Below are 56,452 nucleotides of genomic sequence, written 5' to 3'. Positions count from 1 at the left end.
ATCTTAAGGAGCGCAGGGCTTGCGCGCCATGATCAATTGACGGCCTGAACGGCCGGGCGCCTTTAGATTGAAGGCCCGGCCACCGGATGGCCTGAATCTTCAATGAATCGGCCAGGTTGCTGGTCAGCGAGCGGCTGACGCCGGCGTTGCAGGCGCGGCAGCCGGCGGCGCTGTGGTGGCCGTGGCCGGCACCTTCGGGGGAACTGGCAGGTAAAGCGCGCCTTTTTGTCCACAACCGGCCAGCAAGGCCACGCCGACCACAATTGCAGCAAGGCCATAGCGGGAGGCCGAAGCGCGGATGCGGCCTAAAATTTGAGCTGAAGAAACCATGATGGGATTGTAATGACGGACCTTGAATACCAGGATCTGGCCGAGAGTGCACTCAGGGCCGTTGAAACCGCCTGTGACCGTATCAATGATGAGACCGACGCGGACATTGATAACCAGCGCACCGGTGGCATGGTCACGCTGACTTTCTCCAACCGCAGCCAGATCATCATCAACCTGCAAAAACCCTTGCAGGAAATATGGATGGCGGCCAAGGCCGGCGGATTCCACTACAAATTCAGTGGCGGGCAATGGGCTGACACCAAGGACTCGAGCGAGTTTTTTGCCAATTTGTCTCGCTATGCCAGTGAGCAGGCCGGCCAGACATTGCTGTTCGCGGCCCCCGTGGAAGCAAATAAAGCGTAGCAGCAGAAGCTTGCAGGTGTGCCGTGATTGGCGTTGAAACAAAAAAGGGCTCCGTGGAGCCCTTTTTTGATGCGTTTCATCTCAGTTCTTGAACAAGTCCAGAATGCGCTTTTTCTCGTCCGAGGGTGGTAGCACCTGGATCGCGCCTGGCACTGCCGGCGTGGCGGCAGCTGCCGGGTCTTGTTGTATGCCCACCGTGCTGACCCCCGAGCCTTTGGCATATTCGCTGTAATACCACTCTCCGCCAACGTTGACGACACCTTCGGGCGCCGGGTATTCGGTCACCGGCACGCCCTTGAGGGCGTATTCCATGAAGTTGATCCAGATCGGCAGGCTCAGGCCTCCGCCGGTTTCCCGGTCGCCGAGTTTTTTCGGCGTGTCGTAACCCATCCACACCGCCGCCGTCAGAGTAGGCTGGAAACCCACGAACCAGGTGTCGATCGAGTCATTGGTGGTACCGGTCTTGCCGAAAAGGTCGGGGCGCTTGAGCGTGGCTTGCGCTTTGGCCGCCGTACCCGAGCGTGCGACTTCCTGCAGCAGGCTGTCCATGATGAACGCATTGCGCGCATCGATGGCCCGGGCCGATTCGTCCAGCACGGGTGGCTTGCTTTCCAGCAGGACTTTGCCGCGCTGGTCGGTGATTTTGGTGACCAGGTAGGGATTGACGCGGTAACCGCCGTTGGCAAATACCGAATAGGCGGTGGCCATTTGTATCGGGGTGACCGATCCGGCGCCCAGCGCCATCGTCAGGTAGGCGGGATGTTTTTCGGCCTCAAAGCCGAAGTGGGTGATCCAGTCCTGCGCATACGGGGCGCCGATAGCCTGCAGTATGCGGATGGAAATCATGTTCTTGGATTTCTTCAGGCCGGTCCGCAGACTCATGGGACCGTCGAAAGTGCCGTCGTAGTTTTTGGGCTCCCAAGGCTGGCCGCCAGTGACGCCGGCGTCAAAAAACAGCGGGGCGTCATTCACCACGGTCGCTGGGGTAAAGCCCTTCTCGAGGGCAGCGGAGTAAATAAAGGGCTTGAAGCTGGAACCCGGCTGGCGCCATGCCTGGGTCACATGGTTGAACTTGTTTTTCTCAAAATCAAACCCGCCCACCAGCGCCCGGATGGAACCGTCGCGCGGATCAAGGGCCACAAAAGCGCCTTCCACTTCAGGCAGCTGGGTGATTTCCCAGGTGTTTTTCGGTGTTTTCGCCACGCGGATTAAGGCGCCGCGGCGAATCTTGATGTTGGGCCCTGCCTTGTCAGCCAGTCCGGATTGGGCGGGTTTCAGGCCGTCGCCGGTAATTTCAACTGTCTCGCTGTTCTGGCGCATGGCCAGAATCCGTTTGGGATTGGCTTCCAGCACGATGGCCGACATCACATCTCCGTTGTCGGGGTTGTCGGTCAGTGCGTCGTCAATCGCATCTTCCGTTTCCTGCGCATTGGCCGGAAGATCGATGAACTTCTCGGGGCCCCGGTAAATTTGCCGGCGCTCATAATCCATGATGCCCTTGCGCAAGGCCTTGTACGCGACCGTCTGGTCGGTGGCACGCAGGGTGGTATAGACATTCAGACCGCGGGTGTAGGTTTCGTCCCCGTACTGGTTGTAAACCAGCTGGCGGACCGTTTCAGCGACATATTCTGCGTGCACCCGGCCCGCGTCAGGCCCGGTCCTGACCTTGAGCTCTTCTTCTTTGGCGGCCTTGGCCTGTTCGGCGGTGATGAAGCCGTTTTCTTCCATCCGCTCGATGATGTAGAGCTGGCGGGCCCGGGCCCGCTTGGGATTGATGATGGGGTTGTAGGCCGAAGGCGCCTTGGGCAGGCCTGCCAGCATGGCTGCCTCGGAGATGGAGATGTTTTTCAGGGGCTTGCCGAAATAGGCCTCTGAGGCCGCGGCAAAGCCATAAGCCCGGTTTCCCAGAAAAATCTGGTTCATATAGATCTCAAGGATCTGGTCCTTGGTCAGCAGGTGCTCCAGCTTGAAGGTCAGCAGGATTTCATAGATCTTGCGGGTATAGCTTTTTTCGGCCGACAGATAGACATTACGGGCCACCTGCATGGTGATGGTGGAGGCGCCCTGGCTCTTGGCCCGGCCCACATTGGCAAAGCCGGCCCGGATCACGCCCAGGTAGTCCACGCCGCCATGCGAGAAAAAGCGGGCATCTTCGATGGCCAGAACCGCGTCCTTCATGACCTGCGGGATGTCCTTGATCGGGGTGAGGCTGCGGCGTTCTTCCCCGAATTCGCCAATAACCACCCCATCGGCGGAGTAAACCCGCAACGGCAACTTTGGCCGGTAGTCTGACAGGTCTGAGATATCCGGCAGGTTGGGGTAGGCAACCGACAGCGCTACAGCCACAAACAGCAAGACGGCGGCAACACCAGCCAGTAGCAGGCCGCCACTCCACAAAAAGAGCATGACCAGCCAGCGGGGGACGAGGGACTTTGCGCGACCTTGCTTGAGCGGGGCAGAGTTTGAATCAGAAGACGTGGGTGTGGAGGGCATGTAGACAATCGTAAAGTCGCGTCACCATTATAAAAATCCCGGGAAGCGGGTTGTGCGGGGTGTCAGGGCAAGGGCCATACTTTTACGTTTGCAGACAACGTTTTAGGGAACCTTGCAAACTCCTGGCCCGGTACGACCGTCTGCTTTTGACAACGTTCCAGATGTCCAAAACAGGAAAAATCCTTACTGCACAAAGAGCTTACTGCTACTATTCAAGTGATTTCTTAAGTATGCAGGGCTACATATTAGCCGTCATTTGGGGACCGCCTTGATCTCTCTGGGATCGTTATTCAACCGCCAACAACCCGCTTTGCTGGGTTTAGATATCAGCTCATCCAGTGTCAAGCTGGTGGAGTTGAGCCGTGACAAGGCCGGTAATCTGGTGTTGGATCGCTGTGCGATCGAACCGCTGGAACGAGGCTGGATTACCGATGGTAACGTCGAAAAGTTTGACGAAGTGGCCGACGCGGTGCGCCGGCTCGTCAAGAAAAGCGGAACCCGCACCAAGAATGTGGCGATGGCCCTGCCGGCTTCGGCGGTCATTACCAAAAAAATCATTCTCCCGGGCGGCCTCAGCGACGCAGAGCTCGAAATTCAGGTCGAATCCGAAGCCAATCAATACATTCCGTTCTCGCTGGATGAAGTCAGCCTCGATTTCTGCGTGGTAGGCCCGAGTGCTACCTCCAGTGGCGACGTTGAAGTGCTGATTGCTGCTTCGCGCAAGGAAAAAGTGCAGGACAGGCAGGGTCTTGCGGAAGCCGCCGGGCTCAAGCCTATTGTTATAGATGTGGAGTCGTATGCCTCCCGCCTGGCCACCGCCCGCTTGATTGAGAGCCTTCCCAACAAGGGCGTGGACACCATGGTGGCCCTGTTTGAAGTGGGTGCATTGACGACCAGTATGCAGGTCATCAAAAACGATGAAGTACTTTATGAGCGTGATCAGGCCTTCGGTGGAGCACAGCTGACGCAACTCATCATTCGGCAGTACGGTTTTTCCCCTGAAGAAGCAGAAAGCAAAAAACGCAGTGGCGATTTGCCGGAAGACTACGAATCCGGCGTGCTGAAGCCTTTTGTCGAGAGCATGGCGCAGGAAATCGGACGGGCCTTGCAGTTCTTCTTTACCAGCACACCGCACAACAAAGTTGACTATGTGATGTTGGCCGGCGGCTCGTCCGCCTTGCCAGGCCTGACCGACTCCGTCACCCAGCAGACTTCATTTGCCTGCGTGCTGGCAAACCCTTTTGAGGGAATGGAGCTCGGGGAAGGCGTACGTGAAAAGAAGATGCGGCGCGAAGCGGCATCCTACCTGACCTCTTGCGGTCTGGCTTTGCGGAGGTTTCTGCAGTGATTCTCGTCAATCTGCTTCCCCATCGCGAAGCTGCGCGCAAGCGCAGGCGCGAAGTATTTTTTGCCACGCTGGGTATGGCGGCCTTGATCGGCGGTCTTATTTGCGGCGCTGTTTATTCCTGGTACCTTGCCCAAATTGAGGGCCAGCGGGGAAAGAACAATTTTCTGAAAACGGAAATTACCCGGTTGGAAGGACAGATCAAGGATATTGCCACGCTGCAGGCGGAAATTTCCGCACTCAGGGCTCGCCAGAATGCCGTGGAAGACCTGCAGGGAAACCGCAATCTGCCGGTGTATTTGCTGAGCGAACTGGTCAAGCAGTTGCCCGATGGGGTGTATATCACCAGCATGAAACAAGACAATCAGGCCGTGTTTATCACTGGCGTCGCACAGTCAAACGAACGTGTTTCGGAATTGTTGCGCAACCTTGCTAACAACAGTGCGTGGTTAACCCGGCCGGAACTTGTAGAAATCACCGCCAGCACAGTCTCACTGAGTGCCCGTGACCAGCGCAGGGTATCCAATTTTTCAATGAAGATTGGTTTGAAGCGGGCCAGCGATCCGAAAACTGTTGGCGCCACACCGGCAAGCTCAGGGACAGTACCGGTGGTGTCGGGGGCGGCTGCCAAGCCAGCTTCTGCCGCTTCGGTGCCGGCCAAGGTATGAGGCGGAATGAACGAGTTTGACTATGGCAAAAATCTCTAAAAATTCCATCGACTTTGGAGCAATTCAAAGTAGTCTGAAGTCCCAGTTTACGGGCCTGGATCCCAATGATCCACCTTCATGGCCAGCACTTCCACGTTACCTCCTGTGCGTGGCCGTGACGATTTTTGTTGTCGTGGCTCTTTGGTTTGTATGGCTCAGCGCATCCGATGAGGAGTTGACCGCAGAGAAAGCCAAGGAAGTCAAGCTTAAGGAAGACTACACGGCAAAGCTTGCGCAGGCTGTCAATCTGGATGCGCTGAAGAAGCAGCGCGAACAGGTTCAACAATATGTAACCCAGCTTGAAAAGCAGCTACCGAGCAAGGCCGAAATGGACGCACTGCTTTCTGATATTAATCAGGCGGGTTTGGGGCGTAGTCTGCAGTTCGAATTGTTTCGCCCAGGTCAGGTTAGCGTGAAGGAGTATTACGCGGAATTGCCGATCGCTGTTCGAGTCACAGGCAGGTATCACGATATGGGTGCTTTTGCGGCTGATATTGCCAATCTTTCCCGCATTGTCACTCTGAATAATCTGACCATATCGCCCGGCAAAGATAGCACCTTGGTGATGGATACCACGGCCAAAACGTTCCGCTATCTGGACAATGATGAAGTAGCCTTGCAGCGCAAGAGCGCTCCTGGAGCCAAAAAATGAGTGCAGGAAAATACGCGGTAATTTTTTGCGGTTTGGCAGGGATTTTATTGGGCCTGTCCGGCTGTGGTTCCTCTGAACAGGAGGAGTTGCAGGAATGGATGACGCAGCAACGGAACGCTACCAAGCCTAAGGTAGATCCGCTGCCGGAGCCCACTAAATTTTCACCTCAGTTGTATGGCCAGGAAGGTTCCATAGAGCCTTTTAGCATTCAAAAACTGACACAGGCACTGAAACGTGAATCCAATCAGGCGACGGCCAACGCCGCCCTGATCGCACCTGAACTGAGCCGACGAAAAGAACCATTGGAGGCATATCCCCTGGATGCTATTGCCATGGTGGGTAGCCTGATCAAGGTTGGCCAGCCAGTTGCGCTGGTACGAGTGGACAACCTGATTTATCAAGCCCGCGTAGGGAATTACCTGGGCCAAAACTACGGCCGGATCACCAAGGTCACTGAAACAGATCTCGCCTTACGCGAGATAGTGCAAGACGCCGCGGGTGAGTGGATAGAGCGGACCGCGACTTTACAGTTATTAGAGGGATCAAAATGAACAAGCAGACACCGGCACTAGAGACGCAGGAAAAAAAGGGCCGCCTGCAGCTTTTGTTTGGGCGTGTGTTGCGTTGTGCTTCGCTCAGTCTGGCATTTTCTGTAACTGCCGCTCCCTTGCTGGCGCAGGCACAGAATGCCATCCAGGCTGTTTCCGGATCAGTTCAGGGCGGTGCAGAGGTCATTCGAATCGATTTGGCAGAACCTCTGGCTGCGGTACCGACGGGTTTTAGTATCCAGACGCCAGCGCGTATAGCACTTGATTTTCCCGGGGTTGGTAACTCCATGGGACGATCTGCAGTGGACCTCAACTTGGGAAATCTGCGCTCGGCGAACGTCGTGCAGGCGGGTGAAAGAACCCGTGTAGTACTGAATCTAAAGGTGCCAACGGCGTATAAGGCTGAGATTCAAGGGAAATCGTTGTTGATTACCCTCGATTCAGTGGCGGTGGCTGCGCCCTCCGCTACTACACCGCCAGTGTTTGCTGAAAATCGCAACACCGACACATTGCCCTTGAAGGACATCGACTTCCGTCGTGGCGTTGAGGGTTCTGGCCGTATCGTTGTGGACCTGCCCAATAACCAGGTTGGCGTGGATATACGCCAACAAGGCCAGACTTTGGTGGTTGAGTTCCTGAAAACCGCATTGCCAGAAGGACTTCGCCGTCGTCTGGATGTGGGCGATTTCGGAACACCAGTGCAAACCGTCACCACATTTCAAACGGGGGATAAGGTCCGTATGGTGGTCGAGCCCAAGGGCGCCTGGGAACACAGTGCGTATCAAAGTGATAACCAGTTTGTCCTGGAAGTGCGCCAGCAAAAAATTGACCCAAGCAAGCTGACGCAAGGACCTGGGTATAACGGTGAGAAGCTATCCCTGAATTTTCAGAACATTGAAATTCGCTCCCTTCTGCAGGTGATTGCAGACTTTACGAACTTCAATATCGTGACGTCGGACTCGGTTACCGGTGCGGTAACGTTGCGTCTGAAAGATGTTCCCTGGGATCAGGCACTGGACATTATTCTTCAGGCCAAGGGACTGGGCATGCGCAAAACAGGCAACGTCTTGTTGATCGCACCCAAAGACGAACTTGCAGCCAAAGACAAGCTGGAACTGGAGTCAAAGAATGCGATTCAAAGTCTGGAAACGCTCCGGACCCAGGATTTCAAGCTTAACTATGCAAAAGCTGCAGATATTGCGGCAGGGCTGTTGGGCTCCGGTGCCGGTGCTACAAAGATACTGTCTGCGCGAGGCAGCGTGATATCGGAGGCGCGCACCAATCAATTGTTCGTTACCGACATACCATCGCGACTTGAACAGGTGCAGGCGCTGATCGCGAAATTAGACGTCGCAGTCCGTCAAGTGTTGATTGAAGCTCGTATCGTTGAAGCGTCGGATTCCTTCGGTAAATCTCTGGGCGTGCGGTTAGGGGGTCGACCTTTCACCCAGGGTAATAACACCGCTTTTGGCGGGTCGTATAGCCCGACAGTTGCAGGAACTACTGCAGGTGAATTCGTGAGCCTGCCTGGTGTGGGCCAAAACGGATTCAACGCAAGTACGTTTGCCATTTCTTTGTTCAATGCCGCAAAGACACGATTCCTTAATCTTGAGATTTCTGCATCTGAAGCAGATGGCAAGACGAAAATTGTTTCCAGTCCACGTGTCGTGACTGCTGATCAGGTGAAGGCTCTGATTGAACAGGGTACAGAGCTTCCCTATCAACAGGCGACTTCCAGCGGTGCCACCGCTATTGCCTTTCGAAAGGCAAACTTGAAGCTCGAAGTCACTCCGCAAATAACGCCGGAGGGGAACATCATCCTTCAAGTGGACGTGAACAAAGATAGCGTGGGACGTGAAACAGCGAACGGATTCGCGATTGATACCAAGCATATTCAAACGCAGGTACTGGTGGAAAATGGTGGAACCGTGGTCATTGGCGGCATTTTTGAGCAAAATGATCGTGACAATGAAACCAAAGTCCCGCTTTTGGGCGACATCCCCGGTGTTGGCAATTTGTTCAAACAAAGAACGCGATCTGCCACGAAGTCTGAATTGCTGGTGTTCATCACGCCCAAAATGCTGACTAACGGATCTGCCCTGCGTTAATTCCGACCACCCGTCTGATCGCCTTGGGCGAGTTCGAGGGCGGTAGGTAAAGAAGGCGTCGTGCTGAAGGACTGCGCGTGGGACTGCCAGTCCTCTGCGTAGTTGCTTGGCATGCTTCTGGGCAACCTTTCCTCCATATCAATTGAATGCACATCCGTTGAGAATCGCCTGCGTGGGCTTGCCTGGGTCGGGGAAATCCACCGTCGGCAGGCATCTTGCCCGAAGAATGGGGTTGCGGTTCATTGACTCGGATCAGGTGATAGAACAACGTATCGGTTGCTCTATCCGTGAGTTTTTTGAGCGCGAAGGTGAAGACGCATTTCGCGACATCGAGCAACTGGTCATCGATGAATTGACTCAGGGTGAGGTTTGCGTACTCTCCAGCGGCGGCGGGGCTGTGCTGCGCCCCGCCAACCGGCAACATCTTCGGGAGCGGGCGCAGGTGGTTTACCTGCATTCCATCCCCGAAGAGGTTTTTCGCCGTTTGCGGCATGACCAGAACCGCCCCTTGCTTCAGGTGGCCGATCCGCTGGCGCGGCTCAGGGATCTTTACGCCGCCCGTGACGCCCTCTATCGGGAAACGGCACACTATGTCATTGAAACAGGCCGCCCTTCAGTCTCTACGCTGGTCAACATGATCCTGATGCAGCTGGAGCTGGCAGGCGTGATGGCTCCGCCTCCCGACCGGCCATAACCGTTGGCAAGCCTTGGAAAGGGTGGAAGCCTCTACACTTCTTCCATGCAAGAAAATTCCTCTTCCGCCGTTGCGACAATCCGGATTGATCTGGCCGAACGCAGCTATCCGATCGTCATTGGCAGCGGGCTTCTGGGAAGCAGCAATACCTATCAGGACGTGCCCAAAGCCGCGACGGCGCTGGTGGTGTCAAACACCACCGTGGCACCGCTGTATGCCGCGCAACTCACCCGGGCGTTGCAACAACGCTATGACAAGGTGCTGCTGGTCACCTTGCCGGATGGTGAAGCCCACAAGGACTGGCCAACCCTGCAATTGATTTTTGATGCGCTGCTGGAAAACGGCTGCGACCGAAAGACGGTGCTGTTTGCCTTGGGCGGTGGCGTGGTCGGCGACATGACCGGCTTTGCCGCGGCCAGCTACATGCGCGGCGTACCATTTGTGCAGGTGCCCACGACATTGCTGGCCCAGGTGGATTCCTCGGTTGGCGGCAAGACGGCGATCAACCACCCACTGGGCAAAAACATGATCGGTGCGTTCTACCAGCCCTTGCAGGTGGTGTGCGACCTGGATGTTCTGGCGACGCTGCCCTCTCGCGAACTGAGTGCGGGCCTGGCCGAGATCATTAAATACGGCCCCATTGCCGACATGGCATTCCTTGAATGGATCGAGACTAACCTGGAAGATCTGCTCGCCAGGGAGCCCGTGGCCATGGCCCACGCCATCCAGCGCAGTTGTGAGATCAAGGCATGGGTTGTAAGCCAGGACGAGCGGGAGTCGGGCTTGCGGGCCATCCTGAATTTCGGTCACACCTTCGGTCACGCGATTGAATCCGGTCTGGGCTATGGGGAATGGCTGCATGGCGAGGGTGTGGGCTGCGGCATGGTGATGGCCGCGCATCTGTCAGAGCGTCTGGGCCTGGTTGACAAGCCTTTTACGGAACGCCTGACCAATCTTGTCCGACGATGCGGCCTGCCGGTGCGAGGACCTGTGCTGTCAACCACCGACAATGCCGGCCGCTATCTCGAACTGATGCGCATCGACAAAAAATCCGAAGCGGGTGAGATAAGGTTTGTTGTGATCGACGGCCCCGGGAAGGCAGCCGTTCGCAGTGCGCCGGATGCCATGGTGCGCAGTGTCATAGATATGTGCTGTGAATAAGCGGCGGAAAATATGGAAGAGGTACCTGAAATTGCTATCAATTCAGGAGCTGCTTGCGCTTGTGAGGTATGGGATTCCGGTCATTTTTATGTTTAATTCATGAATCTCCAACCCTACGCCTGTGACCCTTCGCGTTCGCGCGGCCGCCGCTTTGCCGAGCCTGCTGCGCCAACCCGGTCCGAGTTTCAGCGCGACCGCGACCGTATCGTGCACTCCACCGCTTTTCGGCGCCTGGTGTACAAAACCCAGGTGTTTCTGAATCACGAAGGTGATTTGTTTCGCACCCGGCTGACTCATTCGCTGGAGGTCGCCCAGCTGGGAAGGTCCATCGCCCGCACGCTTCAGCTCAATGAAGATCTCGTGGAAGCCATTGCGCTGGCGCATGACTTGGGCCATACGCCGTTCGGCCATGCGGGCCAGGATGCCTTGAACGCATGTCTGAAAGCCTGTAACCCAGACAGCGCAGGCTTTGAGCACAACCTGCAAAGCCTGCGCGTGGTGGACTCCCTTGAGGAGCGCTATCCGGCGTACAACGGGCTGAACCTGACCTTTGAGACGCGAGAAGGAATCCTGAAGCATTGTTCCAGGCGCAATGCACGCCATATTGAAGCCCGCGAGCCGGACGGTGTTGCCCGCCGGTTCGTAGAGCCCGCTGACGGGCCGCGCTGGCAGCAACCCGGTCTGGAAGCACAACTGGCCAATCTTGCGGACGAAATAGCCTACAACGCACACGATATTGACGACGGCGTGCGCTCCGGCCTGTTAAGCCTGGAGCAACTGGAGGGTGTCGAGCTGTTCGCGCAACACTGCCGGGAAACGCAACTGGCGCACCGGGCGTTGAAAGGCCGGCGGCTGCTGTTCGAGACCATACGGCGCATGCTCAGTGCGCAGGTCTATAACGTGATGGATGCGACATCGCTTGCGATTTACAAGGTTGCCCCTGCCAGCGTGGACGAAGTTCGCAGGCATCCGGCGCTGGTGTGTTTTACCGAAGAAATGGCGACGCAGTCTGCATCCCTCAAACGTTTTTTGCTGCGAAACCTGTACCGCCACCCGAAAGTGGTGGAAACCACGCAGGCTGCCAAGCAGGTAGTTCGTGATCTGTTCGAAGCCTATATGGCCGACCCGGCCCAGATGCCGCAGGCTCACATCGACCGGTTTGACGGCATTGATGCCCCCCATGCGGCGGGCGCAAAACCCGAGAGGGTGGTCGCCGACTACATTGCCGGCATGACAGACCGCTTCGCCGCCAAAGAGCATGAACGTCTTAAGGGGCGCGCAGCCTTTCCGGTCTAAGTGGAGTTGTGGCCGCCCATCGCAGCAAACAACGTGACTGAGCCCCGGCCAACAACAACCCCGAGCCCGAACGCGGCCTGGTACGTGATGGCTGCCGGTGTGGTGGCCGCCCTTTACGTGGGCAAGCTGCCGCCTGCGCTGCCTGTGCTGGGAAAGGTATTGGGCGTGACATTGCTGCAGGCCGGATTTCTGCTGTCGCTGGTGCAGCTGGCGGGTATGGTGCTCGGGCTGCTCATCGGGCTTGTTGTGCAGCGTGCCGGCCTCAAGCGCAGCATGGTGGCCGGGCTGCTGGTGTTGTCCGGTGCCGGCCTGTTGGGCGGCGTGTCTCCCGATGTGCATTGGCTGCTGACCGCACGTGTATTCGAAGGGCTGGGATTCCTCTGGGTGGTGTTACCGGCCCCAGCCCTGATCCGCCAGCTGGTGCCACAAGAGCGACTCAACGGCATGCTGGGAGTCTGGGGCGCCTACATGCCGCTGGGCGCCTCTCTGGCATTGCTGGGAGGCCCCATGATCATCGGCCTGGCCGCACCTGACTGGGGTTGGCGAATCTTGTGGTGGCTTCTGGCCGCGCTGGCCGCAGTGCTGGCTTTGCTGGTCGCGTGGCAAGTTCCTGCACAGGGGCATCTGCATGATGGCATGTCCCCCCGGCAATCGCCGGCTCCTCATTTCCGTGGCGGAGATATTGTCCGCGCGACGCTGCGGTCGCGCGCAGCCTGGTACATGGCTGTTGCTTTTGCGATGTACTCGGGACAGTGGCTTGCTGTGGTCGGTTTCCTGCCGTCCATCTACACCCAGGCTGGCGTGAGCGGTGTGTGGGTGGCATGGCTTACGGCGCTTGCTGCTGCCGTCAATATCATCGGCAACGTCGCGGCAGGCAGGCTGCTGGAGCGTGGTGTACGACCGGTGGTTCTGCTTGGCGCAGGCTTCCTGTCGATGGCTGGAGGTGCCCAGCTCGCATTTGCCGTGCAACTGTCCCCGGAAATACAGTATGTGGCCATACTGGTCTTTTCGATGGTGGGCGGCCTGATCCCCGCAACGCTGTTTAACCTGGCCATCCAGCTTGCGCCCCGCCGTGATGCCGTGTCGACCACCGTTGGCTGGGTCCAGCAGTGGTCGGCGCTGGGGCAATTTGCCGGTCCTCCGCTGGTTGCCTGGGTGGCCAGCACTGCGGGAGGATGGCAATGGACGGGTTGGCTTGCGACGGCCGGCTGCGCCATCGCCCTCGTGTTGGCGATCTTGCTTCATCGTCTGCCTGGATCTGCCCGCCAACGCACTTGAACGGGCGTATGTTGGCGTCCCATGCGCATAGGCTTATGACGTGTTGGCATTTCCACGGTGGTTTTTGGAGGTTGCACAGATTACGCTGAGGGCTTGCGCACAATTTGTGACATTTCTTCGGAATATTGAGCGCATGCTGAGGTACGGGCATCAAACCTGCTTTGGCTATTTCGTCTCTCAAAAGGTGTTCTCATGGGTTTCAATCGACGTCAACTAATTCTGCGCGGGGTTTCCGCGGGCGCTGCGGTAGCAAGCCCTGCGCTCTGGGCTCAAAGCAAAACCAGCCGCAAAATCGTTCTTGGCCAATCGGTGCCCTTGACAGGTGCAGCCGACCAGATCGGCCTGGCGTATCTGAATGGGGCAAAGATTTATTTCGACGCCATCAATGCAAAGGGCGGTGCCGGCGGTCACAAGATCGAAGTCAAGACACTCGACGACGGCTACAACCCGGCCAAGGCTGCCGCCAATGCCAAGCAGTTGATCGACGAAGGCGTCGACGCGCTGTTCGGCTTTGCCGGAACAGCCAGCTGCGACGCCGCGTTTGCCGCTTCCAAGGCATCCGGGGCGCTCTTTTTCGCACCTTTTGCAGCATCGGATGCGTTGCATGATCCTGCGCTGGCAAACATCTTTCATGTGCGCCCGGCGCTGGCTGACGAGGCCTACAAAATTGCACGCCACTGCGCCACCCTCAACCAGGACCGTATCGGTGTATTTGCCGAAGATGACGCCATGGGGCGGGGCGGCCTTGCCGCGGTGAACCAGGCCCTGATCGACCTGAAGCGCCCAGCCATCGTTGGCAGCGCCCTGTCGCCGGTCAACAGCGACAAGGTCGATGCTGCCGTGGCGCAGCTGATGAAGGCGCAACCCCAAGCCGTTATTCAGGTCAGCCTGTTCAATTCCTCGGCGGCTTTCATCCGCAAGATGCGCCAGGCCGGGTTTGGCGGTCAGTTCCTCAATTTCTCCGTGGTGGGGATTGACCCGCTGTTCAGCGCGCTGGGCAAAGAGATCGGCGGGGTTGTTATCTCGCAAGTGGTGCCTTCGCCGCGCAGCACCGGCACGCCCATCATCAAGGAATACCTGGATGTGCTGAACCAGACCGACCAGACGCCCAGCTATGAAAGTGTTGAGGGCTATATTGCGGCCAAAACGTTTGCCGAAGGCGTGCGCCGCAGCGCGGCCGGCAGCGGCAAGCCCGACCGGGCAGGCCTGCAAAAGGCGTTTGAAACCATGACCGACTACGACGTGGGGGGCTTTCGCGTCAACCTGCGCCCGAAGAAATACGAATCGGTGCGGGCGATTGATCTCGTCACCATCACGCCTGACGGCAAAGTCGTTCGTTAAGCGCCCTTGTTCCGGGGCGTTCTAACAGCGCTTCGATGGACTCGCAGCAGGCGGAAAAAATCGGGGTCAGATTCCTTTTATCATGATGCAAACTCTCGGTATTGCATTCCATGGCCCGCCTTCCCCGTCTGACGCTCCCCGGTTACCCGCACCACATCATTCAGCGGGGAAATAACCGGCAAGCTGTCTTTTCTTCGGCCGCCGACCACCAGGTGTTTTTGGCGTTGCTCGAAGAAAGCGCCCGCAAGTTCGGCGTTGCCCTGCATGCGTACGTGCTGATGGACAACCATTTCCATTTACTGGCGACGCCTTCCGCAGCGGACAGCCTGCCGCAGATGATGCAAGCTGCCGGGCGGCGCTATGTGCGTTACTTCAACGACAGCCAGGGCCGCTCCGGCACCTTGTGGGAAGGGCGTTACCGGGCCACCGTGATCGAGGCCGAGCGCTACCTGCTGGCGTGCATGGCCTATATGGACCTCAATCCAGTCCGCGCGGGACTGGTGGCCGAGGTCAAAGACTATCCGTGGTCCAGCTACGGCCATTACGCAGGCCTGCGGGTCGACGGCCTGCTCACGCCACACCCGATGGTCTGGGCATTGGGCAACACGCCGTTCGCCCGTGAAGTGGCCTACGCCGGACTGGTGCGCGCCGGCATCACGCTGGAGCAGCAAGACCAGCTGACCCGATCCGCCCTGAGTGGCTGGGCCCTGGGTGGAGATGGCTTTTTGGCGGAGTTGCAAAAGCGCACAGAGCGCCGTGTCACCAGGAACCAGGCGGGACGCCCACCCCTGCGCGTGGCTGAGGGCCCGGATGATGAATAACTTCATATTTATCAAGGCTTGACGCGCTTGACTTTAATATGTCCCCAATTTATTGTTGATTAAATTAATCGACATTTAATTGGAATCTGACCCCATTTAAACCACTTGGCATTGTTGTTGCAATGCAATATGCTCCCATTCCCTGCGAAAAATTATGAACCTTGCGGATGGAAGCGTTGCCATGCCTTTTCTAAGGCCGCGCGGCACCGCCGTCATCCCCAACTGACGAGGAATTGCCATGACCACGGCTGCTGAAATCAAACATTTTGAAGAAAACGGTTTGTACTCCGGTGCAAACGAACATGACGCCTGCGGCGTCGGCTTCGTGGCGCACATCAAAGGGCACAAAAGCCACGCCATCGTCCAGCAAGGCCTGAAAATCCTCGAAAATCTCGACCATCGGGGTGCAGTGGGCGCTGACAAATTGATGGGTGACGGCGCCGGCATTTTGATTCAGCTGCCCGACGCGCTGTATCGCGAAGAAATGGCCAGCCAGGGCGTGCAGCTGCCGCCGCCCGGTGAGTACGGCGTCGGCATGGTGTTTCTGCCCAAAGAGCACGCATCCCGCCTGGCGTGCGAGCAGGCGCTGGAGCGCGCCGTCAAGGCTGAGGGCCAGGTGCTGCTGGGCTGGCGCGACGTGCCGGTCAACCGCGACATGCCCATGTCGCCCACCGTGCGCGAAAAAGAGCCCATCCTGCGCCAGATCTTCATCGGTCGCGGCAACGATGTGATCGTGCAGGACGCGCTGGAGCGCAAGCTGTACGTGATCCGCAAAACCGCCAGCGCCGCCATCCAGAACCTGCGCCTGACGCACAGCAAAGAATATTACGTGCCCAGCATGTCCAGCCGCACGGTGGTCTACAAAGGCCTGCTGCTGGCCGATCAAGTGGGCACCTACTACCGCGACCTGACCGACCCACGCTGCGTCTCGGCACTTGGCCTGGTGCATCAGCGCTTTTCCACCAACACCTTCCCCGAGTGGCCACTGGCCCATCCCTACCGCTATGTGGCCCACAACGGCGAGATCAACACCGTCAAGGGCAACTACAACTGGATGAAGGCGCGTGAAGGCGTGATGTCCTCGCCAGTGCTCGGCGCCGACCTGCAAAAGCTCTATCCGATCAGCTTTGCCAGCCAGTCCGACACCGCGACCTTCGACAACTGCCTCGAGTTGCTGACCATGGCCGGCTATCCCATCAGCCAGGCCGTGATGATGATGATCCCCGAGCCCTGGGAGCAACACACCACCATGGACGAGCGCCGCAAGGCCTTCTATGAATACCACGCCGCCATGCTCGAGCCCTGGGACGGCCCGGCCTCCATCGTCTTCACCGACGGCCGCCAGATCGGCGCCACGCTGGACCGCAACGGCCTTCGTCCTTCGCGCTATTGCGTGACCGACGACGACCTGGTCATCATGGCCTCCGAATCCGGCGTGCTGCCGATTCCCGAGCACAAGATCGTGCGCAAATGGCGCCTTCAGCCCGGCAAGATGTTCCTGATCGACCTCGAACAGGGCCGCATGGTCGACGACGAGGAAATCAAGGCCACGCTGGCCCACAGCAAGCCCTACAAGCAGTGGATTGAAAATCTGCGCATCAAGCTGGACGACGTGGCCGGCAAGGCCGCCAAGACCTCTCCGGTCACTGTGCCCGCGGCTTCGAACCTTGCCCTGCTTGATCGCCAGCAGGCCTTTGGCTACACGCAGGAAGACATCAAATTCCTGATGTCCCCGATGGCCGCCAACGGCGAAGAAGCCACCGGTTCCATGGGCAACGACAGCCCGCTGGCCGTGCTGTCCAACAAGAACAAGCCGCTCTACAACTACTTCAAGCAGTTGTTCGCACAGGTGACCAACCCGCCCATCGACCCGATCCGCGAAGCCATCGTGATGTCGCTGGTGTCCTTCATCGGCCCCAAGCCCAACCTGCTGGACATCAACCAGGTCAACCCGCCGATGCGGCTGGAAGTCAGCCAGCCCGTGCTCAACGTGGCCGACATGCAAAAGCTGCGCGATATCGAGTCGCACACCCAGGGCAAGTTCAAGAGCTACACCCTGGACATCACCTATCCGCTGGCCTGGGGCCATGAAGGTGTCGAGGCCAAGCTGGCTTCGCTGTGCGCCGAGGCGGTCGACGCGATCAAGGACGGCAAGAACATCCTGATCATCAGCGACCGCGGCATCAGCGCCACGCAGGTTGCCATTCCGGCCTTGCTGGCTCTTTCCGCCATTCACCAGCACCTGGTGAAAGAAGGCCTGCGCACCACGGCCGGCCTGGTGGTCGAAACCGGCTCCGCCCGCGAAGTGCACCACTTTGCCGTGCTGGCCGGCTACGGCGCCGAAGCCGTGCACCCCTACCTCGCCATGGAAACGCTGGCCGAGCTGTCCAAAGGACTGCCGGGCGACCTCAGCACCGACAAGGCCGTCTACAACTACACCAAGGCCATCGGCAAGGGCCTGTCCAAGATCATGTCCAAGATGGGCGTGTCGACCTACATGAGCTACTGCGGCGCGCAACTGTTCGAGGCCATCGGCCTGAACCGTGACACCGTGGCCAAGTTCTTCACCGGCACGGCCAGCCAGGTCGAAGGCATGGGCGTGTTCGAGATCGCCGAAGAAGCGCTGCGCATGCATCGCGCCGCCTTCAGCGACGACCCGGTGCTGGCCAACATGCTGGACGCCGGCGGCGAATACGCCTGGCGCGTGCGTGGCGAAGACCACATGTGGACGCCCGACGCGATTGCCAAGCTGCAGCATTCCACGCGTTCCAACAACTGGAACACCTACAAGGAATACGCCCAGCTGATCAACGACCAGAACCGCCGTCATATGACGCTGCGCGGCCTGTTCGAGTTCAAGATTGACCCTTCCAAAGCCATCCCGATTGATGAAGTCGAGCCGGCCAAAGAGATCGTCAAGCGCTTTGCCACCGGCGCCATGTCGCTGGGCTCCATCAGCACCGAAGCCCATGCCACGCTGGCTGTGGCCATGAACCGCATCGGCGGCAAGAGCAACACGGGCGAGGGCGGTGAAGACCCGAACCGTTACCGGCAAGAGCTCAAAGGCATCCCGATCAAGAAGGGCGAGACGCTGAAAAGCGTGATCGGCCCTAAGCAGGTTGAGGTAGATTTGCCGCTGCAAGACGGCGACTCGCTGCGCTCGCGCATCAAGCAGGTGGCGTCCGGCCGATTTGGCGTCACGGCCGAATACCTGGTGTCGGCCGACCAGATCCAGATCAAGATGGCGCAGGGCGCCAAGCCCGGCGAAGGTGGCCAGCTGCCCGGCGGAAAAGTCAGCGAATACATCGGTTCGCTGCGTTACTCGGTGCCGGGTGTCGGTTTGATCTCGCCACCGCCGCACCACGACATCTACTCGATCGAAGACCTGGCCCAGCTGATCCACGATTTGAAGAACGTGAACCCGCGCGCCAGCATCAGCGTCAAGCTGGTGAGTGAGGTCGGCGTAGGAACCATTGCAGCGGGCGTGGCCAAGGCCAAGTCCGACCACGTGGTGATTGCCGGCCACGACGGCGGCACGGGTGCTTCGCCCTGGTCGTCCATCAAGCATGCCGGCTCGCCCTGGGAAATTGGCCTGGCCGAAACGCAGCAGACCCTGGTGCTCAACCGCCTGCGCGGCCGCATCCGTGTGCAGGCCGACGGCCAGATGAAAACCGGCCGCGACGTCATCATCGGCGCGCTGTTGGGCGCCGATGAGTTCGGTTTTGCCACCGCACCGCTGGTGGTTGAGGGCTGCATCATGATGCGCAAGTGCCACCTCAACACCTGCCCTGTTGGCGTGGCCACACAAGACCCGGTGCTGCGCCAGAAATTCAGCGGCAAGCCCGAGCATGTGGTCAATTACTTCTTCTTTGTCGCCGAAGAGGCGCGGCAGCTGATGGCGCAGCTCGGCGTGCGCAAGTTTGACGACCTGATCGGCCGCGCCGACCTGCTCGACACGCAAAAAGGCATCGAGCACTGGAAGGCCAGTGGCCTTGATTTCGCCCGCCTGTTCTACCAGCCCAACGTGCCGGCCGACGTGCCGCGTATGCACGTCATGGAGCAAGACCACGCGCTCGAAAAAGCGCTGGACGTGCGTCTGATCGAAAAGTCCAAAGCTGCGATTGAAAAGGGCGAAAAAGTCCAGTTCATCGAGGTGGCGCGCAACGTCAACCGCACCGTCGGCGCCATGCTGTCGGGCGAGCTGACACGCCACCATCCGCAAGGCCTGCCCGACGACACGCTGCGCATCCAGCTCGAAGGCACGGGCGGCCAATCTTTCGGCGCCTTCCTGGCCAAAGGCATCACCATGTACCTGATCGGTGACGCCAACGACTACACCGGCAAGGGCCTGTCGGGCGGCCGTATCGTCGTGCGCCCGAGTATCGACTTCCGCGGCGACGCGGTGAAGAACACCATCGTCGGCAACACCGTGCTGTACGGCGCGACCACCGGCGAAGCCTTCTTCAGCGGCGTGGCCGGTGAACGTTTTGCCGTGCGGCTCTCGGGCGCCACGGCGGTTGTTGAAGGCACGGGTGACCACGGTTGCGAATACATGACGGGCGGCACCGTCGCGGTGCTGGGCAAGACCGGCCGCAACTTCGCCGCCGGCATGAGCGGCGGCGTGGCTTATGTGTATGACGAAGATGGTTTGTTCGCCACGCGTTGCAACACTTCCATGGTGTCGATGGACCGCATCGTCACCACGGCCGAGCAGCACACCCATGACAAGGCCGACTGGCATGCCGAACAAAGCGATGAGGAATTGCTCAAGCGCCTCTTGCAAGACCACAACCGCTGGACCGGCAGCAAGCGCGCGCGCGAGTTGCTCGACAACTGGAGCGAGTCACGCCTGAAGTTTGTGAAGGTCTTCCCGAACGAATACAAGAAGGCGCTGATTGAGCGCAAGGAACGCCGCCTGGAAGCCGCGACCGAAACCACACGGGTCCAGGTCGCCACCAACCAGGAAGCGGTGGCGGCCAAGTAAGGCTGCTGAAGCTCTCACGCCACCTTACGTTTGCTATTAAATTTATAGCTGCTTGCGCTCATTCTTAAAGGGCTGGCGGCATAAAACGCTTAAAAGAATTGCACAGGACGCATCATGGGAAAAATCACCGGCTTCATGGAATACGAGCGCATCGAAGAGGGCTACAAGCCCGTGCCGGAGCGCCTGAAGAACTACAAGGAATTTGTCATCGGGCTGGACGACGCGCAGGCCAACAAGCAGGCCGCGCGCTGTATGGACTGCGGCACGCCGTTTTGCAACAGCGGCTGCCCCGTCAACAACATCATTCCAGACTTCAACGACATGGTGTTTCGCGCCGACTGGAAAAACGCCATCGACACGCTGCACAGCACCAACAACTTCCCCGAGTTCACTGGTCGCATCTGCCCGGCACCCTGCGAAGCCGCCTGCACGCTGAACGTGAATGACGACGCCGTCGGCATCAAGTCCATCGAGCACGCCATCATCGACCGCGCCTGGTCCGAAGGCTGGGTCAAGCCTGTGATGCCCAAGCACAAGACCGGCAAGAAGGTTGCCGTGGTCGGCTCCGGTCCCGCCGGCATGGCCGCCGCGCAGCAGTTGGCGCGCGCCGGCCATGAGGTGACGCTGTTTGAGAAGAACGACCGTATCGGTGGCCTGCTGCGCTACGGTATCCCTGACTTCAAGATGGAAAAGGTCCATATCGATCGCCGCGTCGAGCAAATGAAGGCCGAAGGCGTGAACTTCCGCACCGGCGTGATGGTGGGCAGCCTGCCCAAGGACTCCAAAGTCACCAACTGGGCCAAAGAAAGCATCACCCCCGAGCAGTTGCAAAAAGACTTCGATGCCGTGATCCTCACGGGCGGCGCCGAGCAGTCGCGCGACCTGCCCGTGCCCGGCCGCGACCTCGACGGCGTTCATTTCGCGATGGAATTTTTGCCCCAGCAAAACAAGATCAACGCCGGTGACAAGGTCAAAGGCCAGCTGCGCGCCGACGGCAAGCACGTCATCGTGATTGGCGGCGGCGACACCGGTTCCGACTGCGTGGGCACCAGCAACCGCCACGGCGCGGTCAGCGTCACCCAGTTTGAACTGATGCCCCAGCCGCCCGAGGAAGAAAACCGCCCCATGACCTGGCCTTACTGGCCGATCAAGCTGCGTACATCTTCCAGCCACGAAGAAGGCTGCGAGCGCGAGTTCGCCATCTCCACCAAGGAACTGATCGGCGAAAAAGGCAAAGTCACGGGCCTGAAGACCGTTCGTGTCGAGTGGAAAGACGGCAAGATGGTGGAAGTGCCAGGCTCCGAGCAAACCCTCAAGGCCGACCTGGTGCTGCTGGCCATGGGCTTTATCTCGCCGGTGGCGTCGGTTCTGGATGCGTTCGGCATCGAAAAAGACAACCGTGGCAATGCCAAGGCCCATACAGACTTCACCGGCGGCTATGCCACGAATGTGCCCAAGGTGTTTGCCGCCGGCGACATCCGCCGTGGCCAGAGCCTGGTGGTATGGGCGATTCGCGAAGGCCGTCAGGCCGCGCGCGCGGTCGACGAGTTCCTGATGGGCTTTAGCGACTTGCCGCGTTAATCGCCGCACCCGGCCTTCGCAAATCGCCCCAAGGGGCGGTTAAGTAAACCCCAAGCTCGCGCTTGGGGTGCGCGTAGGCCGTCAGGCCGCGCGCGCGGTCGACGAGTTCCTGATGGGCTTTAGCGACTTACCCCGCTAAGCGTCGCACCCTGCCTTCGCAAATCGCCCCAAGGGGCGGTTAAATAAACCCCAAGCTCGCGCTTGGGGTGCGCGTAGGCCGCCAGGCCGCGCGTGCGGTGGACGAGTTCCTGATGGGCTTTAGCGACTTGCCGCGTTAATCGCCGCGCCCGGCCTTCGCAAATCGCCCCAAGGGGCGGTTAAATAAACCCCAAGCTCGTGCTTGGGGTGCGTAGGCCCCGCCAGGCCGCGCGCGCGGTCGACGAGTTCCTGATGGGCTTCAGCGGCCTGCGTCGCTAAGTGCAGCGCCCGGCGTTTATAAATCGCCAAAAAGGGGCGATTGAGAGGCCCAAGCTGGTGCCCGAATTGCGTGAAATGGTGCCAAACCTCCAGAAATCACCCAATTGGCGTGACGGTCCGTTGCGCTTTGCGCACATCTGCCTGGTTGGGAAATAACACCGAAAAACCCGGACGCTATCAAAAAAATAGCTGCTTGCGCTGGATAGTCGCGGCTTGCGGCCACTATCTGCCCGATAAAGCGGCAGCCTTTTTGGGCTACCCGCGCTGCTTTAGGCCGCACAGCCCAAGGTTTTTGGTTTCCGTTCAGGGACTGTATAAGGGCAAACCCCGTATCATTCGGTATTACTTACCCAAGCCAACACACCTGCTGGCCTGTCTTTTCTCCTTCAATGCCCGATATTTCCGCTTCATCATTGGTTGAGTTCAAGGATGTGACGTTTTCGTATCCCGGCTCCGCCGGTGATCGCGTCATCCTGGACAAGGTCACGCTGTCCGTGCCTCGCGGCAAGGTTACCGCGCTGATGGGCGCTTCAGGAGGCGGCAAAACCACCGTCCTGCGCCTCATCGGCGGGCAGCAAAAGGCTGTCAGCGGCGCTGTGCTGTTCGACGGCAAGGACGTTGGCAAGCTGGCCCAGGCGGAACTCTACGCCGCGCGACGCCGCATGGGCATGCTGTTCCAGTTCGGTGCGTTGTTCACCGACCTGAGTGTTTTCGACAATGTGGCGTTTCCCTTGCGCGAGCACACCGAATTGGGTGAGGCCCTGATCCGCGATATCGTGCTGATGAAACTCAATGCGGTGGGCCTGCGCGGCGCGCGGGACCTGCTGCCCAGCGAAATTTCGGGCGGCATGGCCCGGCGGGTCGCGCTGGCGCGGGCCATTGTGCTGGACCCGGAACTCATCATGTACGACGAACCGTTCTCCGGGCTCGATCCGATCTCGCTCGGTACCGCCGCGCAGCTCATACGCCAGCTCAACGATACGCTGGGCATTACCAGCGTGGTGGTGTCGCATGATCTGGAAGAAACCTTCCGCATTGCCGACAAGGTCATCATCCTGGCCAATGGCGGCATTGCGGCGCAGGGCACACCTGACGAGGTGCGTCGCTCCACCGATCCGCTGGTGCACCAGTTCGTCAATGCGGAAAGCGAAGGCCCCGTGAAATTCCACTATCCGGGCCCCACTGTGGATGCCGATTTCGGCAACCCGGCGGCCAAATCAGGGAAGCGCGCATGAGCCGCTATAGCCCTGTCGCCCTGATTTCCGGCCTCGGTTTTTCCGTGCGCAGCCAGCTGGCCGAGCTGGGCTACGCCGCGCGGTTGATGTCCCGGCTGGTGGCCCTCACCGGCCCCGCCCTGGCCCGCTTTGGCCTGGTGCGCGACCAGATTTTCTTTTTGGGCAACTACTCGCTGGCCATCATTGCCGTGTCGGGCCTGTTTGTCGGTTTTGTGCTGGGCCTGCAGGGCTACTACACGCTGCAGCGCTATGGCTCGGCAGAAGCGCTGGGCTTGCTGGTGGCGCTCAGCCTCGTTCGCGAACTCGGGCCTGTGGTCACTGCTTTGCTGTTTGCTGGCCGCGCCGGCACGGCGTTGACGGCCGAAATCGGCCTGATGAAAGCCGGCGAACAGCTCTCAGCCATGGAAATGATGGCGGTGGACCCGGTGCGGCGCATCCTGGCGCCCCGTTTCTGGGGCGGCATCATCGCCATGCCCCTGCTGGCTGCCGTGTTCAGCGCCGTGGGCATCATGGGTGGCTGGCTGGTGGGCGTGGTCATGATCGGTATTGATGCGGGCTCCTTCTGGAGCCAGATGCAGTCCGGTGTCGATGTCTGGCGCGACGTAGGTAACGGCATCATCAAGAGTTTTGTGTTTGGCGTCACCGTCACTTTTGTGGCCTTGCACCAGGGTTTCGAGGCCCAGCCGACGCCTGAGGGCGTGTCGCGCGCGACCACGCGGACCGTGGTGGTTGCATCGCTGGCCGTGCTGGGGCTGGATTTCCTGCTGACCGCCTCGATGTTCAGCCTTTAAAACCGTCTTCATACATTTTTAATTCCCCCATGAGAAAATCCTGCTTCCCAGTGTTTGCCTTGGGTGAACCCCGCAAGGACAAAACAGCCCGGAATGGCGAAGACGCCGGACCAGGCCACTGAAAGAAAACGATGCAACGTTCCAAAAATGATCTGTGGGTGGGTTTGTTCGTGTTGATTGGCGGCGCCGCCATCCTGTTTCTGGCGCTCAAGTCCGCGAATCTGCTCAGCCTGAATTTCGATACCTCCTACAAGGTGACGGCGAAATTCGACAACATTGGTGGCCTCAAGCCGCGAGCCGCGGTCAAAAGCGCTGGCGTGGTAGTGGGCCGGGTTGAAAATATCACTTTCGACGACAAGTCCTACCAGGCCAGCGTCAATCTGGCCATGGAAAGCCGTTACGTATTCCCGAAAGACAGCTCGCTGAAGATTTTGACCAGCGGATTGCTGGGCGAGCAGTACATCGGCGTGGAGGCCGGTGGGGACGAGAAAAATCTTGCCGCAGGGGACGTGGTCAAAAACACGCAGTCTGCCGTGGTGCTTGAGAATCTGATCAGCCAGTTTTTATATAGCAAGGCGGCAGACAGCAGTTCCGGATCAGGGTCTGCGCCGCCATCAGGGACGCCAGAAAAAAAATGACAGCAGAAATCACGATGAAAAAACCGGCCGGCTGGGCTGCGGCAGTGCTTGCACTGGCACTTCTCCAGGGGTGTGCTACCGGTCCCAATGCGAGCCCGTCCGATCCGCTGGAGCCGTTCAACCGGACCATGTTCAATTTCAATGATGGTGTGGACCGCGCCGTCGTCAAACCCGTGGCAACCGCGTACCGGGATATCACGCCTGCGCCTGTGCGCACCGGTGTCACCAATTTCTTCGGCAACATTTCCGACGTGTGGTCCACCGTCAACAACCTGCTCCAGGGTAAAGGCCAGGCTTCTGTCGAAAGTTTTTTCCGCGTCACGACCAATACCATCTGGGGCGTGGGCGGCATTTTTGACGTTGCCAGCGATCTGAAGATTCCCAAGCACTCGGAAGATTTTGGCCAGACGCTCGGCGTTTGGGGTGTGGGCTCGGGCCCCTACCTCGTGCTGCCTTTGCTGGGCCCTTCTTCCGCGCGTGATTCGGTAGGTTCGCTGGTTGATTACCAGGGCGACCTGGTAAGCCGGATCGACAATGTCCGTGCCCGCAATTCCCTGACGACTTTGCGCTTGGTGAATGCCAGGGCCAACGTGCTCGGGGCCGGTGATGTCCTGGACCAGGCCGCACTCGACAAATACAGCTTCACCCGCGAAATCTACCTGCAGCGCCGCCGTAGCCTGATAGGCGGGACTTCGGTGGAAAAAGAGGAACGTTACGATTTGCCGGAAGGCACATCGGCCGCCCCAGCGGCACCAGCCTCCGCCGCCAAATAGCGTCCTGCCGGGTGTGAACAGGGGTCAAAAGGCTGTTGATTGCAAACAATATTTACAAGACCGCCGTAAAACTTCATTCACAGCCCGGAAACCATCCCGCAGAATAACCATCGAACCATCGGTTGCAACAGTGACGTATCCGTAGAGGTACAGCAATTTCCGCAACCGCATGCTTCGTCATAGAAGGAAAATCATGAAACGTAGAACACTTGGCCATTTATTTACCGCCGCCCTCAGCCTGGCCCTGATGGGGTCCGCACCGTTCGTTCGCGCAGCCGATGAGGCACCCGATGCCCTGATCAAGCGCGTTTCGGCCGATGTGCTGGACAACATCAAGACGGACAAGGCTGTAAAAGCCGGTGACCTCACCCGGGTGCTCGCGCTCGTCGACAGCAAGATCATGCCCAATGTGAACTTCACGCGCATGACGGCCTCTGCCGTCGGCCGCAACTGGCGCCAGGCCACGCCTGAGCAGCAAAAGAAGCTTCAGGACGAGTTCAAGGTCCTGCTGATCCGCACCTATTCCGGCGCGCTGGCACAGGTCAGCGACCAGAGTGTCAATGTCAAGCCGCTGCGCGCGGCTCCGGAAGACACTGAAGTCGTCGTCCGCACCGAAGTTCTGGGCCGGGGCGACCCAATCCAGCTGGACTACCGCATGGAAAAAACCGCCACGGGCTGGAAGATCTATGACCTCAATGTGTTGGGCGTCTGGCTGGTGGAAACCTACCGCACCCAGTTCGCCCAGGAAATCAGCGCCAAGGGCGTTGATGGCCTGATCGCGTCTCTGGTTCAGCGCAACCAGTCCAATACCGGCGCAGGCGCCAAGAAATCCTGAGCGGCAACTGCGCCATGCTGACACTCCCTTCCGCCTTGACCCATGCGGTGGCTGCCGGTTTTTCTCACGGCCTGAAGCAGGCCGTGTTGTCGCAGCCGGGCGGGGTGGTGGTGGATGCGAGCGCACTCACCGAGTTTGATTCTTCCGCTCTGGCCGTCCTGCTTGAATGCCGCCGTGAGGCGCTGGCCGCCGGCAAGGGGTTCACGGTCACCGGCTTGCCTGTCCGCTTGCGCCAGCTGGCAGGCCTTTATGGCGTGGCGGAGCTGGTGCCTGCCACGGCCTGAGCCGTACCGCTGCGGCACCGGCCGCCCCCAGGGCATTCAGGTACCCGCCGGGATAAAACGGCGCCAGCCCTTAAAATGATGGGCTAATGCCAGCGATCTCATTTCAGTCCGTCTCCAAAACCTATTCCTCTGCGCGAAGCCAAACAGGTCCCATTGTCCGGGCGCTTGACGACGTCAGTTTTGACATCCGGCAGGGTGAGTTTTTTGGGCTGCTCGGTCCCAACGGCGCCGGCAAAACCTCTCTCATCAGCATACTCGCCGGCCTTTCGCGTGCCAGCAGCGGCCGGGTCCTGGTGCATGGCAGCGACGTGCTCACCGACTATGCCAATGCAAGGCGAAAGCTCGGCGTCGTACCCCAGGAACTGGTGTTCGACCCCTTTTTCTCCGTGCGCGAGGCGCTGCGCATCCAGTCCGGCTATTTCGGCATCAAACGCAACGACGACTGGATCGACGAACTGCTGGTCAGCCTGGGGCTGGCCGACAAAGCCAATGCCAACATGCGCCAGCTCTCCGGCGGCATGAAACGCCGCGTGCTGGTGGCGCAGGCGCTGGTGCACAAGCCGCAGGTCATCGTGCTCGACGAACCCACCGCCGGCGTTGATGTGGAACTGCGCCAGACGCTGTGGCAGTTCATCGCCAAACTCAACAAGCAGGGCAGCACGGTGCTGCTCACCACGCACTACCTCGAAGAAGCCGAGGCTTTGTGCAGCCGCATCGCCATGCTCAAGCAGGGGCGGGTGGTGGCGCTGGCTCAGACTTCCGAGCTGCTCAAGGCAGCTTCGTCGAACGTGTTGCGCTTCAAGATCGACAGCGAATTGCCGGTGCACCTGGCCGCGCAGGCCCGTATCACCGGGCGCATCGTGCAGTTCCCGGCGCACAACGCCAATGAAATCGAACAATACCTCGCGGCCATCCGTGAGGCGGGGCTGGTCGCGGAAGACGTTGAAATCCGCAAGGCCGACCTGGAAGATGTGTTCCTGGACGTAATGAACAAAAAGCCGGCCGGAGAAGCCACCGAACTGAATTTAATGGGAGTGGCAACATGATCGCGTTCATCCGGGGAAGGGCCGTGCGCCGCGCCGGGCCGCCCCAAGCAAGCACAGCCCCCTCGGGGGGCAGCGTAGTACGCGAAGCGACAAGCGTGGGGGCTTTTGAATGACTGGCTGGCAAACACTGCTCTACAAGGAAACCCTGCGCTTCTGGAAAGTGGGTTTCCAGACGGTCGGAGCCCCGGTGTTGACCGCCGTGCTCTACATGCTGATCTTTGGCCACGTGCTGCAGGACCAGGTCAAGGTTTACGACCAGGTCAGCTACACCGCCTTCCTGGTGCCCGGACTCGTGATGATGAGCGTGTTGCAGAACGCATTTGCCAACAGCTCTTCCTCGCTGATCCAGAGCAAGATCATGGGCAGCCTGGTGTTTGTGCTGCTCACGCCGCTGTCGCATTGGCACTGGTTTTTTGCGTACGTCGGCTCGTCCGTCGCGCGTGGCCTGCTGGTGGGTACCGGCGTGTTTGCCGTCACCGTATTTTTCGGCCAACCCGCCTTTGTGGCGCCGCTGTGGATTGTGCTGTTTGCGGTACTGGGCGCTGCCATGCTGGGCGCGCTGGGCGTCATCGCCGGGCTGTGGTCTGAAAAGTTCGACCAGATGGCGGCCTTCCAGAATTTCGTCATCATGCCCATGACCTTCCTGAGCGGCGTGTTTTATTCGATTCACTCGCTGCCGCCTTTCTGGCAAAAGGTCAGCCACCTGAATCCGTTTTTCTACATGATTGACGGGTTCCGTTACGGATTTTTCGGCGTCAGCGATGTTTCGCCCTGGCTGAGCCTGGGTATCGTGACCACCGCGCTGCTGGTCGTAAGTGGTGTCGCGGTCAACATGCTGCGCACAGGCTACAAAATCAGACACTAGAGATATGGCCCCCACGTTCGCGCACTTCGTGTCGCTCCCGAGGCCTTGCAGGCCGCGGCTCGCGAGACGCTTCGCCTCTGTCGCCCGTCCAAGCCTGCGCAGGCAGGCTTGGAGCCGCGGGCTCCAGCCCCTCGGGGGCGCTGCGCCTGCGGCCTGGCAAAGCCAGTTCCGCGGCCCCTGCTTGCGAAGACACTCGTCTCATGCCTCAATAGAAAACTTATGACCAGCGAAGAACTTCAATCCATCATCACCGCAGGCCTGCCGTGCGAACATATCGAACTGTCGGGCGACGGCCGCCATTGGTACGCGACAATCATCTCCAGCGCCTTTGAGGGCCTGCGCTTGATCCAGCGCCACCAGAAGGTGTACGCCACGCTGGGTGGCCGCATGCAGACCGACGAAGTGCATGCGCTGTCGATGAAAACGTATACGCCCACCGAATGGGCCAACAACAACACGCAATAAGAACATGGACAAATTACTCATCAGGGGCGGCAAATCACTCGCCGGCACGGTCGAAATTTCCGGTGCCAAGAATGCCGCGCTCCCGGAACTGTGTGCAGCCCTGCTGACAGCCGACACGGTGACGCTGCAGAATGTGCCGCGCCTGCAGGATGTGGCCACCATGCTCAAGCTGGTGCGCAACATGGGTGTGCAGGCCGAACGCAGCCAGGACGTGCCCAGCACCGTGGTGCTCAATGCTGGCGGCCTGAGCTCACCCGAAGCCCCTTATGAGCTCGTCAAAACCATGCGCGCTTCCGTGCTGGCCCTCGGCCCGCTGCTGGCGCGCTTTGGCGAGGCGACCGTGTCGCTGCCCGGCGGCTGCGCCATTGGTTCGCGGCCGGTCGACCAGCACATCAAGGGTATGCAGGCCATGGGCGCTGAAATTGCCGTGGAGCACGGCTACATGATCGCCAAGCTGCCGGCTGGTCAGAAGCGACTCAAGGGCACCAGCATTACCACCGACATGGTGACGGTCACCGGCACTGAAAACTTCCTGATGGCGGCCAGCCTGGCAGAAGGCGAAACCATCCTGGAGAACGCCGCGCAGGAGCCCGAGATTGGCGACCTGGCTGAAATGCTCATCAAGATGGGCGCAAAGATTGAAGGCCACGGCACGCGCCGCATCCGCATTCAGGGTGTCGAGCGCCTGCATGGCTGCACCCACCAGGTGGTGGCCGATCGCATTGAAACCGGCACCTTTTTGTGCGCGGTGGCCGCTGCCGGTGGTGACGTGGTTTTGAAGCATGGCCGAGCCGACCACCTCGACGCGGTGATCGACAAGCTGCGCGAAGCCGGCGCCGTGGTAACGGCGGGCGAAGGCTTTATCCGCATCCAGGCCAGCGGCCGAATGAAGGCGCAATCCTTCCGCACGACTGAATACCCCGGCTTCCCGACCGACATGCAGGCGCAGTTCATGGCGCTGAACGCCATCGCACAGGGCAGCAGTACGGTGACCGAGACGATTTTTGAAAACCGCTTCATGCACGTCAACGAGATGGTGCGCCTGGGCGCGAAGATTCAGATCGAAGGCAAGGTCGCGGTCATGGAGGGCGTTGAAAAGCTGTCGGGTGCCACCGTGATGGCCACTGATTTGCGCGCCTCCGCCAGCCTGGTGATTGCCGGTCTGGTGGCCGAAGGTGAAACCATGGTGGACCGTATTTACCATCTGGATCGCGGCTACGACCAGATGGAAGCCAAGCTGCGCGGAATCGGTGCCGACATAGAGCGAGTCAAAGCATGATCACGCTTGCTTTATCCAAGGGCCGCATCTTCGACGACATCCTGCCGCTGCTTAAAAGCGCCGGCATCGAGGTGCTGGACGACCCGGAAAAATCCCGCAAGCTGATCCTGGACACCAACCAGCCCGGCCTGCGTGTGGTGCTGGTGCGCGCCACCGACGTGCCCACCTATGTACAGTACGGCGGTGCCGATCTCGGCGTGGTCGGCAAAGACACGCTGATCGAATCCGGCAGCCAGGGCCTGTACCAGCCGCTCGATTTGCAAATCGCCAAATGCCGCATCAGTGTGGCCGTGCGCGAGGGCTTTGACTACGCCGCCGCCGTGCGCCAGGGCTCGCGCCTGAAAGTGGCCACCAAGTACGTGGCGATTGCCCGCGAGTTTTTCGCCACCAAGGGCGTGCACGTCGACCTGATCAAGCTCTACGGCAGCATGGAGTTGGCGCCGCTCACAGGCCTGGCCGACGCCATCGTCGACCTCGTCTCCACCGGCAGCACGCTCAAGGCCAACCACCTGGTCGAGGTCGAACGCATCATGGACATCAGCTCGCACCTCGTTGTGAACCAGACTGCGCTCAAGCTCAAGCAAGAGCCCATCCGCAAGCTGATAAACGCTTTTTCTGCCGCCACCTCTGCACCTTCCCTTAAATCTTGATGCTATGAAATTAATAGCTGCTCCCGCTCGTCTGTCAACGGTTTCAGCTGATTTTGAGGCTGAATTCAAGGCGCGCCTGCATTGGTCTGCCGACACCGATGCGGCCATTGAGCAACGCGTGGCCGACATCCTGGCCGATGTGCAGCAGCGCGGCGATGCGGCGGTGCTGGAATACACGGCGCGCTTTGATGGCCTGTCAGCTGCGTCGATGGCTGGGCTGGAACTGACGCAGGCGGATTTCAAGGCCGCATTTGATGCCATTCCCGCTGCCCAGCGCGAGGCCCTGCAGGCCGCAGCCGCCCGGGTGCGCAAGTACCACGAGGCACAGAAGAAGGCATCGGGAGAGAGCTGGAGTTATCGCGACGAAGACGGCACGCTGCTGGGCCAGAAGGTCACGCCGCTGGACCGGGTGGGCATTTACGTTCCGGGCGGCAAGGCTGCCTACCCTTCCAGCTTGCTCATGAACGCCATCCCCGCCCACGTGGCTGGTGTGCAAGAGATCATTATGGTGGTGCCAACGCCTGTGCGCGGCAGCGTAGCCACGGGCGGCTCAGGCGACCAGGCGGCGTCGAGCAAAGGCGAGCGCAATGAGCTCGTGCTGGCCGCCGCCTATGTGGCCGGGGTCACCCGCGCCTTCACCATCGGCGGCGCGCAGGCCGTGGCCGCGCTGGCCTACGGCACGCAAACCGTGCCCAAGGTCGACAAGATCACCGGCCCCGGCAATGCTTACGTGGCCAGTGCCAAAAAGCGCGTTTTCGGCACGGTGGGCATCGACATGATTGCCGGCCCGTCTGAAATTCTGGTGCTGGCCGATGGCAGCACGCCCGCCGACTGGGTGGCCATGGACTTGTTCAGCCAGGCCGAGCATGATGAGCTGGCCCAAAGCATCCTGCTGTGCCCCGACGCCGCCTATATCGATGCCGTGCAGGCTGCGATTGACCGGCTGCTGCCCGAAATGCCGCGCGCCGAGATCATCGCCAAGTCCCTCACCGGCCGCGGCGCGCTGATCCACACCCGCAGCATGGAAGAGGCCTGCGAGATCAGCAATCGCATTGCCCCCGAACACCTCGAAGTCTCCAGCCACGACCCGCACAAGTGGGAGCCTCTGCTCAAACACGCCGGCGCGATCTTCCTGGGCGCCTACACCAGCGAATCGCTGGGCGACTACTGCGCCGGCCCCAACCACGTGCTGCCCACCAGCGGCACGGCGCGCTTCAGTTCGCCACTGGGTGTCTACGACTTCCAGAAGCGCTCCAGCCTGATCGAAGTCAGCGAAGCCGGTGCGCAAGTCCTCGGCAAGATCGCCGCAGAACTCGCCTATGGCGAAGGCTTGCAGGCGCATGCCCGCGCCGCCGAGATGAGAATGAAAAAATGAACGCAGCAAGCGACAAGTCAGACCTCTCCTCACCAGCCGGGGCCGCGGAACCGGCTTTGCCGGGCCGCAGGCGCAGCGCCCCCTCGGGGGGCAGCGTAGTACGCGAAGCGACAAGCGTGGGGGCCCACATCTTTCGCCAGGACGTGCAGTCCATGCATGCCTACGCCATCCAGGACTCGGCCGGCATGGTCAAGCTTGATGCCATGGAGAACCCGCACCGCCTGCCGGCATCGCTGCAGGCCCATCTGGGCCAGCGTCTGGGTGCGCTGGCATTGAACCGCTATCCGGATGGCCGCGTGAATGATCTGCGCAAGGCCCTGGCCGACTATGCGCAGATGCCCGAGGGCTTCGACATCATGCTGGGCAACGGTTCGGACGAGTTGATCTCGCTGCTGGCCATGGCCTGCGATGTGGAAGGGGGCTCCATATTGGCGCCATTGCCGGGCTTTGTGATGTACGCCATGAGCGCGCAGCTGCAGGGTCTCAAATTCATCGGCGTGCCGCTGACGGCCGACTTTGAGCTCGACCAAGCCGCCATGCTGGCCGCTATTGCCGAACACCAGCCGTCCATCATTTACCTGGCCTACCCGAACAACCCGACGGCCAACCTGTGGGACGACACGGTGATTGAAAAGATCATCGAAGCCGTGGGCGAACAAGGTGGCCTGGTCGTGATGGACGAGGCCTACCAGCCGTTTTCCAGCAAAAGCTACATCGACCGCATCGCCAGGCACAGCCATGTGCTGCTGATGCGCACCCTGAGCAAGTTCGGCCTGGCCGGCGTGCGCATCGGCTACATGATGGGCCCGAAAGCGCTGATTGCCGAGATCGACAAGGTGCGCCCGCCCTACAACATCAGTGTGCTCAACTACGAATGCGCGCTGTTCGCGCTGGAGCACCAGGGTGAATTCGCCGCCCAGGCCGCGGAGCTGGTGGCTCAACGTGCTGTGTTGCTGCAGGCCCTGGCCGGCATGGCGGCCAGGGGCGTCAAAGCCTGGAAAAGCGACGCCAACATGATCCTGGTGCGGGTGCCTGATGCGGCCAAAACCTTTGAAGGCATGAAATCGCGCAAGGTCCTGGTCAAAAACGTTTCTAAAATGCACCCATTGCTGGCCAATTGTTTGCGCCTGACGGTCGGCACCGCGGACGAGAACGTGCAAATGCTGGCGGCGCTTGAAAAATCCCTATGACCACCCCTACCCACGCTCCCCGCATTGCCGAGGTTTCACGCAACACCGCCGAAACCCAGATCATCGTCAAGCTCAACCTGGACGGCACCGGTAAAGCCAGCCTTTCCACGGGCATAGGCTTTTTCGACCACATGCTGGACCAGATCGCCCGCCACGGCCTGATCGACCTCGACATCCAGGCCAAGGGCGATTTGCACATTGACGGCCACCACACGGTGGAAGACGTGGGCATCACGCTGGGCCAGGCCGTGGCCAAGGCTGTGGGAGACAAAAAAGGCCTGCGCCGCTACGGCCACGCCTATGTGCCGCTCGACGAGGCGCTGTCGCGCGTGGTGGTCGATTTTTCGGGCCGTCCGGGCCTCGAGATGCATGTTCCTTTCAAGAGCGGCATGATCGGCACCTTCGACAGCCAGCTCGCCTACGAATTCTTCCAGGGCTTTGTGAACCACGCCTTTGTGACCTTGCACATCGACAACCTCAAGGGCGAGAACGCCCACCACCAGGCCGAAACCGTGTTCAAGGCATTTGCCCGCGCGCTGCGCATGGCGCTGGAGATCGATCCGCGCGCCGCAGGCGTGATTCCATCGACCAAGGGTTCGCTGTAACCCCTTCGCACTCAACGCCGGGAACACGTCCAATCCTTGTTTTAATGCCTGTTTTTGCCTCCAGACCAATGGTGACGGGCGCAAGCAGCTATTAAATTCGTAGCAAACTACCTTTCGACTTTCAATGGCAAAACCCAAAACAGTCGCCGTGGTCGACTACGGCATGGGCAACCTGCACTCCGTGTCACAGGCTGTTCGCCATGTGGCGGGCGGCAGCGGCTTTGACGTGCTGGTCACCTCCCGGGCCGAAGATGTGATGTCGGCCGAACGCATCGTGCTGCCTGGCCAGGGCGCCATTGCCGACTGCATGCGCGAGCTCGCAGATTCCGGCATGCTGGAGTCGGTGCTGCACGCTGCGGCCAACAAGCCGCTGTTCGGTGTTTGTGTTGGCATGCAGATGCTGCTGAGCCACAGCGACGAAGGCCAGCCCGGCGACGGCGGCGTGGGTACCACCGGCCTCGGATTAATCCCTGGGGAGGTCACCAAATTCGAGCTGGCCGGCAAAATCCAGCCCGACGGCAGCCGTTACAAGGTGCCGCAGATGGGCTGGAACCAGGTTTACCAAAATGGTGCGGGCACGGCCAGGGCCCACCCGGTCTGGGCTGGAGTTCCCGACGGCGCGTACTTTTATTTTGTACACAGCTTTTATGCCCGGCCGTCGGATGCACGCCACATCGCGGGGGAGGCCGACTACGGCGCGCGCTTTACGGCGGCGATTGCACGCGATAATATTTTTGCCACCCAGTTCCACCCCGAAAAGAGTGCCGACCACGGGCTGGCCCTGTACCGCAATTTCCTGCACTGGAATCCCTGAATACCTTGGGTCAGACCCGGTACCGGGGCGTCCGGCTTTTTGTTACCCTGAGCGTCCGTTTTGTCCTTTACCGTTTTACCGTCTTTAACCGCACATGCTACTTATCCCCGCGATTGACCTGAAAGACGGTCACTGCGTCCGCCTCAAACAGGGCGACATGGATCAATCCACCATCTTCAGCGAAGACCCGGCCGCCATGGCGCGCAGCTGGGTCGACAAGGGCGCGCGCCGCCTGCACCTGGTGGATTTGAATGGCGCCTTTGCAGGCAAGCCCAAGAATGAGGCTGCCATCAAGCAGATACTGGCCGAGGTCGGCAGCGAAATCGACGTGCAGCTGGGCGGCGGCATCCGTGACCTGGACACCATCGAGCGCTACCTTGACGCCGGCCTGCGCTACGTCATCATCGGCACCGCAGCCGTCAAGAACCCCGGTTTTCTGCAAGACGCCTGCACGGCCTTCGGCGGCCACATCATCGTCGGCCTGGACGCCAAGGACGGCAAGGTCGCCACCGACGGCTGGAGCAAGATGACCGGCCATGAGGTCATCGACCTCGGCAAGAAATTCCAGGACTACGGCGTCGAATCCATCATCTACACCGACATCGGCCGCGACGGCATGCTGACCGGCATCAACATCGACGCCACCGTCAAGCTCGCCCAGGCGCTGACGATTCCCGTGATCGCCTCCGGCGGCCTTTCGAACATGGCCGACATCGAAAAGCTCTGCGAGGTCGAGGAAGAGGGCGTGGAAGGTGTGATCTGCGGGCGCTCGATTTACAGCGGTGATCTCGATTTTGAGAAAGCTCAGGCGAGAGCCGATGAGTTGAATGGCTAGTCCATTAAGCAAGCGCAAGATTCCACTTTGGAGCGTCATTCTCACAGTGGGGTTGAGCGTAGCCGCCGTGTTGGGATATGTGGCCATTGAATACGGCTTCTCAGCCTTACCGGGTTTTTTGCTGTTTTGCCTGGCGTTGGCGATAGCGGCCCCCCTAATCGTGTTGTTTTCTGCGTCCTAACCCATGCTCGCCAAACGAATCATTCCTTGCCTTGATGTGACTGGCGGCCGCGTGGTCAAAGGCGTCAACTTCACCCAGCTGCGCGACGCAGGCGACCCGGTCGAAATCGCCGCGCGTTACAACGAGCAGGGCGCCGATGAGCTCACTTTCCTCGACATCACCGCCACCAGCGACGGGCGCGACCTGATCCTGCCGATCATCGAAGCGGTGGCTTCGCAAGTGTTTATTCCGCTGACGGTTGGCGGCGGTGTGCGCACCGTTGAAGACGTGCGTCGCCTTCTCAATTCCGGGGCCGACAAGACCAGTTTCAACTCGGCCGCCATCGCCAACCCGCAGGTGATCGCTGACGCTTCTGCCAAATACGGCTCGCAGTGCATCGTGGTGGCGATCGACGCCAAGCGCCGCGGCGCGGAAGGCGAAAAGCGCCTCACACCCGCCGGCGAACCGGTCGGCCCGGGCTGGGACGTCTACAGCCATGGCGGGCGCAAGAACACCGGCCTGGACGCCGTGGCCTGGGCCACCGAGATGGCGCGCCGCGGTGCCGGCGAAATTTTGCTGACCAGCATGGACCGCGACGGCACCAAGTCGGGCTTTGACCTGGCCCTGACCCGCGCGGTGAGTGACGCCATCAGCGTGCCCGTGATCGCCTCGGGCGGCGTCGGCAACCTGGAGCATCTGGCCGACGGCATACAGACCGGCGGCGCCGACGCGGTGCTGGCCGCCAGCATTTTTCATTACGGTGAATACACGGTGCAGCAGGCGAAAGCTCACATGGCGGCACGCGGCATCCCTGTCCGTCTGTAGCATTTCTTAAGCGGTTTTGGCCTGTAGCCCAATGAATACAGGCGCAAGCAGCTCCTGATTTGATAGCGAATCATTTTCCGGCGAAACTGGCGTCAGCACAGAGCCCCCGTGGTTTGGCGGCTTGTAATACAGCTGTTCAACGCAATCTTGGACAATACACACCATGAACTGGTTAGATGAAGTCAGCTGGGACGACAAGGGCCTGATCCCCGTCATTGCACAAGAAGCCTCCAGCGGCGATGTGCTCATGTTCGCCTGGATGAACCGGGAGGCGCTGCAAAAAACTGCCGAGCTTGGTCAGGCGGTGTATTTCAGCCGCTCGCGCGGGCGGCTCTGGCACAAGGGTGAGGAATCCGGCAACCAGCAAACGGTGCATGAGATCCGCCTGGACTGCGACAACGACGTGATCCTGCTCAAGGTGACGCAGCTGGGCCACACGCCGGGCATAGCTTGCCACACGGGCCGCCACAGCTGCTTTTTCAGTGTGTATAAAGACGGTCAATGGGTGGTGACCGAGCCGGTCCTGAAAGACCCGACAACCATGTATAAAAAAGCATCAACAGACTCCGGCAAACATGACCACGAATGACTCCCTCCAGCGCCTGGCGCAGATCATCGAAAGCCGCAAGGCGGCCAACGGCGGTGACCCGGACACCAGCTATGTGGCGCGCCTGCTGCATAAAGGCCCCGACGCTTTCCTGAAAAAAATCGGCGAAGAAGCCACGGAAACCGTGATGGCGGCCAAAGACATCGACCGCGGCGGGCCCACGGCAGAGCTCAAGGGCAAGCTGGTTGGCGAAGTGGCCGATCTGTGGTTTCACAGCCTGATTGCGCTGGCGCATTACGGCCTCAGCCCGCTGGACGTGATTGCCGAGCTGGAGCGCCGCGAAGGCACCAGCGGCATCGAGGAAAAAGCCTTGCGCAAGGCCCAGCACCGTGATGCGGCCGAAAAGCCCTGAGACGGGCGTTTCCTGGCCCCACACCGTGGCTGATTTTTCTTCTCCCTGATATCGCTTTGACTGGAACCTGAACGCATGGAAACCGACCTGGCCGAATTCGAAGGCAAGAATCCCAACGACCGCGCCGTCATGCATGTGCTGTACGGCCTGCACACGCTGGCCTGGTTCAGCGGCGGTGTGTTTGCGGTGATCGCCGTCATCATCAACTACATTCGCCGCGCGGATGAAACCGATGCGCTCTACATCGACCACCACAACTACATGATCCGCACCTTCTGGTGGACGCTGGCCTGGCTGGTGCTTCTGTCGCCGCTGTGGCTGTTGATTGTGCCGGGGTGGGTGGCCTATGGCATTGTCTGCCTCTGGTACCTGTACCGCTGCGTGCGCGGCTGGATGCGTTTTAACAGCCATCGCCCCACATAAGCCCTTTCAGCCACGACCCAAGCCATGAACCATTCCGACACCTGCATTTTTTGCAAGATCGCTGCGGGCACCATTCCAAGCCGGAAGGTGTACGAAGACGACGAGCTGTACGCTTTTCACGACATCAACCCGTGGGCGCCCGTGCATTTCCTGATCATTCCCAAGGACCATATTCCGTCCATGGCCCAGGTCGGCCCCGAACACGCTGCTTTGCTGGGGCGCATGATGGTGCTGGCCCCCAAACTGGCGATGGAGCAGGGCTGTAACCCCTATCCGGAGGGCGGCTACCGGATCGTGACCAATACCGGCGCCGAGGGTGGCCAAGAGGTGCATCACCTGCACTTTCACGTGATCGGCGGCCCGCGGCCATGGCTGAAGGGCTAGAAGGGTTACAAGCCAAAGGGAACCCTGGTGCGCACAACCACACTAAACCGGTAGGCCAATGTGTGTAATCGGTTTTCCGGCAGGCAGGGCCTTTAGAATCAACGCAATTGCGTGCAAACCGCCCCAAACCGGCAATGTTGCATTTACACCTGTATTTACAGATTAGGAGCAAATCATGGGTTCATTTTCCATTTGGCACTGGCTGATCGTGCTGTTGATCGTGGTGATGGTGTTCGGCACCAAAAAGCTCAAAAACATGGGCAGCGATCTCGGCGGCGCCGTCAAGGGTTTTAAAGACGGCATGAAGGACGGCAGCCAGACGCCCGCCGACGTGCCCGTGCCGCCCGCCAGCGTGACCAACGCCCAGGCCGCTGACAAAACGACAATCGACGTTGAAGCCAAGCAGAAGTCTTGAGCGCAATCATCTGACGCAACCTTCCAGCGACACCTTCTGCAGTGATTGATCTAGGCATCTCCAAAATGGCGCTCATCGGCGCCGTGGCGCTGATCGTTATCGGCCCGGAGAAGCTGCCGCGCGTGGCGCGTACCGTGGGTACGTTGCTGGGTAAGGCCCAGCGTTATGTGGCCGACGTCAAAAACGAGGTCAACCGCTCCATGGAGCTGGACGAGCTCAAGAAGATGAAGGAAACCGTTGAGGGCGCCGCCCGTGACGTCGAGAACTCCATCCAGACCAACGCCAGCGATTTCGAAAAATCCTGGGCCGAGGCCACGGGAGAGTCGTCCTCCGGCGCTTTGCCGGGCATGGAAATCTTCCCCGAGTACAGGCACCCGAAAAAGAAGTGGCGGCTCAAGCAGGGCGCGACGCCCCAGTGGTACAAGGCCCGTTCGGGCGTACGCACCAAGGCCCAGTCCGGCGCGGCCCGCGTGGCGCGCTTCCGTCCGCAGCCGGGCCGCATGCCTTGAGCTGCTTTCCTGCTGATTCCTTCCTGTTTGCGTGCCTCCCCGCGCAGCCCCACCAGCGCAAATTCCCCTCATGAGCGATCCCCACACCGACAAGCCCGACGAACTCGCGGGCACCGAGCAGCCTTTTGTGCAGCACCTCGTGGAGCTGCGCGACCGGATGATCAAAGCGGTGATTGCCATCGGCATTGCGGCCGCCGTGCTGGCGGTGTACCCCGGCGCCAGCGCACTCTATGACCTGATGGCCGCCCCGCTGGTGGCCACGCTCCCCAAGGGCGCCACGCTGATCGCCATCAGCGTGATCACGCCGTTCGTGGTGCCGATCAAGATCCTCTTCATGGCCGCCTTCATGATCGCGCTGCCGGTGGTGCTGTACCAGGTGTGGGCCTTTGTCGCACCGGGCCTGTATTCGCATGAGAAAAAACTGGTCATGCCGCTGGTGGTTTCCAGCACCCTGCTGTTTTTCATCGGCGTGGCGTTTTGTTATTACTTCGTGTTTGGCCAGGTGTTCGCCTTCATCCAGAGCTTTGCGCCCAAGTCCATCACGGCGACGCCGGACATCGAGGAATACCTGAGCTTCGTGCTGGGCATGTTCCTCGCGTTCGGGCTGGCCTTTGAAGTGCCGATTGCGGTGATCCTGCTGGTGCGCATGGGCATACTCACCGTGGCCCAGCTGCGCCAGTACCGCGGCTATTTCTGGGTGATCGCCGCCATCGGCACCGCCCTGGTCACGCCGCCCGACGCCGGCTCCATGATCATGCTGCTGATGGTGGTGGGCGGACTGTATGAGGTCGGCATCCTGGCGGCCCTGCTGTTCGTCAAGCACACCAAGGTGCCAGAGACTGACAGCGACACCGAAGTAGCCAAACCCTGACTTCCGCCGGCGCTCGCCGGCTCAGCCCCTCCCGCATGCACGGGACGTCAAATCTTTTTGGAAAAAAACGGCCACAGCCCAATGTGGCCGTGCGCAAGTCGCTATTAATTTGGTAGCATCTTCATGCACGATTGCAGCGTGCTGACGGCGCCCCGGCTGGTCAGCGCTGCTGCACCTTGGGCCGCTGGCGCTTGCCGGGCGTCACCGGGATCTCGGTCTGCTTGTCCTTGCGCAGCACCGTCAACGGCGCCGGCGTGCCGGGCTTGAGGGCTGCCACAGCGGTCAACAACTGGCTCACGTTGCGTACGCCCTTGCCGTTCACGGCGGTGATCACGTCGCCGGGTAGAAGGCCGGCCTGCGCGGCCGGGCCGTTTTGCAGAACGCCGGTGATGATGACACCACCCTCTTTGGCCGCAGCCGCCGGAAGGCCGAATGTTTCAGCGAGTTCGGGGTTGAGGTCCTGCGGCTCCACGCCGATCCAGCCCCGCGTGACCTGGCCGTCCTTCACGATGCCGTCGAGCACCAGCTTGGCAGTCGACACCGGGATGGCGAAACCAATGCCCATGGAGCCCCCCGAGCGCGAATAAATCGCGGTGTTGATGCCCATCAGGTTGCCGTTCACGTCGACCAGCGCGCCGCCCGAGTTGCCGGGGTTGATGGCGGCGTCGGTCTGGATGAAATTTTCAAAGGTGTTGATGCCCAGCTGGTTGCGCCCCAGTGCGCTCACGATGCCGCCGGTGACCGTCTGGCCCACGCCAAACGGGTTGCCGATGGCCAGCACGGCGTCGCCCACCTGCAAGGCGTCGGAGTTGCCCAGCACGATGACGGGCAGCTTGTCCAGGTCGATCTTGAGGATGGCCAGGTCGGTGTCCGGGTCGGTGCCTATGACCTGTGCTTTTGCCTTGCGCGTGTCGTTGAGGATGACTTCGATCTCGTCGGCGCCTTCCACCACGTGGTTGTTGGTCAGGATGTAGCCGCTGGCGCTGATGATGACGCCGCTGCCCAGTCCGCCCTGCGGTTCATTGGGGCTCTGGTCGCCGAAGAAAAACTTGAACCACGGGTCTTCGGCATGCGGGTTTTTGGCGGCGGCCTTGCTGGTGTTGATGCTGACCACCGCTGCCGAGGCAACTTTGGCCGCCGATGCGAAGCCGCTTCCGGCACCGCCGCTGCGCGGTGCGGTGCCGGCCGGGGCCTCGATGACGGACACGCCCGGCATGTTGCCGCGGTCTAGCCACTGCGGCTTGAGCGTGGCCACCACGAAGTAGGCCGCCAGCAGGACGGTGACGGTTTGGGAAAAAAGAAGCCAGGTGCGTTTCATGAGGCGTGAGGGTCGGCGTGCCGGTACGAAGGTGCGGAAGACGAAAGGGGGCGGGAATCCGGGGCGGCACAGGGCCGGAAGGGGCGCGGCGCCAACTGATGGAGTTTATCGCTTCGGGTCCCCGCTCGCTGTAAGGAAGCATGCCGGCTGGCTCCGGTACCATGTTCCTGGCTGCCGCAAGGCCGCAGCCGCGGGCAGCCTGAACCGCCGCCCGCGGTCAACAACCATAACGGAGGTGACAACATGCATCAGTGTTCAAGGCGGACCTGGCTCGCGCGTGGCGCGGCCGCATTGACAGCGGGTTCGGCGGGACTGGCATTGCCGGTTCTGGCCGCACCCACGGCGACGAAATTTCCGGCCAGTGTGGTGGCGCAGGGCACCACACTGCAGCTCAACGGCGCCGGCACCCGCTTCAAGGCCATTTTCAAGGTCTATGACATGGCCCTGTACACGAGCCGCAAGGTCTCGTCGGCCGACGAGGCGATGAAGCTGGGAACGCCCATACGCCTGGCCTTTGTGGCGCTACGCGAAGTCTCCGGCACCGACCTGGGCCGGCTCTTCCTGCGCGGCATGGCCGACAACTCAAGCCGCGACGCTGTCAGCCGCCACTCGGTGTCGAGCAACCGTCTGATCGATATCTTCTCGGGCCGCAGCAAGCTGATGCCCGGCGATTCGTTCGCGATGGAGTTTGTTCCGGGCAAGGGCACCAGCTTTTTCATCGCCGAGCAGCCGCAGGGCGCAGCGGTCGGTGATGCGGAGTTCTTTCGCATGGTGCTGGGCATCTGGCTGGGGTCCGTTCCGGCGGACTTCATGCTCAAGGACGCGTTGCTGGGCCTTGAGAAAAGCTGAGCGTCCTGAAGCAGCGCCCTGAGACAATGGGGCCATGAGCACCACACGACAGGACTTGCTGCAGGCCTTTGACACGCTTTTGCAGCCCGCGCGCTTCAAGGACTACGGCCCCAACGGTCTGCAGGTCGAAGGCAAACCCTCGGTCGGCAAGATTGTTTCCGGCGTTACCGCCAGCCTGGCGCTGATCGAAGCGGCCATTGCGGCGCAGGCCGACGCCATCTTTGTGCACCACGGCCTGTTCTGGCGTGGCCAGGACGGCCGCGTCACGGGCTGGATGAAGCAGCGCCTGGCCTTGTTGCTGGCGCACGACATCAACCTCTACGCCTATCACCTGCCGCTGGACGCGCACCCCGAGCTCGGCAATAACGCCCAGCTGGGCTTGCAACTGGGCCTCACGGCGACGGGGCGTTTCGGCGAACAGGACCTGGGTTTTATCGGTGGGCGCGTCGACGGAGGGGAATTTTCAGATGCCGGCGCACTGGCAACACATCTGGAAAAAGTACTTAATCGGGTTGTAACCAAAGCAGGACCAGCGCAATCAGCTATTAAAAACATAGCATGGTGCACGGGCGGCGCGCAGGGGTATTTTGAGGCGGCGATTGCCGCAGGCGCCGACGCCTTCATCACCGGCGAGATTTCCGAACCCCAGGCGCACTACGCGCGCGAGATGGGCGTGGCCTTCATCGCCTGTGGGCACCACGCCTCCGAGCGCTACGGCGCGCCGGCCGTGGCGGCGCAGGTTGCCACGCAGCTGGGCCTTGCCCACCAGTTCATCGACATCGACAACCCGGCCTGAAGCTTTTTCCCGAGAGGATCAGGCCGGCTTGTGGCGCTGCCGCCCGGCGCGGCCGGTGTTGGAACTGGCGGGTTTGGCCCGCAGCGGTGTTTGCGGCGCGGCGTTTCGCAGCGCATGCCAGCTGGAGCCCAGCTCGGCATGCTCCACCGGCACGGCGGTGCGGGTTTCCGGGTCCAGCAGCGCGGCGCGGGAGCGCATGGCGCGGGCAGCCTGCGCCACAGACTGCGCTTCGTGCAGCAGCTGGGCGACGTCCTTGCCGGCGACCGACAGATGAACGATGCCGACGGCAATGTCCGGCTTGATCCGGGCACGCCCCCCGCCCAGGGCCGTCACGTCCATCGGCCGGCGCAGGTCGGAGGCCACGCGCAGGCCCAGTGTGCGTATCCAGCGCGGCGAATGCATGGTTTCCAGCAGCACGACAAAGCAGCGGTCATAGTAGCGGCCGGCCGGGTTGACGGCGCCGGTGTGACGCTGAATGCGGCGCGCCATCTGGATATAGATTTCGTTCAGGCCGGCCTGGCCGATCTGGGGCAGCAGGCCTTCGGGCTCGAACAGCAGCACGGCCATCAGCGCGCCGTCGCGCCGCGTGCGCAGACGCCGGCGCTGCGCACGGATGATTTTCTGCACCATCGCCACGCCGTCATAGAGCTGGGTGATCGGGTCGTGCCCCGACGCTTCGCCGTGCTTCAATTGCCGCGTCTGCCGGTTGCGCAGCCACAGCATGGCGGCCGTGATGACCACACTGAGCAAGGCTGCCATGGCCACGCCGGCCTGCAGCGGCAGTGAAAACCGGGTGGGGCTCAGCGCCAGGCCGTACAGGCCGATCTGCGCGGGCAGCGTCAGCAGGCAGCCCAGCGCCAGGCCCCAGGCCATCCGGTCACCGAGTTGCGTGGCGCGAACCGACAGCCACAGCACCACGGAAAGATTGACGACGGCGAGCGTTGCCGAGGCGGGCAGGGCCCACTGCGGCTCCAGCAGCAGGCAGAGCGGCCCGCCGGCGATGCAGACCAGGGTGATGGTTAACAGGCTGACCTTCATCAGGTGGTCGCGCTGGTGGGCCGACAGCCATTTGCTGGCGCCGAAGCTGCCCATCGACGCGCAAGCCGGCCCGACAAGGAGTTGCGCAATGCCCAGCGACTCCTTGCCGTCCGGCCAGAGCTCCATGGGCAGGCCGCACAGCAGCATCACCACCAGCCAGCAAAGCACGAGGTAAGCCAGGGTCTGCCAGGCAGCGCGGGTGCGGCTGTAAAGGGCATCGGCCAGGGCCAGCAGCAGCACCAGGCCAAGTGCGCCGGCCGCAGCACTCCACAGCATCATTTCACCGTCGGACATCAGGACGGGCATGGCAGCATTCATGGCAGGCTGATGTCCTGTGCGCTGGCGGGCTGCCGCTGCGATGTGGTTTGCGCCAAAATACCCCCAGCATGCATCTGACCGACCCCCCTGAATTCATTGATCCGGCGCCGCGCTGTGCAGCCGGTGTGTTGACCTGTTTCTTTGTGATTATGGGCTGTCCTGTAACCAAATGCACCCTGCGGCCGCAATTCACCGCGGCGGCGCCCGGCTTGTGAACAAGCCGCTGCTCATCACCATGGGTGACGCCGCCGGCATCGGCCCGGAGATCATCGCCAGGGCTTTTCGCGATGCACCCGTTGAAATGGCGGGCTGCACCGTGGTGGGTGATGTCGCCACGATGCGCCGCGCTGCCGCGCTGACAGCGTCCCCGCTGGCGCTGCCGGTGGCCCGGCTGGACGCCCTGGCCGATGCGGTGGGGGTGCCGCCCCATTGCATCGGGGTGTTGCAAAAATGCGAGTTGGAGGCCGTGCCTTACGGCCAGGTCAATGCGCAGGCGGGCCAGGCCGCGGCCGACTGCATCGTCTGGGCTGCCCGCAGCGTGCTGGCCGGTGAGGCGTGCGCCATGGTGACAGCGCCCATCCACAAGGAAGCATTGGCGGCGGCCGGCGGCTGGGCAGCGGCCTTTCCGGGCCACACCGAAATGCTCCAGGCTGAAGCTGCCGCTTTTCTGGGTAAATCGGCGGCGGACGTGCCGGTGCGCATGATGCTGGCCAACGACGAACTCAAGACCGTGTTGGTGAGCATTCACATGTCACTGCGGCACGCCATTGAGGCCGTCACCTTTGACAACGTGTTGCAGACCTTGCGCATCACCCATCGCGCAGTGGCTGCCAGCCTGGGCCGGGCACCGCGCATTGCGGTGGCGGGGCTGAATCCGCACGCCGGTGAAGGCGGACTGTTCGGCAGCGAAGAGCAGGCCATCATCGCGCCGGCCATCGCTACCGCCCGCGCAGAAGGGCTGGATGTGAGCGGTCCCTTCGCACCCGACACGGTATTCATGCGCGCGCGCCATGCCGCCGGCAAGCCCGGCGAGTTTGACGTGGTGGTGGCGATGTACCACGACCAGGGGCTGATCCCGGTCAAGTACCTGGGCGTGGAGCAGGGCGTGAATGTGACGCTGGGCCTCCCGCTGGTGCGCACGAGCCCAGACCACGGCACGGCGTTTGACATCGCCGGCACGGGGCGCGCGGACGCATCCAGCTTGCTGGCGGCTGTTCGCATGGCGCGCCAGCTTGTTGTCGGCTAAAAATCAAGCGAAATCGGGCTCTGACCCAATAGCAGTCTGCGCTAGCAGCTATTGAATCAATAGCAAGCACCGTCTCTTCGCAAGCGGGGGCCGCGGTCTGGCTTTGCCAGCCGCAAGGCGCCGTCCCCTGTAGGGGAGAGGCCCGCTACACGAAGTGAGCGGGCAACAGGGGGGTAGATATCTTTCAAGCGAGGGCCGCGGTCTGGCTTTGCCAGCCGCAAGGCGCCGTCCCCTGCAGGGGAGAGGCCCGCTACACGAAGTGAGCGGACCACAGGGGGGGGCTTACTTTTTTAGACTGTCGCGGATTTCACGCAGCAGCACGATGTCTTCAGGCGGCGCGGCGGGCGGTGGCGCGGCTTCGTGGTGGCGTTTGAGCCGGTTGATCTGCTTGACCATCAGGAAAATGATGAAGGCCAGGATGACGAAGTTGACGCTCACCGTCAGGAAGTGGCCGTAGGCAAAGACCGGGACGCCGGCTTTTTTGAGGGCTTCAAGCGACATGTCGGTGCCCGGCGGCACGGTGCCAAGCAATACGTACATGCTGGAAAAGTCCAGCTTGCCGAAGACCAGGCCCACCAGCGGCATGATCAGGTCGCTCACCACGGCGTCGACGATCTTGCCGAAAGCGGCGCCAATGATCACGCCTACGGCCAGATCGATCACATTGCCCTTGACGGCAAATTCCTTGAATTCCTGCATCATTCCCATGAGTCTCTCCTGTTATTGGCAGCGGTTGCCGGCCGTACCGGCGTTCTGAAAAAAATGATTATGAAGGCTGGCCGTGTTTTCGGGCGGCGCGGAAGGGGCGGCTTGCAACAAAGTATGCGAAGGCGGCCGACTGCCTTAAAAACAGGCACTTCCAGCCCAGCCATGCGGGCCGCCACCGCCCGGGCCGGGCCCTCTGCCTTGAAAAACGACATCGCGCTCCGCTACAATTGCGGGTTGACCCCACTAAGCCTCCCACCAAGCCTATTTCAAGCCAGTTCTTGAAGGACTCTCATGACCCAAGCAAGCGAAGCAAGCGCGAACGGTGTGCCCCACGGCGCCCCCGTCGATAAAGATAAAAGAAACTGGCTCGTGGCCACCTGCGCTGTAGGCGGCGCAGGCGTTGCAGCCACCGCAATCCCCTTTGTCAGCACTTTCCAGCCCTCCGAAAAAGCCAAGGCTGCCGGTGCGGCCGTCGAGGTCGATATCTCCGGTGTGAAGCCCGGCGAAAAGATCACGGTGGAATGGCGCGGCAAGCCCGTCTGGATCATCAAACGCACGCCCGAGCAGCTCGCCGAGCTGCCCAAGGTCGACGCCCTCCTGGCCGACCCCAAATCCGAGCGCAAGCCCGACGAACTGACCCCTGAATACGCCCGCAACGAAAACCGCTCCATCAAGCCCGAAACGCTGGTGGTGGTGGGCATCTGCTCGCACCTGGGCTGCTCGCCTTCCGACAAGTTCCAGCCTGGCGCGCAGCCTTCGCTGCCCAACGACTGGGCCGGCGGCTTCCTGTGCCCCTGCCATGGCTCCACCTTCGACATGGCCGGCCGCGTGTACAAGAACAAGCCCGCGCCGGACAACCTGGAAGTGCCGCCGCACATGTATCTCTCGGACACCCGTCTGCTGATTGGTGAAGACAAGAAGGCCTGAAGGCGCTTGCCGTAACCCGCGTTAACCAAGCTCCTTCACAAGACCCTGTAGCCAGCACCTGATACCCGCCGACCTTTCTGCCGCGTACCAGGTGCTTGCCAAAGAATCCCACCGAACCAGGATCAGTTATGGCTGAATTCAAAGAAATTTCCCCCGATGCCCCGCTCGCCGTCAAGGCGATGAACTGGGTCGACAACCGGTTTCCCGCCAGCAAGCTCTACAAAGAGCACATGAGCGAGTACTACGCACCGAAGAACTTCAACTTCTGGTACGTCTTCGGCTCGCTGGCCATGCTGGTGCTGGTCATCCAGATCGTCACCGGCATCTTCCTGACGATGAACTACAAGCCCGATGCCGCGCTGGCCTTCGGCTCTGTCGAATACATCATGCGCGACGTGCCCTGGGGCTGGCTGATCCGCTACATGCACTCCACCGGTGCTTCGGCCTTCTTCGTGGTGGTCTACCTGCACATGTTCCGCGGCCTGCTCTACGGCAGCTACCGCAAGCCGCGTGAGCTGGTCTGGATCTTCGGCTGCGCGATTTTCCTGTGCCTGATGGCCGAGGCCTTCATGGGCTACCTGCTGCCATGGGGCCAGATGAGCTACTGGGGTGCCCAGGTGATCGTCAACCTGTTTGCCGCCATCCCTTTCATCGGCCCTGACCTGGCGCTGCTGATCCGCGGCGACTATGTGGTCGGCGACGCGACGCTGAACCGCTTCTTTGCTTTCCACGTCATCGCCGTGCCGCTGGTGCTGCTGGGCCTGGTGGCTGCGCACATCATCGCACTGCATGAAGTCGGCTCCAACAACCCTGACGGCGTTGAAATCAAGGGCCCGAATGCACCGAAGGACGCCGCAGGCCACCCGCTCGACGGCATTCCCTTCCACCCTTATTACACGGTGCACGACATCTTTGGTGTGAGCGTCTTCCTGATGATCTTCACGGCGATCATCTTTTTCGCGCCCGAGTTCGGCGGCTACTTCCTGGAGTACAACAACTTCATCCCGGCCGACCCGCTGAAGACGCCGGCACACATCGCACCGGTCTGGTACTTCACGCCTTACTACTCGATGCTGCGCGCCATCACCGGTGAAATGGCCGGTGCGCTGGGCATCATCGCGATCGTCGCCGCAGTGCTTGCCGCCCGCAAACTCTCCGGCATCTTCAAACCGGCGGTGCTGGTGATTGCCATTGGCGCGGCCTTGCTGCTGGGCCTGCTGCCTTCCATCGCCAACTGGATCGGCCTGGTCATTCCTTCCGCCGGCGCCGGCATCGCGCAAGGCCTGGATGCGCTGGCCAAACCGCTGGCCGGCGTGCCTTTCCTGGGCGAGCTCTGGGGCATGATGATCAAGGGTATCGACGCCAAGTTCTGGGGCGTGGTCGTGATGGGTGGTGCGGTCATCATCCTGTTCTTCCTGCCATGGCTGGACCACAGCCCGGTCAAGTCCATCCGCTACCGCCCTGACTGGCACAAATACCTCTACGGCATTTTTGTCGTGAATTTCCTGGTGCTCGGTTACCTGGGCGTTCAGCCGCCATCGGCCATCGGTGAGCGTGTGTCCCAGCTCGGCACCCTGTTCTATTTTGGTTTCTTCCTTTTGATGCCGTGGTGGAGCCGCCTGGGTACGCCCAAAACGCCGCCTGACCGTATTGTTTTCCACGGTCACTAAGCAGGAGATAACAACAATGAAAAAACTGATTTTTTCCCTGATCGCAGCCCTCGGCCTGGTTGCCGGTGCACACGCTTCCGAAGGCGGCATGGCCTGGGACAAGGCGCCGAACAACACGAATGACCTGGGCTCTCTGCAAAACGGTGCCAAGCTGTTCGTCAATTACTGCCTGAACTGCCACTCCGCTGCTTTCATGCGCTTCAACCGCCTGAAAGACATCGGCCTGACCGAGCAGCAAATCAAGGACAACCTGCTGTTCACGACCGAAAAGGTCGGCGACACCATGAAGGCCGCGATTGATCCCAAGCAGGCGAAGGACTGGTTCGGCGGCAATCCGCCCGACCTGACCGTGATTGCACGTTCGCGCTCGGGTGCCGGCGGCACGGGTGCCGACTATCTTTACACCTACCTGCGTACCTACTACCGCGACGAAACCAAGGCCACCGGCTGGAACAATCTGGCGTTCCCGAGTGTGGCCATGCCGCATGTGCTGTGGGAACTGCAAGGTGTGCGCGCGCCGGTGTTCGACGAAAAGGAAGAGCACGGCCACAAGGTGTCGGTCTTCAAGGGCTGGAAGCAGGTCACGCCCGGCACCATGACGCCGCTGCAGTATGACCAGGCGATGGGCGACCTCGTGGGTTACCTGCAATGGATGGGCGAGCCGGCCCAGAACACCCGTATTCGTGTCGGCGTCTGGGTGCTGATTTTCCTTCTCGGCTTGACCTTTGTTGCCTGGCGCCTGAATGCGGCGTTCTGGAAAGACGTCAAGTAATTTTTCGCCGGGGCTAAGCTCCCGGCACCTTCTGGAGTGGATGCTTTCAATGTATCCACTCCTTTGCATTTAGGAGTTCCGCACCATGATGGTCCTTTATTCAGGCACGACCTGCCCCTTCTCGCACCGCTGCCGTTTTGTACTGTTTGAAAAGGGCATGGATTTCGAAATCCGCGATGTTGACCTGTACAACAAGCCGGAAGACATCAATGTGATGAACCCATACGGGCAGGTACCTATCCTGGTCGAGCGCGACCTGATCCTGTACGAATCGAACATCATTAACGAGTACATCGACGAGCGCTTTCCGCACCCGCAACTCATGCCCGGCGACCCGGTTGACCGTGCGCGCGTGCGCCTCTTCCTGCTGAACTTCGAAAAAGAACTGTTCGTCCATGTCAGCACGCTGGAATCGCGCGCCTCCAAAGGCAACGAAAAGGCGCTTGAAAAGGCCCGTTCGCACATCCGTGACCGCCTGACACAGCTCGCACCGATCTTCCTGAAAAACAAGTTCATGCTCGGCGACAACTTCTCCATGCTGGACGTGGCGATTGCCCCGCTGCTGTGGCGCCTGGACTACTACGACATTGACCTGTCGAAAAATGCCGCCCCGCTGCTCAAGTACGCGGAGCGCATCTTTTCGCGCCCCGCCTATATCGAAGCACTGACGCCGTCCGAAAAGGTCATGCGAAAGTAATGGCCCCCACGCTTGTCGCTTCGCATACTGCGCTGCCCCCCGAGGGGGCGCTGCGCCTGCGGCCCGGCGAAGCCGGTTCCGCGGCCCCGGCTGGCGAAGAGTGTGACACGCTGTTTCGGATTTAACTTGGCTGAATTCATGAACGCCCTGGACTCCACGTCGACCCGCCCTTATTTGATACGGGCTTTGTACGAGTGGTGCACCGACAACGGCTTCACGCCTTATGTGGCCGTGTCGGTGGATGACACCGTGCAGGTGCCGCGCGAGTACGTCAAGAACAACGAGATCGTGCTCAACATCAGTTTTGACGCGACCTCGTCGCTCAAGCTCGGCAACGATTTCATCGAGTTCAAGGCGCGATTTGCCGGCAGTGCCCGGGAAATCATGGTGCCCATCAGCCACGTGATTGCGATCTATGCCCGTGAAAACGGGCAAGGCATGGCCTTTCCCATGGTTGCGGCTTCCGCCGGTCCGGTTTCCGGTGCTGAGGCGGGTGCCGAAGACCCTCATGGCGCACCTCCGGTGGCTGCCGCGCCGGCTGCGCACCCGCACAGCCCGGCGGAAGGCCCGGAAAAGATCATGCAGCTGGTGCCCGAAAGCAACGCTGATACGCAAGCCGATGACGGTTCCGAGCCGCCGGATCCGCCCAAGTCGCCGCGCACACGGCCTTCACTGAAACGGGTCAAGTAAAATAGCTTTGTGCCGCTTTAGCTCAGTTGGTAGAGCAACCGCCTTGTAAGCGGTAGGTCGTCAGTTCGATTCCGACAAGCGGCACCATTTCTCCTTTCCTGTTGCCTTCCCCATGCCATATGGGTACCATACGCTACGAAATTGGTAGCAGGCAATGTGATCAACATGCGGGCCAGGACGTATTGAGGCTTCTGTGAGCCGGTCTGGACGACTACTTTTTGGCTATTAGTATCTTGAGCCGAATTGATGTAACCTTCCAACCTTTGCCGAGAAGGCGCGCCTGGATCAGGGGGAGCAACTGCCGGATTTTTGCAGCAGCCGCATTGCCATTTACCAGCAGGCACCAGGTTTCACCGTCAATCGGTCCGGCCTGAACGGCGGGCCGCAGGGCTTCAGGAAGCAGCGATTCAATGGCCTTGAGCCTTTCGCTGGACTCCTGAACGAGCTCCGTCAGCCGTGCCAGGGAAGGTGAATTCCCGGCCGCCTGGTAAACGGAAAGCGCCTGGGGAAGGCGCCGGTCAGTGGTCATGATGGGCAGATAGCAGCCTGGCAAGCGCAAGCTGAAAAAAAAGAGGTAGACAAGTGCATTTGATTATCACGGATGCGTGGCTGGCGAAAAGCCGGGCCATTTATTTAAGCGGTACCAAACTGGTGCTGGCCGGCTTTGTCGCCGCCCTGGCGCTCATGCTCGTGGCTGCGGGTCTCTATCACTGGGTGTTCCTCAAGGGAGCGCGGGAAGGCTGGCCGGTCGTCGGCTCGCTGGTCAAGCTCATGGTCAAGGACGAATTCGACCAGCGCGACCGCTTCATGCGCGAAAACCTCGACGTCATGGCCAGGCGGGTCGGCGAAATGCAGGCCAAGATGATGCAGCTCGAAGCGCTCGGCGAGCGGGTGTCGGGCCTGGCAGGGGTCAGCCCGAATGACATCAAGGTGACGCCCGGCCGCGGTGGCGTGCTGGTGGCGGGTCCCTCGCTGACCATGGAAGAGCTGCAAGCCACCCTGGCTGACCTGGACAAACTGACTGACCAGCGCGTGGACCTCATGACCGTGATGGAGTCGCGCCTCTTCGACCAGAAGATCAAGAAAATGATGGTTCCCACCCAGGAACCGGTGGCCGGTGGCAATCTGGGCTCACCTTTCGGCTGGCGCATTGACCCGATGAACGGGCGCTCGGCCTTGCACACCGGCTTGGATTTCCCGTCCGAGCCGGGTACCGCGATACTGGCCGCCGCAGGCGGTGTGGTCGTCACGCAGGAATACCACCCCGCCTACGGCAACATGGTGGAAATCGACCACGGCAACGAACTCGTCACACGCTACGCCCATGCGTCCCGCGTGCTGGTCAAAAAAGGCGACCTGATTAAGCGTGGCCAGAAGATTGCAGAAGTGGGCACCACGGGCCGTTCCACCGGTCCGCACCTGCATTTCGAGGTGCTGGTCCAGGGTGTCTTCCAGGACCCGCAAAAATTCCTGACCGCAGGGCAAAAACTGCCCGGGCCCACGGTGGCAGCGGTTTCTCCGCGTCCGGCTGTGCCGGCTCCCCAGCTGCCGCGCCCCCACTAGGCGCTTGCCGTTGCCGTGCCACGTGCACGGCTTTTGGTTTGCCGCTGAGGTTTTACGGCGGCGGGCCATGCGACTCCCTTGGCAGAGTTAAAATCAGGGGTTTGGGCCCAGTTGAAGTAACTGTTGGCGCCCACACCTAGGTTCCGTACACAAAAAGGGATTTCGGCCGCATTGCCTAGCTCGCGGGAGCGGTCAAAGGCGGCCTCGCATTTATGGCTTCCAACATCCTGACCAAAATTTTCGGCAGCCGCAACGACCGCCTGCTCAAAACCTACCGCAAAACCGTAGAACGCATCAATGCGCTGGAACTCGAGTATGAGAAACTGAGCGACGACCAGCTGCGCACCAAAACCCAGGAATTCAAAGACCGGGTGGCCGCAGGCGAAGAGCTCGATGCCATTCTTCCTGAGGCTTTTGCCGTGGTCCGGGAGGGCAGCAAGCGCGTCATGAAGATGCGTCACTTTGATGTGCAGCTGCTGGGCGGCATGTCGCTGCACAACGGCAAGATTTCCGAAATGCGCACCGGCGAGGGCAAGACCCTCACCGCCACGCTGCCGGTCTACCTCAACGCACTGACCGGAAAAGGCGTGCATGTGGTGACGGTCAATGACTACCTGGCCAGCCGCGACGCGCGCTGGATGGGCAAGCTCTACAACTTCCTGGGCCTGACGGTAGGCATCAACCTGCCCAACATGTCGCGCGAGGAAAAGCAGGCGGCCTACGGCTCCGACATCACCTACGGCACCAACAACGAGTACGGCTTTGACTACCTGCGCGACAACATGGTCTACGAGGTGGCAGACCGCGTGCAGCGCGGCCTGAACTACGCCATCGTCGACGAGGTCGATTCGATCCTGATCGACGAAGCGCGCACGCCGCTCATCATCAGCGGCCAGGCTGAAGACCACACCGAGATGTATCTGGCGATGAACAAGGTCGTGCCCTTGCTGACGCGCCAGGAAGGCGAAGCCGATCCGCGCACCGGCGAAGGCGTGACCAAGCCCGGCGACTACACCATCGACGAGAAAACCCACCAGGTTTTCCTGACCGAGCAGGGCCATGAGAACGCCGAGCGCCTGCTGTTCAACCTGGGCCTGATTCCGGAAGGCGCCACGCTATACGATCCGGCCAATATTTCGCTGATGCATCACCTGTATGCAGCGCTGCGCGCCAACCTGCTGTACCACCGCGACCAGCACTATGTGGTGCAGGACGGCGAGGTCGTGATCGTTGACGAATTCACCGGCCGCCTGATGTCGGGCCGCCGCTGGAGCGACGGCCTGCACCAGGCTGTCGAAGCCAAGGAAGGCGTGCAGATCCAGGCTGAGAACCAGACGCTGGCCTCCATCACCTTCCAGAACTATTTCCGCCTTTACAGCAAACTGGCCGGCATGACCGGTACGGCCGACACCGAAGCCTACGAATTCCAGGAAATCTACGGCCTCGAAACCACGGTCATCCCGCCCAATCGCGTCAGCCGCCGCGACGACCAGCTGGACCGCGTCTACAAGACCACCCGCGAGAAGTACGAAGCTGCGATCAAGGACATCCGTGAATGCTATGAGCGCGGCCAGCCCGTGCTGGTCGGCACGACGTCGATTGAGAACTCCGAAATCATCGACCAGTTGCTGATCAAGGAAAACCTGCCGCACCAGGTGCTCAACGCCAAGCAGCATGCCCGCGAAGCTGACATCATTGCCCAGGCCGGGCGGCCGAAAATGATCACCATCGCCACCAACATGGCGGGCCGCGGCACCGACATCGTGCTGGGCGGCAATGTGGAAAAATTGATTGAAGCGGTTGAAACGGACGAGTCGCTCGATGTGGCGGCTCAGGAAGCGGAAATCACCCGTCTGCGCGCGGTCTGGAAAGAAGAGCATGAGCAGGTTACCTCCCTGGGCGGCTTGCGCATCATCGCGACCGAACGCCACGAATCGCGCCGTATCGACAACCAGCTGCGCGGCCGTTCGGGCCGCCAGGGCGACCCCGGTTCATCGCGCTTTTATTTGAGCCTGGACGACCCGCTGATGCGCATCTTCGCGGGCGACCGCGTCAAGGCCATCATGGAGCGGCTCAAGATGCCCGATGGCGAGGCTATCGAGGCGGGCATTGTGACCCGCAGCATCGAGTCGGCCCAGCGCAAGGTGGAAGCGCGCAACTTCGACATCCGCAAGCAGTTGCTGGAATACGATGACGTAGCCAATGACCAGCGCAAGGTGATTTACCAGCAGCGCAACGACATCATGGATGCGGCCAACCTGCAGGCGCAAATCGCTTCCCTGCGCGAAGGCTGTTTTACCGACCTGGCGCGGCAGTATGTGCCGGTTGAAAGCGTTGAAGAGCAGTGGGACATCGCCGGGCTCGAGAACGTGCTGCGCGACGAATGGCAGATCGAGTTGCCCCTGCGCCAGGAGCTGGAAGCCGCGACCGCCATCACCGACGACGAAGTCGTGGAAAAAGTCATTGCCGCGGCCAACGCCGCATTCGCCGACAAGGTCGAGAAAATCGGCGAAGAAAACTTCACGCAGTTCGAACGCATCGTCCTGCTGCAGAGCATCGACAGCCACTGGCGTGAACACCTGAGCGCCCTCGACTACCTGCGCCAGGGCATTCACCTGCGCGGCTATGCGCAGAAGCAGCCCAAGCAGGAATACAAGCGCGAGGCTTTTGAACTCTTCGGCCAGCTGCTCGACAGCGTGAAGAACGAAGTCACCAAGGTGCTGATGACGGTCAAGATTCAGTCGGGTGAACAGCTGGAGCAGGCCGCCGAGGAAATGGAAAGCCGGGCCGAGAACATCACCAACGTCACCTACACCGCACCCACTGAAACCGGTGAGGTGGAAACGACGCTGGACAGCGAATCGCAGCGCCGCGCGTCGTCCATACCGGCTGACGAAGTGCCGCGTGTGGGCCGCAACGACCCTTGCCCTTGCGGCTCGGGCAAGAAGTACAAAAACTGCCACGGCCGACTGAACTGAGCACCGCGCTGCGCTGAACACTGCCGATTTAACCCTGATTTTCCGGAGTCCTGGAACATGCCCGTCAATCTGGTTGCCACGCCCGCCGCGGACCTTTACCCTGTGCCCGGCGTGCGCTGGGGAATCACCGAAGCGGGCATCCGCAAGGCCAATCGCAAAGACCTTTCGGTGCTGCTGCTTGACGAGGGCGCCTCGGTCGGGGCCGTCTTCACGCAAAACCGCTTTTGTGCGGCGCCCGTGCAGATCTGCCGCGAGCACCTGGCTAAAAATGACGGCAAGACGGCCGGCATACGCGCCATGCTTATCAACACGGGCAATGCCAACGCCGGCACCGGCGACGACGGCCTGAGCCGCGCGCACGCCAGCTGCATCGCACTGGCCCGGCTGCTGGACATTGCACCTGAGCAGATCCTGCCGTTTTCCACTGGCGTCATCATGGAGCCGCTGCCCAACGACCGCATCGCGGCCGGCCTGCCTGCCGCACTGGAGGCTGCCAAGGCCGACAACTGGGGCAACGCCGCCGAAGCCATCATGACG

The 56,452-nt window shown here is 60.8% G+C and carries 55 protein-coding genes and 1 tRNA gene (1 of these 56 cut by a window edge); 50 read left to right on the top strand and 6 right to left on the bottom strand.

The window, feature by feature from the left end:
- Positions 1-123 precede the first annotated feature (123 nt).
- A complete protein-coding gene (gene lptM, locus ACXJKE_RS06575) occupies positions 124-330 on the bottom strand; it encodes an LPS translocon maturation chaperone LptM (RefSeq protein ID WP_457279738.1) in 207 nt (68 codons plus the stop codon).
- A gap of 12 nt (positions 331-342) precedes the next feature.
- Here lptM and cyaY point away from each other — a divergent pair, with 12 nt between their 5' ends.
- Entirely contained in the window at positions 343-693 is a 351-nt protein-coding gene (gene cyaY, locus ACXJKE_RS06570; protein ID WP_457279737.1) for an iron donor protein CyaY, read from the top strand.
- An 81-nt stretch (positions 694-774) separates the two neighbouring features.
- On the opposite strand, the gene ACXJKE_RS06565 is transcribed toward cyaY, so the two are convergent.
- On the bottom strand, positions 775-3,186 hold the full coding sequence (locus ACXJKE_RS06565) for a penicillin-binding protein 1A (protein WP_457279736.1): 2,412 nt from the start codon (positions 3,184-3,186) through the stop codon (positions 775-777).
- Positions 3,187-3,454: 268 nt separating this feature from the next.
- Here ACXJKE_RS06565 and ACXJKE_RS06560 point away from each other — a divergent pair, with 268 nt between their 5' ends.
- From ACXJKE_RS06560 to tatC, 37 genes are all read left to right on the top strand, one after another.
- Complete coding sequence (locus tag ACXJKE_RS06560; protein WP_457279735.1) at positions 3,455-4,534, top strand: pilus assembly protein PilM; 1,080 nt, start codon at positions 3,455-3,457, stop codon at positions 4,532-4,534.
- Positions 4,531-5,199, top strand: coding sequence for a PilN domain-containing protein (locus tag ACXJKE_RS06555; RefSeq protein ID WP_457279734.1), 669 nt, complete (start codon positions 4,531-4,533; stop codon positions 5,197-5,199). The genes ACXJKE_RS06560 and ACXJKE_RS06555 overlap by 4 nt, the downstream gene beginning before the upstream one ends.
- Positions 5,200-5,221: 22 nt before the next feature.
- The gene (locus tag ACXJKE_RS06550; protein WP_457279733.1) at positions 5,222-5,890 is read left to right on the top strand and encodes a type 4a pilus biogenesis protein PilO; all 669 of its coding nucleotides are present in this window, start codon (positions 5,222-5,224) and stop codon (positions 5,888-5,890) included.
- On the top strand, positions 5,887-6,441 hold the full coding sequence (locus tag ACXJKE_RS06545; RefSeq protein ID WP_457279732.1) for a pilus assembly protein PilP: 555 nt from the start codon (positions 5,887-5,889) through the stop codon (positions 6,439-6,441). Before ACXJKE_RS06550 ends, ACXJKE_RS06545 begins: the two co-directional genes overlap by 4 nt.
- Positions 6,438-8,546, top strand: a complete 2,109-nt coding sequence (pilQ, locus tag ACXJKE_RS06540; protein WP_457279731.1) for a type IV pilus secretin PilQ — start codon at positions 6,438-6,440, stop codon at positions 8,544-8,546. Before ACXJKE_RS06545 ends, pilQ begins: the two co-directional genes overlap by 4 nt.
- Before the next feature lie 157 nt (positions 8,547-8,703).
- Positions 8,704-9,240 (top strand): shikimate kinase, encoded by a 537-nt coding sequence (locus ACXJKE_RS06535; RefSeq protein WP_457279811.1) that lies wholly within the window; start codon positions 8,704-8,706, stop codon positions 9,238-9,240.
- 45 nt (positions 9,241-9,285) lie between these two features.
- The gene (gene aroB / locus ACXJKE_RS06530; protein ID WP_457279730.1) at positions 9,286-10,401 is read left to right on the top strand and encodes a 3-dehydroquinate synthase; all 1,116 of its coding nucleotides are present in this window, start codon (positions 9,286-9,288) and stop codon (positions 10,399-10,401) included.
- 99 nt (positions 10,402-10,500) lie between these two features.
- Positions 10,501-11,697, top strand: a complete 1,197-nt coding sequence (locus ACXJKE_RS06525) for a deoxyguanosinetriphosphate triphosphohydrolase (RefSeq protein WP_457279729.1) — start codon at positions 10,501-10,503, stop codon at positions 11,695-11,697.
- Between the two features lie 33 nt (positions 11,698-11,730).
- Complete coding sequence (locus ACXJKE_RS06520; RefSeq protein WP_457279728.1) at positions 11,731-12,975, top strand: MFS transporter; 1,245 nt, start codon at positions 11,731-11,733, stop codon at positions 12,973-12,975.
- 192 nt (positions 12,976-13,167) lie between these two features.
- On the top strand, positions 13,168-14,316 hold the full coding sequence (locus tag ACXJKE_RS06515; RefSeq protein ID WP_457279727.1) for an ABC transporter substrate-binding protein: 1,149 nt from the start codon (positions 13,168-13,170) through the stop codon (positions 14,314-14,316).
- A gap of 110 nt (positions 14,317-14,426) precedes the next feature.
- Complete coding sequence (locus ACXJKE_RS06510) at positions 14,427-15,137, top strand: transposase (protein WP_457279726.1); 711 nt, start codon at positions 14,427-14,429, stop codon at positions 15,135-15,137.
- 238 nt (positions 15,138-15,375) lie between these two features.
- Positions 15,376-20,121 carry a glutamate synthase-related protein gene (locus ACXJKE_RS06505; RefSeq protein WP_457279725.1) on the top strand — a complete coding sequence of 1,582 codons (4,746 nt, stop codon included), beginning with the start codon at positions 15,376-15,378 and terminating at the stop codon, positions 20,119-20,121.
- A 114-nt stretch (positions 20,122-20,235) separates the two neighbouring features.
- Positions 20,236-21,702 (top strand): glutamate synthase subunit beta, encoded by a 1,467-nt coding sequence (locus ACXJKE_RS06500; RefSeq protein WP_457279724.1) that lies wholly within the window; start codon positions 20,236-20,238, stop codon positions 21,700-21,702.
- 806 nt (positions 21,703-22,508) lie between these two features.
- A complete protein-coding gene (locus ACXJKE_RS06495; protein ID WP_457279723.1) occupies positions 22,509-23,354 on the top strand; it encodes an ABC transporter ATP-binding protein in 846 nt (281 codons plus the stop codon).
- Positions 23,351-24,145: a lipid asymmetry maintenance ABC transporter permease subunit MlaE gene (gene mlaE / locus ACXJKE_RS06490; protein WP_457279722.1), complete on the top strand. Its 795-nt coding sequence runs from the start codon at positions 23,351-23,353 to the stop codon at positions 24,143-24,145. Before ACXJKE_RS06495 ends, mlaE begins: the two co-directional genes overlap by 4 nt.
- Positions 24,146-24,276: 131 nt before the next feature.
- Positions 24,277-24,783 (top strand): outer membrane lipid asymmetry maintenance protein MlaD, encoded by a 507-nt coding sequence (mlaD, locus tag ACXJKE_RS06485; RefSeq protein WP_457279721.1) that lies wholly within the window; start codon positions 24,277-24,279, stop codon positions 24,781-24,783.
- On the top strand, positions 24,780-25,556 hold the full coding sequence (locus tag ACXJKE_RS06480) for an MlaA family lipoprotein (protein ID WP_457279720.1): 777 nt from the start codon (positions 24,780-24,782) through the stop codon (positions 25,554-25,556). Before mlaD ends, ACXJKE_RS06480 begins: the two co-directional genes overlap by 4 nt.
- A 193-nt stretch (positions 25,557-25,749) precedes the next feature.
- Entirely contained in the window at positions 25,750-26,391 is a 642-nt protein-coding gene (locus tag ACXJKE_RS06475; protein WP_457279719.1) for an MlaC/ttg2D family ABC transporter substrate-binding protein, read from the top strand.
- A gap of 14 nt (positions 26,392-26,405) precedes the next feature.
- Positions 26,406-26,675, top strand: coding sequence for an STAS domain-containing protein (locus ACXJKE_RS06470; RefSeq protein WP_457279718.1), 270 nt, complete (start codon positions 26,406-26,408; stop codon positions 26,673-26,675).
- 86 nt (positions 26,676-26,761) lie between these two features.
- Positions 26,762-27,721, top strand: coding sequence for an ABC transporter ATP-binding protein (locus ACXJKE_RS06465; protein ID WP_457279717.1), 960 nt, complete (start codon positions 26,762-26,764; stop codon positions 27,719-27,721).
- Positions 27,722-27,830: 109 nt separating this feature from the next.
- Positions 27,831-28,586: an ABC transporter permease gene (locus ACXJKE_RS06460; RefSeq protein ID WP_457279716.1), complete on the top strand. Its 756-nt coding sequence runs from the start codon at positions 27,831-27,833 to the stop codon at positions 28,584-28,586.
- A gap of 219 nt (positions 28,587-28,805) precedes the next feature.
- On the top strand, positions 28,806-29,051 hold the full coding sequence (locus ACXJKE_RS06455; RefSeq protein WP_457279715.1) for a BolA family protein: 246 nt from the start codon (positions 28,806-28,808) through the stop codon (positions 29,049-29,051).
- A 4-nt stretch (positions 29,052-29,055) separates the two neighbouring features.
- Entirely contained in the window at positions 29,056-30,330 is a 1,275-nt protein-coding gene (gene murA, locus ACXJKE_RS06450) for a UDP-N-acetylglucosamine 1-carboxyvinyltransferase (RefSeq protein ID WP_457279714.1), read from the top strand.
- Positions 30,327-30,980 (top strand): ATP phosphoribosyltransferase, encoded by a 654-nt coding sequence (hisG, locus tag ACXJKE_RS06445; protein WP_457279713.1) that lies wholly within the window; start codon positions 30,327-30,329, stop codon positions 30,978-30,980. Before murA ends, hisG begins: the two co-directional genes overlap by 4 nt.
- 4 nt (positions 30,981-30,984) lie before the next feature.
- Positions 30,985-32,355, top strand: coding sequence for a histidinol dehydrogenase (gene hisD, locus ACXJKE_RS06440; RefSeq protein ID WP_457279712.1), 1,371 nt, complete (start codon positions 30,985-30,987; stop codon positions 32,353-32,355).
- A complete protein-coding gene (gene hisC, locus ACXJKE_RS06435) occupies positions 32,352-33,545 on the top strand; it encodes a histidinol-phosphate transaminase (protein ID WP_457279711.1) in 1,194 nt (397 codons plus the stop codon). Before hisD ends, hisC begins: the two co-directional genes overlap by 4 nt.
- Positions 33,542-34,150 (top strand): imidazoleglycerol-phosphate dehydratase HisB, encoded by a 609-nt coding sequence (gene hisB, locus ACXJKE_RS06430; RefSeq protein WP_457279710.1) that lies wholly within the window; start codon positions 33,542-33,544, stop codon positions 34,148-34,150. The genes hisC and hisB overlap by 4 nt, the downstream gene beginning before the upstream one ends.
- Before the next feature lie 124 nt (positions 34,151-34,274).
- The gene (gene hisH / locus ACXJKE_RS06425) at positions 34,275-34,964 is read left to right on the top strand and encodes an imidazole glycerol phosphate synthase subunit HisH (protein WP_457279709.1); all 690 of its coding nucleotides are present in this window, start codon (positions 34,275-34,277) and stop codon (positions 34,962-34,964) included.
- Positions 34,965-35,058: 94 nt separating this feature from the next.
- On the top strand, positions 35,059-35,799 hold the full coding sequence (gene hisA / locus ACXJKE_RS06420; RefSeq protein WP_332700223.1) for a 1-(5-phosphoribosyl)-5-[(5-phosphoribosylamino)methylideneamino]imidazole-4-carboxamide isomerase: 741 nt from the start codon (positions 35,059-35,061) through the stop codon (positions 35,797-35,799).
- A 184-nt stretch (positions 35,800-35,983) separates the two neighbouring features.
- A complete protein-coding gene (gene hisF / locus ACXJKE_RS06415) occupies positions 35,984-36,784 on the top strand; it encodes an imidazole glycerol phosphate synthase subunit HisF (RefSeq protein ID WP_457279708.1) in 801 nt (266 codons plus the stop codon).
- A gap of 163 nt (positions 36,785-36,947) precedes the next feature.
- Positions 36,948-37,373, top strand: coding sequence for a phosphoribosyl-AMP cyclohydrolase (hisI, locus tag ACXJKE_RS06410; protein WP_457279707.1), 426 nt, complete (start codon positions 36,948-36,950; stop codon positions 37,371-37,373).
- The gene (locus ACXJKE_RS06405) at positions 37,360-37,743 is read left to right on the top strand and encodes a phosphoribosyl-ATP diphosphatase (RefSeq protein ID WP_457279706.1); all 384 of its coding nucleotides are present in this window, start codon (positions 37,360-37,362) and stop codon (positions 37,741-37,743) included. The genes hisI and ACXJKE_RS06405 overlap by 14 nt, the downstream gene beginning before the upstream one ends.
- A gap of 75 nt (positions 37,744-37,818) precedes the next feature.
- Positions 37,819-38,166, top strand: a complete 348-nt coding sequence (locus ACXJKE_RS06400) for a DUF4870 family protein (protein WP_457279705.1) — start codon at positions 37,819-37,821, stop codon at positions 38,164-38,166.
- 24 nt (positions 38,167-38,190) lie between these two features.
- The gene (locus ACXJKE_RS06395) at positions 38,191-38,550 is read left to right on the top strand and encodes a histidine triad nucleotide-binding protein (RefSeq protein ID WP_457279704.1); all 360 of its coding nucleotides are present in this window, start codon (positions 38,191-38,193) and stop codon (positions 38,548-38,550) included.
- 175 nt (positions 38,551-38,725) lie between these two features.
- The gene (tatA, locus tag ACXJKE_RS06390; protein ID WP_122955331.1) at positions 38,726-38,965 is read left to right on the top strand and encodes a Sec-independent protein translocase subunit TatA; all 240 of its coding nucleotides are present in this window, start codon (positions 38,726-38,728) and stop codon (positions 38,963-38,965) included.
- A 41-nt stretch (positions 38,966-39,006) separates the two neighbouring features.
- Positions 39,007-39,474 (top strand): Sec-independent protein translocase protein TatB, encoded by a 468-nt coding sequence (gene tatB / locus ACXJKE_RS06385; protein WP_457279703.1) that lies wholly within the window; start codon positions 39,007-39,009, stop codon positions 39,472-39,474.
- Positions 39,475-39,544: 70 nt separating this feature from the next.
- Positions 39,545-40,345, top strand: a complete 801-nt coding sequence (gene tatC, locus ACXJKE_RS06380) for a twin-arginine translocase subunit TatC (protein WP_457279702.1) — start codon at positions 39,545-39,547, stop codon at positions 40,343-40,345.
- 160 nt (positions 40,346-40,505) lie between these two features.
- On the opposite strand, the gene ACXJKE_RS06375 is transcribed toward tatC, so the two are convergent.
- Positions 40,506-41,663, bottom strand: coding sequence for a S1C family serine protease (locus ACXJKE_RS06375; RefSeq protein WP_457279701.1), 1,158 nt, complete (start codon positions 41,661-41,663; stop codon positions 40,506-40,508).
- A gap of 243 nt (positions 41,664-41,906) precedes the next feature.
- Between ACXJKE_RS06375 and ACXJKE_RS06370 the strand changes: the two genes are divergently transcribed.
- Together ACXJKE_RS06370 and ACXJKE_RS06365 are read left to right on the top strand one after the other, a co-directional pair.
- Positions 41,907-42,512 carry a chalcone isomerase family protein gene (locus ACXJKE_RS06370; protein WP_457279700.1) on the top strand — a complete coding sequence of 202 codons (606 nt, stop codon included), beginning with the start codon at positions 41,907-41,909 and terminating at the stop codon, positions 42,510-42,512.
- A gap of 34 nt (positions 42,513-42,546) precedes the next feature.
- Positions 42,547-43,308, top strand: a complete 762-nt coding sequence (locus ACXJKE_RS06365; RefSeq protein ID WP_457279699.1) for a Nif3-like dinuclear metal center hexameric protein — start codon at positions 42,547-42,549, stop codon at positions 43,306-43,308.
- Between the two features lie 18 nt (positions 43,309-43,326).
- Here the strand turns inward: ACXJKE_RS06365 and ACXJKE_RS06360 are convergent, their stop codons facing one another.
- Positions 43,327-44,664 carry a hypothetical protein gene (locus ACXJKE_RS06360; RefSeq protein ID WP_457279698.1) on the bottom strand — a complete coding sequence of 446 codons (1,338 nt, stop codon included), beginning with the start codon at positions 44,662-44,664 and terminating at the stop codon, positions 43,327-43,329.
- A gap of 211 nt (positions 44,665-44,875) precedes the next feature.
- On the opposite strand from ACXJKE_RS06360, the gene pdxA reads away from it, so the two are divergent.
- Complete coding sequence (pdxA, locus tag ACXJKE_RS06355; RefSeq protein ID WP_457279697.1) at positions 44,876-45,910, top strand: 4-hydroxythreonine-4-phosphate dehydrogenase PdxA; 1,035 nt, start codon at positions 44,876-44,878, stop codon at positions 45,908-45,910.
- Between the two features lie 282 nt (positions 45,911-46,192).
- Here the strand turns inward: pdxA and mscL are convergent, their stop codons facing one another.
- Positions 46,193-46,618, bottom strand: a complete 426-nt coding sequence (gene mscL / locus ACXJKE_RS06350; RefSeq protein ID WP_457279696.1) for a large conductance mechanosensitive channel protein MscL — start codon at positions 46,616-46,618, stop codon at positions 46,193-46,195.
- Between the two features lie 291 nt (positions 46,619-46,909).
- On the opposite strand from mscL, the gene petA reads away from it, so the two are divergent.
- The 6 genes from petA to ACXJKE_RS06320 all read left to right on the top strand — a co-directional run bounded on the left by petA (position 46,910) and on the right by ACXJKE_RS06320 (position 51,461).
- Positions 46,910-47,545, top strand: coding sequence for a ubiquinol-cytochrome c reductase iron-sulfur subunit (petA, locus tag ACXJKE_RS06345; protein WP_457279695.1), 636 nt, complete (start codon positions 46,910-46,912; stop codon positions 47,543-47,545).
- A gap of 128 nt (positions 47,546-47,673) precedes the next feature.
- Positions 47,674-49,215 carry a cytochrome b gene (locus ACXJKE_RS06340; RefSeq protein ID WP_457279694.1) on the top strand — a complete coding sequence of 514 codons (1,542 nt, stop codon included), beginning with the start codon at positions 47,674-47,676 and terminating at the stop codon, positions 49,213-49,215.
- A 16-nt stretch (positions 49,216-49,231) separates the two neighbouring features.
- Positions 49,232-49,987: a cytochrome c1 gene (locus ACXJKE_RS06335; RefSeq protein WP_457279693.1), complete on the top strand. Its 756-nt coding sequence runs from the start codon at positions 49,232-49,234 to the stop codon at positions 49,985-49,987.
- Positions 49,988-50,072: 85 nt separating this feature from the next.
- Positions 50,073-50,684 (top strand): glutathione S-transferase N-terminal domain-containing protein, encoded by a 612-nt coding sequence (locus ACXJKE_RS06330; RefSeq protein WP_007868077.1) that lies wholly within the window; start codon positions 50,073-50,075, stop codon positions 50,682-50,684.
- Positions 50,685-50,822: 138 nt separating this feature from the next.
- Positions 50,823-51,374, top strand: coding sequence for a ClpXP protease specificity-enhancing factor (locus ACXJKE_RS06325; RefSeq protein WP_457279692.1), 552 nt, complete (start codon positions 50,823-50,825; stop codon positions 51,372-51,374).
- A gap of 11 nt (positions 51,375-51,385) precedes the next feature.
- Positions 51,386-51,461 (top strand) — tRNA-Thr (locus ACXJKE_RS06320).
- A 124-nt stretch (positions 51,462-51,585) separates the two neighbouring features.
- On the opposite strand, the gene ACXJKE_RS06315 is transcribed toward ACXJKE_RS06320, so the two are convergent.
- A complete protein-coding gene (locus tag ACXJKE_RS06315; RefSeq protein ID WP_457279691.1) occupies positions 51,586-51,903 on the bottom strand; it encodes a hypothetical protein in 318 nt (105 codons plus the stop codon).
- A 53-nt stretch (positions 51,904-51,956) separates the two neighbouring features.
- On the opposite strand from ACXJKE_RS06315, the gene ACXJKE_RS06310 reads away from it, so the two are divergent.
- From ACXJKE_RS06310 to argJ, 3 genes are all read left to right on the top strand, one after another.
- Positions 51,957-52,937 (top strand): M23 family metallopeptidase, encoded by a 981-nt coding sequence (locus ACXJKE_RS06310; RefSeq protein WP_457279690.1) that lies wholly within the window; start codon positions 51,957-51,959, stop codon positions 52,935-52,937.
- 212 nt (positions 52,938-53,149) lie between these two features.
- Entirely contained in the window at positions 53,150-55,915 is a 2,766-nt protein-coding gene (gene secA / locus ACXJKE_RS06305) for a preprotein translocase subunit SecA (protein ID WP_457279689.1), read from the top strand.
- Between the two features lie 57 nt (positions 55,916-55,972).
- Positions 55,973-56,452, top strand: the beginning of a protein-coding gene (gene argJ / locus ACXJKE_RS06300) for a bifunctional glutamate N-acetyltransferase/amino-acid acetyltransferase ArgJ (RefSeq protein WP_457279688.1). The gene runs 762 nt beyond the window's last position; the window shows 480 of its 1,242 coding nt (coding positions 1-480); its start codon is at positions 55,973-55,975; its stop codon lies beyond the right edge, outside the window.

This window comes from Polaromonas sp. P5_D5 (genome assembly GCF_054049435.1).
The sequence above is the reverse complement of the archived record's forward strand: the minus strand, read 5'-3'. Positions and strand labels throughout refer to the sequence as shown.

What these genes read in the sequence shown, in the direction of transcription:
- lptM (WP_457279738.1), bottom strand. Translation starts at nt 330, where the DNA reads ATGGTTTCTTCAGCTCAAATTTTAGGCCGCATCCGCGCTTCGGCCTCC.
- cyaY (WP_457279737.1), top strand. Translation starts at nt 343, where the DNA reads ATGACGGACCTTGAATACCAGGATCTGGCCGAGAGTGCACTCAGGGCC.
- ACXJKE_RS06565 (WP_457279736.1), bottom strand. Translation starts at nt 3,186, where the DNA reads ATGCCCTCCACACCCACGTCTTCTGATTCAAACTCTGCCCCGCTCAAG.
- ACXJKE_RS06550 (WP_457279733.1), top strand. Translation starts at nt 5,222, where the DNA reads ATGGCAAAAATCTCTAAAAATTCCATCGACTTTGGAGCAATTCAAAGT.
- ACXJKE_RS06545 (WP_457279732.1), top strand. Translation starts at nt 5,887, where the DNA reads ATGAGTGCAGGAAAATACGCGGTAATTTTTTGCGGTTTGGCAGGGATT.
- pilQ (WP_457279731.1), top strand. Translation starts at nt 6,438, where the DNA reads ATGAACAAGCAGACACCGGCACTAGAGACGCAGGAAAAAAAGGGCCGC.
- aroB (WP_457279730.1), top strand. Translation starts at nt 9,286, where the DNA reads ATGCAAGAAAATTCCTCTTCCGCCGTTGCGACAATCCGGATTGATCTG.
- ACXJKE_RS06525 (WP_457279729.1), top strand. Translation starts at nt 10,501, where the DNA reads ATGAATCTCCAACCCTACGCCTGTGACCCTTCGCGTTCGCGCGGCCGC.
- ACXJKE_RS06515 (WP_457279727.1), top strand. Translation starts at nt 13,168, where the DNA reads ATGGGTTTCAATCGACGTCAACTAATTCTGCGCGGGGTTTCCGCGGGC.
- ACXJKE_RS06510 (WP_457279726.1), top strand. Translation starts at nt 14,427, where the DNA reads ATGGCCCGCCTTCCCCGTCTGACGCTCCCCGGTTACCCGCACCACATC.
- ACXJKE_RS06505 (WP_457279725.1), top strand. Translation starts at nt 15,376, where the DNA reads ATGACCACGGCTGCTGAAATCAAACATTTTGAAGAAAACGGTTTGTAC.
- ACXJKE_RS06500 (WP_457279724.1), top strand. Translation starts at nt 20,236, where the DNA reads ATGGGAAAAATCACCGGCTTCATGGAATACGAGCGCATCGAAGAGGGC.
- ACXJKE_RS06495 (WP_457279723.1), top strand. Translation starts at nt 22,509, where the DNA reads ATGCCCGATATTTCCGCTTCATCATTGGTTGAGTTCAAGGATGTGACG.
- mlaE (WP_457279722.1), top strand. Translation starts at nt 23,351, where the DNA reads ATGAGCCGCTATAGCCCTGTCGCCCTGATTTCCGGCCTCGGTTTTTCC.
- mlaD (WP_457279721.1), top strand. Translation starts at nt 24,277, where the DNA reads ATGCAACGTTCCAAAAATGATCTGTGGGTGGGTTTGTTCGTGTTGATT.
- ACXJKE_RS06480 (WP_457279720.1), top strand. Translation starts at nt 24,780, where the DNA reads ATGACAGCAGAAATCACGATGAAAAAACCGGCCGGCTGGGCTGCGGCA.
- ACXJKE_RS06475 (WP_457279719.1), top strand. Translation starts at nt 25,750, where the DNA reads ATGAAACGTAGAACACTTGGCCATTTATTTACCGCCGCCCTCAGCCTG.
- ACXJKE_RS06470 (WP_457279718.1), top strand. Translation starts at nt 26,406, where the DNA reads ATGCTGACACTCCCTTCCGCCTTGACCCATGCGGTGGCTGCCGGTTTT.
- ACXJKE_RS06465 (WP_457279717.1), top strand. Translation starts at nt 26,762, where the DNA reads ATGCCAGCGATCTCATTTCAGTCCGTCTCCAAAACCTATTCCTCTGCG.
- ACXJKE_RS06460 (WP_457279716.1), top strand. Translation starts at nt 27,831, where the DNA reads ATGACTGGCTGGCAAACACTGCTCTACAAGGAAACCCTGCGCTTCTGG.
- ACXJKE_RS06455 (WP_457279715.1), top strand. Translation starts at nt 28,806, where the DNA reads ATGACCAGCGAAGAACTTCAATCCATCATCACCGCAGGCCTGCCGTGC.
- murA (WP_457279714.1), top strand. Translation starts at nt 29,056, where the DNA reads ATGGACAAATTACTCATCAGGGGCGGCAAATCACTCGCCGGCACGGTC.
- hisG (WP_457279713.1), top strand. Translation starts at nt 30,327, where the DNA reads ATGATCACGCTTGCTTTATCCAAGGGCCGCATCTTCGACGACATCCTG.
- hisD (WP_457279712.1), top strand. Translation starts at nt 30,985, where the DNA reads ATGAAATTAATAGCTGCTCCCGCTCGTCTGTCAACGGTTTCAGCTGAT.
- hisC (WP_457279711.1), top strand. Translation starts at nt 32,352, where the DNA reads ATGAACGCAGCAAGCGACAAGTCAGACCTCTCCTCACCAGCCGGGGCC.
- hisB (WP_457279710.1), top strand. Translation starts at nt 33,542, where the DNA reads ATGACCACCCCTACCCACGCTCCCCGCATTGCCGAGGTTTCACGCAAC.
- hisH (WP_457279709.1), top strand. Translation starts at nt 34,275, where the DNA reads ATGGCAAAACCCAAAACAGTCGCCGTGGTCGACTACGGCATGGGCAAC.
- hisA (WP_332700223.1), top strand. Translation starts at nt 35,059, where the DNA reads ATGCTACTTATCCCCGCGATTGACCTGAAAGACGGTCACTGCGTCCGC.
- hisF (WP_457279708.1), top strand. Translation starts at nt 35,984, where the DNA reads ATGCTCGCCAAACGAATCATTCCTTGCCTTGATGTGACTGGCGGCCGC.
- hisI (WP_457279707.1), top strand. Translation starts at nt 36,948, where the DNA reads ATGAACTGGTTAGATGAAGTCAGCTGGGACGACAAGGGCCTGATCCCC.
- ACXJKE_RS06405 (WP_457279706.1), top strand. Translation starts at nt 37,360, where the DNA reads ATGACCACGAATGACTCCCTCCAGCGCCTGGCGCAGATCATCGAAAGC.
- ACXJKE_RS06400 (WP_457279705.1), top strand. Translation starts at nt 37,819, where the DNA reads ATGGAAACCGACCTGGCCGAATTCGAAGGCAAGAATCCCAACGACCGC.
- ACXJKE_RS06395 (WP_457279704.1), top strand. Translation starts at nt 38,191, where the DNA reads ATGAACCATTCCGACACCTGCATTTTTTGCAAGATCGCTGCGGGCACC.
- tatA (WP_122955331.1), top strand. Translation starts at nt 38,726, where the DNA reads ATGGGTTCATTTTCCATTTGGCACTGGCTGATCGTGCTGTTGATCGTG.
- tatC (WP_457279702.1), top strand. Translation starts at nt 39,545, where the DNA reads ATGAGCGATCCCCACACCGACAAGCCCGACGAACTCGCGGGCACCGAG.
- ACXJKE_RS06375 (WP_457279701.1), bottom strand. Translation starts at nt 41,663, where the DNA reads ATGAAACGCACCTGGCTTCTTTTTTCCCAAACCGTCACCGTCCTGCTG.
- ACXJKE_RS06370 (WP_457279700.1), top strand. Translation starts at nt 41,907, where the DNA reads ATGCATCAGTGTTCAAGGCGGACCTGGCTCGCGCGTGGCGCGGCCGCA.
- ACXJKE_RS06365 (WP_457279699.1), top strand. Translation starts at nt 42,547, where the DNA reads ATGAGCACCACACGACAGGACTTGCTGCAGGCCTTTGACACGCTTTTG.
- ACXJKE_RS06360 (WP_457279698.1), bottom strand. Translation starts at nt 44,664, where the DNA reads ATGAATGCTGCCATGCCCGTCCTGATGTCCGACGGTGAAATGATGCTG.
- mscL (WP_457279696.1), bottom strand. Translation starts at nt 46,618, where the DNA reads ATGGGAATGATGCAGGAATTCAAGGAATTTGCCGTCAAGGGCAATGTG.
- petA (WP_457279695.1), top strand. Translation starts at nt 46,910, where the DNA reads ATGACCCAAGCAAGCGAAGCAAGCGCGAACGGTGTGCCCCACGGCGCC.
- ACXJKE_RS06340 (WP_457279694.1), top strand. Translation starts at nt 47,674, where the DNA reads ATGGCTGAATTCAAAGAAATTTCCCCCGATGCCCCGCTCGCCGTCAAG.
- ACXJKE_RS06335 (WP_457279693.1), top strand. Translation starts at nt 49,232, where the DNA reads ATGAAAAAACTGATTTTTTCCCTGATCGCAGCCCTCGGCCTGGTTGCC.
- ACXJKE_RS06330 (WP_007868077.1), top strand. Translation starts at nt 50,073, where the DNA reads ATGATGGTCCTTTATTCAGGCACGACCTGCCCCTTCTCGCACCGCTGC.
- ACXJKE_RS06325 (WP_457279692.1), top strand. Translation starts at nt 50,823, where the DNA reads ATGAACGCCCTGGACTCCACGTCGACCCGCCCTTATTTGATACGGGCT.
- ACXJKE_RS06315 (WP_457279691.1), bottom strand. Translation starts at nt 51,903, where the DNA reads ATGACCACTGACCGGCGCCTTCCCCAGGCGCTTTCCGTTTACCAGGCG.
- secA (WP_457279689.1), top strand. Translation starts at nt 53,150, where the DNA reads ATGGCTTCCAACATCCTGACCAAAATTTTCGGCAGCCGCAACGACCGC.